This window comes from Streptomyces sp. NBC_01446, assembly GCF_026340095.1.
Taxonomy (GTDB): Bacteria; Actinomycetota; Actinomycetes; order Streptomycetales; family Streptomycetaceae; genus Streptomyces; species Streptomyces aureus.
In genome coordinates this window covers 964,556-1,020,170 of sequence record NZ_JAPEPO010000002.1, presented here as the reverse complement: position 1 = coordinate 1,020,170, position 55,615 = coordinate 964,556, and the positions used below count along the sequence as shown (strand labels likewise).

General features: G+C 69.8%; 55 protein-coding genes, 1 tRNA gene and 3 pseudogenes (2 of these 59 cut by a window edge). 33 read left to right on the top strand and 26 right to left on the bottom strand.

The window, feature by feature from the left end; translation table 11 throughout:
• On the top strand, positions 1-238 hold the 3' end of the coding sequence (locus OG456_RS42385; RefSeq protein WP_266570404.1) for a LysR substrate-binding domain-containing protein. It extends 638 nt beyond the left edge of the window; only the last 238 of its 876 coding nucleotides appear in the window; its start codon lies beyond the left edge, outside the window; the stop codon is at positions 236-238.
• Positions 239-280: 42 nt separating this feature from the next.
• Here OG456_RS42385 and OG456_RS42380 read toward each other — a convergent pair whose 3' ends face one another.
• On the bottom strand, positions 281-1,063 hold the full coding sequence (locus OG456_RS42380) for an IclR family transcriptional regulator (RefSeq protein WP_266570403.1): 783 nt from the start codon (positions 1,061-1,063) through the stop codon (positions 281-283).
• 114 nt (positions 1,064-1,177) lie between these two features.
• Here OG456_RS42380 and OG456_RS42375 point away from each other — a divergent pair, with 114 nt between their 5' ends.
• The 4 genes and pseudogenes from OG456_RS42375 (at position 1,178) to OG456_RS42360 (ending at position 5,130) form a co-directional block, all read left to right on the top strand.
• Positions 1,178-2,152 carry a 5-dehydro-4-deoxyglucarate dehydratase gene (locus OG456_RS42375; protein WP_266570402.1) on the top strand — a complete coding sequence of 325 codons (975 nt, stop codon included), beginning with the start codon at positions 1,178-1,180 and terminating at the stop codon, positions 2,150-2,152.
• 83 nt (positions 2,153-2,235) lie between these two features.
• Positions 2,236-3,618: pseudogene (locus OG456_RS42370) on the top strand (gluconate:H+ symporter); the annotation flags it as partial.
• A 40-nt stretch (positions 3,619-3,658) separates the two neighbouring features.
• Positions 3,659-4,996, top strand: coding sequence for an enolase C-terminal domain-like protein (locus OG456_RS42365; protein WP_266570400.1), 1,338 nt, complete (start codon positions 3,659-3,661; stop codon positions 4,994-4,996).
• Between the two features lie 60 nt (positions 4,997-5,056).
• Positions 5,057-5,130: transfer RNA gene (locus tag OG456_RS42360), tRNA-Met, on the top strand.
• 328 nt (positions 5,131-5,458) lie between these two features.
• Here the strand turns inward: OG456_RS42360 and OG456_RS42355 are convergent.
• The 3 genes from OG456_RS42355 to OG456_RS42345 form a co-directional block, all read right to left on the bottom strand.
• The gene (locus OG456_RS42355) at positions 5,459-5,635 is read right to left on the bottom strand and encodes a hypothetical protein (protein WP_165914507.1); all 177 of its coding nucleotides are present in this window, start codon (positions 5,633-5,635) and stop codon (positions 5,459-5,461) included.
• Positions 5,636-5,814: 179 nt separating this feature from the next.
• Positions 5,815-6,624 carry a hypothetical protein gene (locus OG456_RS42350; RefSeq protein ID WP_266570399.1) on the bottom strand — a complete coding sequence of 270 codons (810 nt, stop codon included), beginning with the start codon at positions 6,622-6,624 and terminating at the stop codon, positions 5,815-5,817.
• 118 nt (positions 6,625-6,742) lie between these two features.
• The gene (locus tag OG456_RS42345) at positions 6,743-7,318 is read right to left on the bottom strand and encodes a hypothetical protein (RefSeq protein WP_266570398.1); all 576 of its coding nucleotides are present in this window, start codon (positions 7,316-7,318) and stop codon (positions 6,743-6,745) included.
• Between the two features lie 331 nt (positions 7,319-7,649).
• On the opposite strand from OG456_RS42345, the gene OG456_RS42340 reads away from it, so the two are divergent.
• A complete protein-coding gene (locus tag OG456_RS42340; RefSeq protein ID WP_266570397.1) occupies positions 7,650-8,207 on the top strand; it encodes an HPP family protein in 558 nt (185 codons plus the stop codon).
• A 109-nt stretch (positions 8,208-8,316) separates the two neighbouring features.
• On the opposite strand, the gene katG is transcribed toward OG456_RS42340, so the two are convergent.
• A complete protein-coding gene (katG, locus tag OG456_RS42335; protein WP_266570396.1) occupies positions 8,317-10,548 on the bottom strand; it encodes a catalase/peroxidase HPI in 2,232 nt (743 codons plus the stop codon).
• Positions 10,549-11,031: 483 nt separating this feature from the next.
• Here katG and OG456_RS42330 point away from each other — a divergent pair, with 483 nt between their 5' ends.
• Entirely contained in the window at positions 11,032-11,442 is a 411-nt protein-coding gene (locus OG456_RS42330) for a Fur family transcriptional regulator (RefSeq protein ID WP_266570395.1), read from the top strand.
• On the opposite strand, the gene OG456_RS42325 is transcribed toward OG456_RS42330, so the two are convergent.
• The gene (locus tag OG456_RS42325; protein ID WP_266570394.1) at positions 11,412-11,912 is read right to left on the bottom strand and encodes a Ser-Thr-rich GPI-anchored membrane family protein; all 501 of its coding nucleotides are present in this window, start codon (positions 11,910-11,912) and stop codon (positions 11,412-11,414) included. The genes OG456_RS42330 and OG456_RS42325 overlap by 31 nt on opposite strands.
• Before the next feature lie 215 nt (positions 11,913-12,127).
• Here OG456_RS42325 and OG456_RS42320 point away from each other — a divergent pair, with 215 nt between their 5' ends.
• From OG456_RS42320 to OG456_RS42305, 4 genes are all read left to right on the top strand, one after another.
• Complete coding sequence (locus tag OG456_RS42320; RefSeq protein WP_266570393.1) at positions 12,128-12,913, top strand: SDR family NAD(P)-dependent oxidoreductase; 786 nt, start codon at positions 12,128-12,130, stop codon at positions 12,911-12,913.
• 229 nt (positions 12,914-13,142) lie between these two features.
• Positions 13,143-13,835 (top strand): discoidin domain-containing protein, encoded by a 693-nt coding sequence (locus OG456_RS42315; protein ID WP_266570392.1) that lies wholly within the window; start codon positions 13,143-13,145, stop codon positions 13,833-13,835.
• Positions 13,836-13,948: 113 nt separating this feature from the next.
• A complete protein-coding gene (locus tag OG456_RS42310) occupies positions 13,949-14,185 on the top strand; it encodes a chaplin (RefSeq protein ID WP_266570391.1) in 237 nt (78 codons plus the stop codon).
• A 142-nt stretch (positions 14,186-14,327) separates the two neighbouring features.
• Positions 14,328-14,957, top strand: coding sequence for a TetR/AcrR family transcriptional regulator (locus OG456_RS42305; protein WP_266570390.1), 630 nt, complete (start codon positions 14,328-14,330; stop codon positions 14,955-14,957).
• Positions 14,958-14,976: 19 nt separating this feature from the next.
• Here the strand turns inward: OG456_RS42305 and OG456_RS42300 are convergent, their stop codons facing one another.
• Entirely contained in the window at positions 14,977-15,534 is a 558-nt protein-coding gene (locus OG456_RS42300) for a TetR/AcrR family transcriptional regulator (RefSeq protein WP_266570774.1), read from the bottom strand.
• A 168-nt stretch (positions 15,535-15,702) separates the two neighbouring features.
• On the opposite strand from OG456_RS42300, the gene OG456_RS42295 reads away from it, so the two are divergent.
• A complete protein-coding gene (locus tag OG456_RS42295) occupies positions 15,703-16,647 on the top strand; it encodes an aldo/keto reductase (protein WP_266570389.1) in 945 nt (314 codons plus the stop codon).
• A gap of 35 nt (positions 16,648-16,682) precedes the next feature.
• On the opposite strand, the pseudogene OG456_RS42290 reads toward OG456_RS42295, so the two are convergent.
• Positions 16,683-18,332 (bottom strand): annotated as a pseudogene (locus OG456_RS42290) (IS200/IS605 family accessory protein TnpB-related protein).
• A pseudogene (locus OG456_RS42285) lies at positions 18,325-18,905 on the bottom strand (IS607 family transposase). The pseudogenes OG456_RS42290 and OG456_RS42285 overlap by 8 nt, the downstream one beginning before the upstream one ends.
• A gap of 142 nt (positions 18,906-19,047) precedes the next feature.
• On the opposite strand from OG456_RS42285, the gene OG456_RS42280 reads away from it, so the two are divergent.
• Positions 19,048-20,010, top strand: coding sequence for an ankyrin repeat domain-containing protein (locus OG456_RS42280; protein ID WP_266570387.1), 963 nt, complete (start codon positions 19,048-19,050; stop codon positions 20,008-20,010).
• 127 nt (positions 20,011-20,137) lie between these two features.
• Here the strand turns inward: OG456_RS42280 and OG456_RS42275 are convergent, their stop codons facing one another.
• Entirely contained in the window at positions 20,138-20,881 is a 744-nt protein-coding gene (locus OG456_RS42275; protein WP_266570773.1) for a class II aldolase/adducin family protein, read from the bottom strand.
• Positions 20,882-21,127: 246 nt separating this feature from the next.
• Between OG456_RS42275 and OG456_RS42270 the strand changes: the two genes are divergently transcribed.
• Complete coding sequence (locus OG456_RS42270; RefSeq protein ID WP_266570386.1) at positions 21,128-21,778, top strand: TetR/AcrR family transcriptional regulator; 651 nt, start codon at positions 21,128-21,130, stop codon at positions 21,776-21,778.
• A gap of 119 nt (positions 21,779-21,897) precedes the next feature.
• Here OG456_RS42270 and OG456_RS42265 read toward each other — a convergent pair whose 3' ends face one another.
• The gene (locus OG456_RS42265; RefSeq protein WP_323136445.1) at positions 21,898-22,998 is read right to left on the bottom strand and encodes a haloacid dehalogenase-like hydrolase; all 1,101 of its coding nucleotides are present in this window, start codon (positions 22,996-22,998) and stop codon (positions 21,898-21,900) included.
• A 339-nt stretch (positions 22,999-23,337) separates the two neighbouring features.
• Here OG456_RS42265 and OG456_RS42260 point away from each other — a divergent pair, with 339 nt between their 5' ends.
• Positions 23,338-24,258, top strand: coding sequence for a class I SAM-dependent methyltransferase (locus OG456_RS42260; RefSeq protein ID WP_266570385.1), 921 nt, complete (start codon positions 23,338-23,340; stop codon positions 24,256-24,258).
• 230 nt (positions 24,259-24,488) lie between these two features.
• Here OG456_RS42260 and OG456_RS42255 read toward each other — a convergent pair whose 3' ends face one another.
• Positions 24,489-25,163: an SDR family oxidoreductase gene (locus OG456_RS42255; protein ID WP_266570384.1), complete on the bottom strand. Its 675-nt coding sequence runs from the start codon at positions 25,161-25,163 to the stop codon at positions 24,489-24,491.
• Between the two features lie 123 nt (positions 25,164-25,286).
• Here OG456_RS42255 and OG456_RS42250 point away from each other — a divergent pair, with 123 nt between their 5' ends.
• Positions 25,287-25,847 (top strand): TetR/AcrR family transcriptional regulator, encoded by a 561-nt coding sequence (locus OG456_RS42250; protein WP_266570383.1) that lies wholly within the window; start codon positions 25,287-25,289, stop codon positions 25,845-25,847.
• 24 nt (positions 25,848-25,871) lie between these two features.
• On the opposite strand, the gene OG456_RS42245 is transcribed toward OG456_RS42250, so the two are convergent.
• On the bottom strand, positions 25,872-26,345 hold the full coding sequence (locus tag OG456_RS42245) for a MarR family winged helix-turn-helix transcriptional regulator (protein ID WP_266570382.1): 474 nt from the start codon (positions 26,343-26,345) through the stop codon (positions 25,872-25,874).
• A 117-nt stretch (positions 26,346-26,462) separates the two neighbouring features.
• On the opposite strand from OG456_RS42245, the gene OG456_RS42240 reads away from it, so the two are divergent.
• Both OG456_RS42240 and OG456_RS42235 read left to right on the top strand, forming a co-directional pair.
• Positions 26,463-27,065 carry a UbiX family flavin prenyltransferase gene (locus tag OG456_RS42240; RefSeq protein WP_266570381.1) on the top strand — a complete coding sequence of 201 codons (603 nt, stop codon included), beginning with the start codon at positions 26,463-26,465 and terminating at the stop codon, positions 27,063-27,065.
• 48 nt (positions 27,066-27,113) lie between these two features.
• A complete protein-coding gene (locus OG456_RS42235; protein ID WP_266570380.1) occupies positions 27,114-28,613 on the top strand; it encodes a UbiD family decarboxylase in 1,500 nt (499 codons plus the stop codon).
• A 31-nt stretch (positions 28,614-28,644) separates the two neighbouring features.
• Here OG456_RS42235 and OG456_RS42230 read toward each other — a convergent pair whose 3' ends face one another.
• Complete coding sequence (locus OG456_RS42230) at positions 28,645-30,600, bottom strand: amino acid transporter (RefSeq protein WP_266570379.1); 1,956 nt, start codon at positions 30,598-30,600, stop codon at positions 28,645-28,647.
• Between the two features lie 344 nt (positions 30,601-30,944).
• Between OG456_RS42230 and OG456_RS42225 the strand changes: the two genes are divergently transcribed.
• Positions 30,945-31,709: a DUF4118 domain-containing protein gene (locus OG456_RS42225; RefSeq protein ID WP_266570378.1), complete on the top strand. Its 765-nt coding sequence runs from the start codon at positions 30,945-30,947 to the stop codon at positions 31,707-31,709.
• Between the two features lie 301 nt (positions 31,710-32,010).
• On the opposite strand, the gene OG456_RS42220 is transcribed toward OG456_RS42225, so the two are convergent.
• The 3 genes from OG456_RS42220 to OG456_RS42210 form a co-directional block, all read right to left on the bottom strand.
• Positions 32,011-33,039 (bottom strand): S66 peptidase family protein, encoded by a 1,029-nt coding sequence (locus OG456_RS42220; protein WP_266570377.1) that lies wholly within the window; start codon positions 33,037-33,039, stop codon positions 32,011-32,013.
• A 125-nt stretch (positions 33,040-33,164) separates the two neighbouring features.
• Positions 33,165-34,451, bottom strand: a complete 1,287-nt coding sequence (locus tag OG456_RS42215; RefSeq protein ID WP_266570376.1) for a cytochrome P450 — start codon at positions 34,449-34,451, stop codon at positions 33,165-33,167.
• 29 nt (positions 34,452-34,480) lie between these two features.
• Entirely contained in the window at positions 34,481-35,857 is a 1,377-nt protein-coding gene (locus OG456_RS42210) for a glutamine synthetase family protein (protein ID WP_266570375.1), read from the bottom strand.
• Positions 35,858-36,202: 345 nt separating this feature from the next.
• Between OG456_RS42210 and OG456_RS42205 the strand changes: the two genes are divergently transcribed.
• The 10 genes from OG456_RS42205 (at position 36,203) to OG456_RS42160 (ending at position 46,437) form a co-directional block, all read left to right on the top strand.
• Positions 36,203-36,391 (top strand): ferredoxin, encoded by a 189-nt coding sequence (locus OG456_RS42205; RefSeq protein ID WP_100593447.1) that lies wholly within the window; start codon positions 36,203-36,205, stop codon positions 36,389-36,391.
• Position 36,392: 1 nt separating this feature from the next.
• Positions 36,393-37,637, top strand: a complete 1,245-nt coding sequence (locus OG456_RS42200; protein WP_266570374.1) for an NAD(P)/FAD-dependent oxidoreductase — start codon at positions 36,393-36,395, stop codon at positions 37,635-37,637.
• A 13-nt stretch (positions 37,638-37,650) separates the two neighbouring features.
• Positions 37,651-38,457 carry an acetoacetate decarboxylase family protein gene (locus tag OG456_RS42195; protein ID WP_266570373.1) on the top strand — a complete coding sequence of 269 codons (807 nt, stop codon included), beginning with the start codon at positions 37,651-37,653 and terminating at the stop codon, positions 38,455-38,457.
• A 34-nt stretch (positions 38,458-38,491) separates the two neighbouring features.
• A complete protein-coding gene (locus OG456_RS42190) occupies positions 38,492-39,955 on the top strand; it encodes an aldehyde dehydrogenase (RefSeq protein ID WP_266570372.1) in 1,464 nt (487 codons plus the stop codon).
• Complete coding sequence (locus OG456_RS42185) at positions 39,948-40,892, top strand: 3,4-dihydroxyphenylacetate 2,3-dioxygenase (RefSeq protein WP_266570371.1); 945 nt, start codon at positions 39,948-39,950, stop codon at positions 40,890-40,892. Before OG456_RS42190 ends, OG456_RS42185 begins: the two co-directional genes overlap by 8 nt.
• 10 nt (positions 40,893-40,902) lie before the next feature.
• Positions 40,903-41,751, top strand: coding sequence for a fumarylacetoacetate hydrolase family protein (locus OG456_RS42180; RefSeq protein ID WP_266570370.1), 849 nt, complete (start codon positions 40,903-40,905; stop codon positions 41,749-41,751).
• Positions 41,752-41,866: 115 nt separating this feature from the next.
• Positions 41,867-42,502, top strand: coding sequence for a TetR/AcrR family transcriptional regulator (locus OG456_RS42175; RefSeq protein ID WP_266570368.1), 636 nt, complete (start codon positions 41,867-41,869; stop codon positions 42,500-42,502).
• A gap of 151 nt (positions 42,503-42,653) precedes the next feature.
• The gene (locus OG456_RS42170) at positions 42,654-44,111 is read left to right on the top strand and encodes an APC family permease (protein WP_266570367.1); all 1,458 of its coding nucleotides are present in this window, start codon (positions 42,654-42,656) and stop codon (positions 44,109-44,111) included.
• A gap of 113 nt (positions 44,112-44,224) precedes the next feature.
• Positions 44,225-45,715 carry an aldehyde dehydrogenase gene (locus OG456_RS42165; protein ID WP_266570366.1) on the top strand — a complete coding sequence of 497 codons (1,491 nt, stop codon included), beginning with the start codon at positions 44,225-44,227 and terminating at the stop codon, positions 45,713-45,715.
• The gene (locus OG456_RS42160) at positions 45,712-46,437 is read left to right on the top strand and encodes a gamma-glutamyl-gamma-aminobutyrate hydrolase family protein (protein ID WP_266570365.1); all 726 of its coding nucleotides are present in this window, start codon (positions 45,712-45,714) and stop codon (positions 46,435-46,437) included. Before OG456_RS42165 ends, OG456_RS42160 begins: the two co-directional genes overlap by 4 nt.
• A gap of 18 nt (positions 46,438-46,455) precedes the next feature.
• Here OG456_RS42160 and OG456_RS42155 read toward each other — a convergent pair whose 3' ends face one another.
• The 7 genes from OG456_RS42155 to OG456_RS42125 form a co-directional block, all read right to left on the bottom strand.
• A complete protein-coding gene (locus OG456_RS42155; RefSeq protein WP_266570364.1) occupies positions 46,456-47,028 on the bottom strand; it encodes a MarR family winged helix-turn-helix transcriptional regulator in 573 nt (190 codons plus the stop codon).
• Positions 47,029-47,139: 111 nt separating this feature from the next.
• Positions 47,140-47,703, bottom strand: coding sequence for a hypothetical protein (locus OG456_RS42150; protein ID WP_266570363.1), 564 nt, complete (start codon positions 47,701-47,703; stop codon positions 47,140-47,142).
• Positions 47,700-48,008 (bottom strand): Ada metal-binding domain-containing protein, encoded by a 309-nt coding sequence (locus OG456_RS42145; protein ID WP_266570362.1) that lies wholly within the window; start codon positions 48,006-48,008, stop codon positions 47,700-47,702. Before OG456_RS42145 ends, OG456_RS42150 begins: the two co-directional genes overlap by 4 nt.
• Positions 48,005-48,736: a 2OG-Fe(II) oxygenase gene (locus OG456_RS42140; RefSeq protein WP_266570361.1), complete on the bottom strand. Its 732-nt coding sequence runs from the start codon at positions 48,734-48,736 to the stop codon at positions 48,005-48,007. The genes OG456_RS42145 and OG456_RS42140 overlap by 4 nt, the downstream gene beginning before the upstream one ends.
• A 107-nt stretch (positions 48,737-48,843) precedes the next feature.
• Positions 48,844-49,350 (bottom strand): methylated-DNA--[protein]-cysteine S-methyltransferase, encoded by a 507-nt coding sequence (locus tag OG456_RS42135; RefSeq protein WP_266570360.1) that lies wholly within the window; start codon positions 49,348-49,350, stop codon positions 48,844-48,846.
• Between the two features lie 150 nt (positions 49,351-49,500).
• Positions 49,501-50,295 carry a 2OG-Fe(II) oxygenase gene (locus tag OG456_RS42130; RefSeq protein ID WP_266570359.1) on the bottom strand — a complete coding sequence of 265 codons (795 nt, stop codon included), beginning with the start codon at positions 50,293-50,295 and terminating at the stop codon, positions 49,501-49,503.
• 236 nt (positions 50,296-50,531) lie between these two features.
• A complete protein-coding gene (locus OG456_RS42125) occupies positions 50,532-51,185 on the bottom strand; it encodes a maleylpyruvate isomerase N-terminal domain-containing protein (RefSeq protein ID WP_266570358.1) in 654 nt (217 codons plus the stop codon).
• A gap of 476 nt (positions 51,186-51,661) precedes the next feature.
• Between OG456_RS42125 and OG456_RS42120 the strand changes: the two genes are divergently transcribed.
• Positions 51,662-52,573 (top strand): serine hydrolase, encoded by a 912-nt coding sequence (locus OG456_RS42120; protein WP_266570357.1) that lies wholly within the window; start codon positions 51,662-51,664, stop codon positions 52,571-52,573.
• Positions 52,574-52,619: 46 nt separating this feature from the next.
• On the opposite strand, the gene OG456_RS42115 is transcribed toward OG456_RS42120, so the two are convergent.
• A complete protein-coding gene (locus OG456_RS42115) occupies positions 52,620-52,970 on the bottom strand; it encodes a hypothetical protein (protein ID WP_266570356.1) in 351 nt (116 codons plus the stop codon).
• A gap of 133 nt (positions 52,971-53,103) precedes the next feature.
• Here OG456_RS42115 and OG456_RS42110 point away from each other — a divergent pair, with 133 nt between their 5' ends.
• From OG456_RS42110 to OG456_RS42100, 3 genes are all read left to right on the top strand, one after another.
• Positions 53,104-53,424: a DUF6191 domain-containing protein gene (locus OG456_RS42110; protein ID WP_266570354.1), complete on the top strand. Its 321-nt coding sequence runs from the start codon at positions 53,104-53,106 to the stop codon at positions 53,422-53,424.
• 95 nt (positions 53,425-53,519) lie between these two features.
• On the top strand, positions 53,520-53,996 hold the full coding sequence (locus OG456_RS42105; protein ID WP_266570353.1) for a carboxymuconolactone decarboxylase family protein: 477 nt from the start codon (positions 53,520-53,522) through the stop codon (positions 53,994-53,996).
• 131 nt (positions 53,997-54,127) lie between these two features.
• A complete protein-coding gene (locus tag OG456_RS42100; RefSeq protein ID WP_266570352.1) occupies positions 54,128-54,931 on the top strand; it encodes a VOC family protein in 804 nt (267 codons plus the stop codon).
• 17 nt (positions 54,932-54,948) lie between these two features.
• Here OG456_RS42100 and OG456_RS42095 read toward each other — a convergent pair whose 3' ends face one another.
• A protein-coding gene (locus tag OG456_RS42095) for an NADP-dependent oxidoreductase (RefSeq protein ID WP_266570771.1) crosses the window boundary here: on the bottom strand, positions 54,949-55,615 show its 3' portion. The gene runs 266 nt beyond the window's last position; 667 of the gene's 933 nt are visible here — the last part of the coding sequence; its start codon lies beyond the right edge, outside the window; its stop codon occupies positions 54,949-54,951.

The following is a 55,615-nucleotide window of genomic DNA, read 5'->3' as shown; positions in this document are numbered from 1 at the left end:
CGCCGCCCAGGTCACACCCGTCTTCACCCAGTACCTCAGCCAGGTGCACAGCATTCTGGCGATGGTGAACGCGGGCTGGGGCATCGCCCTGGTCCCGGAGGCCGCGGCGCAGATGAGGTTCGGCGGGATCACCTACAAGCCGCTGTCCCTGAGGGAACCCAAGCCGGTCGAGCTGAATCTGGTGTGGCGCAGGAACAACGACAATCCGGCGTTGGAGGCCCTGCTCCGCCACCTGTGACGGAGGCCGGGGGCAACCGATCCAGTACGCCCCCGCTCGCACTCACCGCCAGTCGGGCGCCCCCGAGCGGGGCGACAGCAGCGCCTCGATCCTCGTCTGTACATCCCGCATGACGGCGACGACGCGTTCCTGGCGCTCCCCGGTGAGGCGGGCGACCGGAACCGAGCAGCTGATGGCGTCGACCGCCGGAGCGTCGTACCGCAGGGCGAAGCCGAAGCCCGCGATGCCGGTCACCGTCTCCTCGCGGTCGATGGAGTAGCCCCGTTCGCGGACGCCCCTCAGGTCGGTGAGCAACGCGTCGCGGTCGGTGTGGGTGTTCTCCGTCAGGGCGGCCAACGGGCCCTCGGCGAGCGGTAGTTCGCTGTCCGAACGCTCGGCGAGCAACGCTTTTCCGAGGGCGCCGGCGTGTGCGGGGACCCGGCGGCCGACACGGCTGATGGTGCGCAGGTACTCGTGGGACTCGCGGGTCGCGAGATAGACGACGTGCGGACCGTCGAGCCGCGCCAGGTGGATCGTCTCGCCGAGCGCGTCCGACGCCTCGTCGAGATACGGGCGCACGACACGCACACGTGGGTCGCTGTCGAGGTAGCTCGTGCCCGTGAGAAGGGTGCGGATTCCGATTCCGTACAGCGAACCGGTGGTGTCCGTACGCACCCAGCCGCTCTCGACGAGGGTCCGCAGCAGTTGGTACATGCTGCTGCGCGGCACGTCCAGCTCCTCGGCGAGTTCGTCCAGGCGTGCGGGCCGGTCGCCCCTCGCCGCGAGAAGTTCCAGTAGCGCGACCGTGCGCAACGCCGACTTCACCCCACGGACCCCTGATGTCACGCGCGTTCCCCCTGCTTCCCGATGCCGGTCATCGTAAATCGGCGGGGCTTCACCCATTGACCCGACCGGTTCACCGACTTAGCCTCCATTCTCATACATGGACGCCATCTGCATATGGGGATCAGATCTATGAACGAGGTCGGCATGCAACCCGAGGATGTCGCGCAGAAGCTGCGTGACGGGATGACGAAGGGGGTGCTGTCCTTCCCGCTCACGAGCCTTCGGGACGACGGCAGCCTCGACCTGGACGCCTACCGGACCTATCTGACCGCCCAGTTGGCCAACGCGCCGGGCATGGTCTTCCCCGCCTGCGGAACGGGGGAGTTCTTCTCGCTGGACGAGGAGGAGTACCGGGCGGTCGTCAGGGTCACGGTCGAGGTCGCCGACGGGCGGCTCCCGGTGGTCGCCGGCATCGGCTACGGCTGGTCGCAGGCGCTGCGGTTCGCCCGGATCGCGCAGGAGGAAGGCGCGGACGCGCTGCTCGTGCTGCCGCACTACCTGGTCGGCGCTCCACAGGACGGCCTGGTGGAACAGCTGCGGCGGATCGCCGCGGGCACCCGGCTGCCGCTGATCGCGTACCAGCGCGACCAGGTCACTTTCGGCGCGGACGCCCTGCGCCGGATCGCCGGGATCCCCACCGTCGTCGGCCTGAAGGACGGGCACTCCGACCTGGACCGGCTCCAGCGCCTGACACTCGCCGCACCCGACGGCTTCCTCTTCTTCAACGGCGCCGCCACCGCCGAGATGCAGGCCCGCGCCTACGCCACCGTCGGCGTGCCCGCCTACTCCTCCGCGGTTCACGCGTTCGCGCCCGAAATCGCGAAGGCCTTCTTCACCGCGCTGCGGGCGGGTGACGACGAGGCGGTGAACAAGCTCCTGCGCGACTTCTACGTTCCCTTGGTGGAACTGCGCGACCGCGTGCCCGGCTACGCCGTCTCCCTCGTCAAGGCCGCGGCCCGGCTGCGCGGCCTCCCGGTCGGCCCTGTTCGTGCCCCGCTCACCGACCCGTCGCCCGCCGACCTCGCGGATCTCGAGAAGGTGCTGGACGCCGGGCTGAACCTGGTCGGAGCCGTGCGGCGCGTCAACTGACCGCCGGACACGCGTAGTCGAAGCCCCACCGCTTCGCCGCGCTCAGCTTTCATACCCGCCCGACCCGCGATCCGCAGTTCGATCCACAGTTCAAAGCAGTTCGATCCACAGTTCAAAGGGGAACTGACTTGCCTCTCGTCGTAGTGGGAATAAGCGTTCTGATTCTGCTCTTCCTCATGACCAGGCTGAGAATGAACGGGTTCGCCGCCCTCCTCCTCGTGGCGATCGGCGTCGCCTTGGTGCAGGGGATTCCGGCAGCGACGATCCCGGACGTCCTCTCGGAGGGCATCGGCGGCCAGATCGGCGACACGATGCTGACCATCGGCCTAGGCGCCATGGTCGGCCGCGTCATGGGGGACTCAGGAGCGGCGCAACGAATAGCCAACCGGCTCCTCGACGCCTTCGGGCCGCGCTGGGTGCAGGTGGCCATGGTGGTCACGTCCATGCTCATCGGCGTCACCATGTTCTACGAGGTCGCCTTCATCATCATCGTGCCCATCGCGTTCACCCTCGTGCGGGTCACCGGCGCGAAGCTGCTGTGGGTCGGCCTGCCGATGTCGATCGCCCTGTCCACCATGCACAGCTTCCTCCCGCCGCACCCCGGCCCCACCGCCGTCGCCGCGACCTTCCATGCCTCCGTCGGACACACCCTGTTCTACGGCCTCTTCATCGCCGTACCGGCCGGAGCGCTGATCGCCCTCGCGTGGCCGCGCCTGCCGTTCGTGAAGGCGATGAACCCGTCCATCCCCAAGGGCCTCGTCAGCGACCGCGAGTTCACCGACGAAGAGATGCCCGGCATGGGCTGGTCACTGCTCGTGGCCCTCTTCCCGGTGGTCCTGATCGCGGGCGCCGCGGTGATCGACATGGTCACGTCCGGCGACAGCCCGTTCCTGCACGCGGTCGCGTTCATCGGTTCGGCCCCGATCGCGCTCATGCTGACGCTGCTCCTGGCGATCTGGGCGTTCGGGCCGCGCATCGGCCGCAGCCTTACGGAAGTCAGCGCCTCCTGCGCCTCGGCGGCGCAGGCGATGGCGATGATCCTCCTGGTCATCGGCGCCGGCGGCGCCTTCAAGAACGTCCTCGTCGAAGGCGGGATCTCCGACTACATCAAGGACGTCACGGACAGCTGGGCCATCTCGCCCCTCATCCTGGCCTGGCTCATCGCGGTCATCCTGCGCGTGGCCCTCGGCTCGGCGACGGTCGCCGTCGTCACGGCGTCCGGCGTCGTGCTTCCGCTCCTGGCGGGCAGCGGCATCCACCCCGAGATCATGGTTCTCGCCGTCTCCTGCGGCTCGATCGCGTTCTCCCATGTGAACGACCCCGGATTCTGGCTCTTCAAGGAGTACTTCAACCTCTCGGTCATCGACGCGATCAAGGTCAGGACCACGTACACGACCGTGCTCGCGGTGCTGGGCCTGGGCGGCGTACTTGCCATGGAATGGGCGTTGGACTTCCTGAGCCTGTGACACACGTCAACCCGCACACCTTCCGACCACAGGAACCGCAATGACCTTGAGCAAGCAGCCGACCGTCACCGCGTTCGCCGTCTATCCGGTCGCCGGCCGGGACTGCATGGAACTGAATCTCTCCGGCGCGCACGGCCCCTACTTCACCCGCAATATCGTCCTCCTCCAGGACTCGGAAGGCCGCACCGGCCTGGGCGAGGTGCCGGGCGGCGAGAAGATCACCCAGACCCTGCGCGACGCCGAGTCCCTCGTGGTCGGCGCGAAGGTGGGCGACTACAAGCGCGTCCTGTGCGAGATCGGAGCCAGGTTCGCCGACCGCGACGCGGGCGGCCGAGGCGCCCAGACCTTCGACCTGCGCACCACCGTCCACGCCGTCACCGCCGTCGAGTCGGCGATGCTCGACCTCCTGGGCCAGCACCTCGACGTCCCCGTCGCGGCACTCCTCGGCGACGGCCAACAGCGCGACTCCGTAAGGGTGTTGGGATACCTCTTCTACGTCGGTGACCCAGACCGCACCGACCTGGAATACGTCCGCGAACCCGACTCGGCCGTCGACTGGCACCGCGTCCGCCACGAAGAGGCCCTGACACCCGACGCCATCGTCCGTCAGGCCGAGGCCGCGTACGACCGGTACGGATTCCGCGACTTCAAGCTCAAGGGCGGAGTCCTGGAAGGCGCCGAGGAGGTCAGGGCCGTCGAGGCACTGAAGGACCGCTTCCCCGAGGCGAGGATCACACTCGACCCCAATGGCGCGTGGTCGCTGCGCGAGGCGATCGAGCTGTGCACACCCCTGTCCGGCACCCTCGCCTACGCCGAGGACCCCTGCGGTGCCGAAGGCGGCTACTCCGGCCGTGAGATCCTCGCCGAGTTCCGTCGCGCCACGGGCCTGCCCACCGCGACCAACATGATCGCCACGGACTGGCGCCAGCTCACCCACGCCCTGGCGCTCCAGTCGGTCTCCATCCCCCTGGCCGACCCGCACTTCTGGACCATGCAGGGCTCGGTCCGCGTGGCCCAGCTCTGCAACGCGATGGGCCTGACCTGGGGCTGCCACTCCAACAACCACTTCGACATCTCCCTCGCGATGGTGACCCACTGCGGAGCCGCCGCCCCCGGCGAGTACAACGCCCTGGACACGCACTGGATCTGGCAGGAAGGCCTGGAGCGCCTCACCACCGCCCCGCCCCGGATCGTCGACGGTGAGATCGCCGTGCCCGACGCCCCGGGCCTGGGCGTCCAGCTCGACATGGACCGACTCCTCGCGGCCCACGACCTCTACAGGACGAAGGCCCTGGGGGCGCGTGACGACGCCAACGGGATGCGGTACCTGGTCCCGGACTGGCAGTTCGACAGCAAGCGCCCGTGCCTCGTCCGCTAGCGATCCGCGGGCACGTGGTCATGGGGACCGGCTGCAATGGCGTACGGTGGTGTCTACCGACGCGGGGTGGAGCAGCTCGGTAGCTCGCTGGGCTCATAACCCAGAGGTCGCAGGTTCAAATCCTGTCCCCGCTACTGATGGACAAGGCCCGGATCCTTCTGGATCCGGGCCTTTCTGTGTCTGCAGGGTGCGCCGCTCGGGCGGGCCGGTGCGGGAGCCTGGAACAACCCCTGGCCCCCCGTAGTCCTCGGTCGTGTTGGTGGTCGCGGACGGCCGTCGTGCGGAGAAGGTGACAAGTGCACCTCAGCCGGACCTTTCAGACTGTCGATCTCGGTGCGATCACCCGGCCCGGCGCCGTGAACCAAGCGCCCAGTACTGCGACCGGAAATGGCTGCACCGGCTGGCCCCGCAGCCGTCCGAGTGACACCACGGGTGCGCGACCGGCAGGGGTGGGCCCGGGGCTTACGCGGCCTTCACAACCTCGCCACGTATCGCCGCGGACCACTCGATGACGAGAACTTCGTACTCCCGGCGCTGTTCCGCGCTCAACCGGCCACCGCTGCACAGCATCAGGCAGCGAATCTCTTCGTTCAGATCGTCGGCGGACCGCACGGAACCAGGGATCGGAGTGGTGGACATGTGAAGAAGCCTAGAGGGTCGGTGTGACAATCGGCGTCCCTGTGCCACGCGGCGGAGGTGGGGAGTTGCCCTGTGGGCGGCTCTGACCTGGGAAATTGGGCGCGGAGTCGGCCACTCCGCGCGAAACTGTGACCTTGGCCTCACGTAGTGTCGCGGCGCTCTGCGTCACTTTGCGTCGCTCAGGACGGCGAGTTGGTGTCCGCGTCGGTGTTGTCGTTGCCGGGTTCGGGGTTACTGGGCTCGGGGCCGGTCGCCGCGGGCGTTCGGCGGGCCAGCATCACCGCCAGGGTGATGACGGCGGTCAGGGACACCGCGAGCCCGCCCAGACTTGTGATCGCGTCGGAGATCCACCGCCAGGCCTGCTTCACCCAAGCGAAGCTGTCGCCGGGCGGGGCCGCCACCTTGACGTGGGTGGTAGCGGGTGTCTGCTCAAGGAGCACGGTGTCGCTGTCCCGGTAGTAGGCGGTCACCGTCACGGACAAGGTGACCGTCCCCGCCTTCTTGGCGCTCACGTCCCACAGCCACGTGGCCTTGTCCGTCTTGGAGATGACGTTCTGACGCTCCGACGACAGGGGCGCGCACCGCACTTGGGCACCCGAGCAGTGCAGCTTCACGCCGATCTCGGCGCCCGCACTGGTGGGGGAGTGTGTCCCACCGGGCCCGTCCGAGCGCCAACTGCCCAGGATCTGGGCCCGGTAACGGAGCGGATCGCCTCCGGCCACGAGATGCAGTGACTTCGTACTGGTGCGGACGAGTTCACCTTTGAAGAGCTGCTGCCGTGCCTCGCCGATCTCGTCGACGTAGGTCTGCTGTCTACTGCCCCCGGGGTGGCCGCTCCCGGGTTCGCCGCCGCGGCCGAGGAACAGGAACAGCCCGGAGAGGATGGCGATGAGAACCGCGAGCCCCGTCCATGGGAAGCAGCCGGAGCCAAGGCGGGACGGGACCGGTGCCGAAGAGTACGGCGGCTGCGGCCCCTCACGTTCGGCCATGGCTGCCTCGCCCTCCCGTACGTGCCGACTGATGCCGAGCCCGCCTCCGCAGACACCTTCATGGTCAATCAACTCCCATGCCCGACGCTCGCGTTCAGTCAGATCCTTGGTCGCATCGTCATGGTCGGCCTACGTCGCCGAAGACGTGGACCTGGGGAGCGAAGGCCCGTACGGCCCGTTCGAGGCGCCGGGTGTCCACCTTGCACAGCACCATGGAACGGGTGGACTCCGTGGTGCCTTTGAAGGCCTCGACGAAGTCGGGATCCACGTGCGTCGACAGATACGCGTCGAACTCGCGCAGCGCCGGGGACGTGGCCGGTCCCCACCGCGGGGCAGGCCCCCCGCGGTGACGCACTTCGAGCTCGGGGAGCCGGAGGCGTCCCGCTCCCCGAGCGCCGGCGTGGAAGCTGACGGACGCGATCTCGACCCAGGGGAGGAATTCCGGTCTACGGAAGAACACCCCGCCGCCCAGGGTGATGCCGTGGGCGTCGATGCGTACCGCGGTCCGTCGGAGGGCGGCGGCCGGCATGACCAGAGCCACGTAGGGCGCGAGGATCAGCTCGACATGGTCGTTCCCCGGGGGTTCGGCGCCGGGGACGAATCCCACGCCGATCAGCAGGGCGAACGCCAGAGCCAGCCAGGCGGAGGCGGTCCACCCGTAGCGGATCTCGTAGACAGCGCCCGGTTCGTCCATGGGGCGAATGGTCCCGTGCGTCCTGATCCCGTTCAACAAGTTTGCGGTCAGGGTCTGTTCAGGACGGGGTAAGGATGCCGTGGATGTGAGGCGGCGTGGTGTGGGGGAGAGCGAGAGCGCTCCAGGCCGACGTCGCCAGGTGATCGGCCGCCCCCGCGCCCGGCGCCTCCGGCTCGGCAGGTAAAATCTTCCCTGGACTGCGCCCGCCCCACCAGGACAGGCGCAAGGTCAGAACCACTGTTGATCACAGAGGTGTGCTCCGCGCAGCTACGACCGTTCCTTCTCCCGTCGTCCTGCCGGCCGTGAGCCGCCTGTCCCAGAAATCGTCACCGTGAGCACTGATTCCCTGCTGCGCCCGCAGCCGCAGCCCGCTCCTGCGCCCGATTCGCCCCGCCTGCCGCGCCGGGTCGGCCGTGCACCGGCCCGTCCCACCGCGGCGGCGGCCTTCCACAGCGTCAGCGCGGTCACCGCGGTACTGCTCGGCCTCGTGGCGATAGGCGCGATGATCCATGAGCCGGTCCTGATACCGCCGCTGGCCGCGAGCGCAGCCCTCGTGCACAGCGCGCCCACCCTGCCCCTGGCCCAGCCCCGGAGCATCGTCGTCGGCCACCTGCTCGGTGCGGGGTCCGGTTACGCGGTCCTCGCGCTGACGCACAGCAGCCCGTGGACGGCGGCACTGGCGGGAGGCGTCACCCTCGCCGCGACGATGCTCGCCCGTACCCCGCACTCGGCGGCCTGTGCCACCGCGGTGATCGTCGTGCTCCAGACGCCGGCGCCCGGCCGCTTCGTGCCGCTGTTGTTCGGCTCCACCGTGCTGCTCGCCCTGACCGGCTTCGCGGCTTCTCGCGTACGGCGCGGGGCTCCGAAGTACCCGGCGTACTGGTGGTGACCTCCGGGACGGCTTGCCCAGCGCCGGACCTGACGGAGATTTGATGCGGAAACGCGGAAGTCCAGGCCGGCCCGGTGCGGGCCGGCCTGGACTTCGCGGTCATGCGTGATCAGGAGAGGTCGAACCGGTCCAGGTTCATGACCTTGTCCCACGCGGAGACGAAGTCCTTGACGAACTTCTCCTTCGCGTCATCGCTCGCGTAGACCTCCGCGACCGCGCGCAGCTCGGAGTTCGACCCGAAGACGAGGTCGGCACGGGTACCCGTCCACTGGACCTTGCCTGCGGAGTCGCGGCCCTCGAAGGTGCTCGCGTCGCCGGCCGTCGCGCTCCACGTCGTGTCCAGGTCGAGGAGGTTGACGAAGAAGTCGTTGGTCAGCGACCCGGGGGTCGTGGTGAGGACGCCGTGCGTCGACTGTCCGTAGTTCGCGCCCAGGACGCGCAGGCCGCCGACGAGGACCGTCAGCTCGGGCGCGCTCAGGTCGAGCAGGTTCGCCTTGTCGACGAGCAGGTACTCGGCCGGCAGGCGGTTGCCCTTGCCGAGGTAGTTGCGGAACCCGTCGGCGGACGGCTCGAGCGCGGAGAACGACTCCACGTCCGTCTGCTCCTGCGTGGCGTCCGCACGCCCCGGAGTGAAGGGCACCTGGATGTCGAAGCCCGCGTCCTTCGCGGCCTTCTCGACGCCCGCGGCACCCGCGAGCACGATCAGGTCGGCGAGCGAGATCTGCTTGCCGCCGGACTGGGCGCTGTTGAAGGTCTGCTGGACCCCCTCCAGCTTGCGCAGCACGGCCGCCAGCTCGTCGGGCTGGTTGACCTCCCAGCCGGCCTGCGGCTGGAGGCGGATGCGCGCACCGTTCGCGCCGCCGCGCTTGTCGCTGGCGCGGAAGGACGAGGCCGACGCCCATGCCGTGGACACGAGCTGAGACACCGTCAGGCCCGAGGCCAGGACCTGGTCCTTGAGGGCGGAGACGTCAGCGGCGTCGACGAGCGGGTGCGTCACCGCGGGCAGCGGGTCCTGCCACAGCAGCTCCTCGCTCGGGACCTCCGGGCCGAGGTAGCGCACGATCGGGCCCATGTCGCGGTGGGTCAGCTTGAACCACGCGCGGGCGAAGGCGTCCGCGAACTCGGCCGGGTTCTCGTGGAACCGGCGCGAGATCGGCTCGTAGGTCGGGTCGAACCGGAGCGAGAGGTCGGTCGTGAGCATCGTGGGGGCGTGGCTCTTCGACGCGTCGTGGGCGTCGGGTACGGACCCCGCGCCCGCGCCCTCCTTCGGCCGCCACTGGTTCGCGCCTGCGGGGCTCTGGTGGAGCTCCCACTCGTAGCCGAAGAGGATGTCGAAGAAGGTGTTGTCCCAGGTGGTCGGGGTGTTCGTCCAGATCCCCTCGAGACCACTGGTGATCGCGTCGCCACCCTTGCCGGTACCGAACGCGTTCTTCCAGCCGAGGCCCATCTCCTCGATCGGGGCGGCCTCGGGGGCCTCGCTGACGTCCTCCGCCGGGCCCGCGCCATGGGTCTTGCCGAAGGTGTGGCCGCCGGCGATCAGGGCGACCGTCTCCTCGTCGTTCATCGCCATCCGGCGGAACGTCTCACGGATGTCGCGGGCCGCGGCGAGCGGGTCCGGGTTGCCGTTGGGGCCCTCCGGGTTGACGTAGATGAGACCCATCTGGACCGCGGCGAGCGGGTTCTCCAGTTCACGGTCACCCGTGTAGCGCTCGTCGCCGAGCCAGGTCTTCTCGGGACCCCAGTAGACGTCGTCGTCGGGCTCCCAGGCGTCGACACGTCCGCCGCCGAACCCGAAGGTGTCGAAGCCCATCGTCTCCAGGGCGACGTTGCCCGTGAGGATCATGAGGTCGGCCCACGACAGGTTCTTGCCGTACTTCTTCTTGACGGGCCACAGCAGACGGCGGGCCTTGTCGAGGTTCCCGTTGTCCGGCCAGCTGTTGAGCGGGGCGAAGCGCTGCTGCCCGGTGTCGGCGCCACCGCGGCCGTCGCTGATCCGGTAGGTACCGGCGCTGTGCCACGCCATGCGGATCATGAACGGGCCGTAGTGGCCGAAGTCGGCGGGCCACCAGTCCTTCGAGGTGGTCAGCACCTCCGCGATGTCCTGCTTGACCTCGGCGAGGTCGAGGGTCTTGAACGCCGCGGCGTAGTCGAACTCCTCGCCGAGGGGGTTGGCCACGGCGGGGTTCTTGGCAAGGATCTTCAGGTTGAGCCGCTGCGGCCACCACTGGCTGTTCGCGCCGTTGCCCTGCGTCGGGTGCGGGGCGCTGCCGTGCACGACCGGGCAGCCTCCTCCGTCCTGTGTTTTCGCGTCTGTGACGATCGCATCTTGGTTCTCAGACATTGGGAATCCTTCCGGACCGGCGGATCACACTGCTCAGGAACTACGGCGTTGGAACGGGTGGGGCGCGGGCCCCGTGGACGGCCTCAGCCTCGTCGATCCGGACGATCGCGGGGATCTGGGTGATCGGGGTGATCGTCTCGACCGGGCGGACCGTGTCGATTGCGAGGCCGTGGTCTTCCGGGACGGGTCGACACTACGGCTCAGAGTGAGGCGTAGCGGCACGAATCCGGCCACGTCGGGCACGGTGAGGGCCTCCGGCGGCATGAGGAGAGCAACGACCGACGCACGATCGCGCGCCCCTCGGAGGTGATCAACTTCTGTCTCCTGCCGCACTGGAGTCTTCCTGTCCCTTGGCTATCGCCATAACCGATCCTACGATGGACAGAATCCAAGTCAAGAAGTGCACCAATCGCATTTCCGATGGGACCGGGAGTGCGCCGGTCAACCTCGGGTATCCCACCGAACCTGAAAAGGTGAACCGATATGAGCGGCCTGCTTGAGCGACTGCGGGGGCGTGGCTGGCGGATGACCTCTCAGCGGCGCGTCGTGGCGGAGGTTCTCGACGGTGATCACGTGCATCTCACGGCCGACGAGGTGCACGCCCGCGCGGTGCAGCGGCTGCCCGAGATCTCCAGAGCGACCGTGTACAACGCGCTGGGCGAACTGGTCGCGCTGGGCGAGGTCATAGAGGTCTCCACGGACGGCCGTGCGAAGCGCTACGACCCGAACGCGCACCGGCCGCACCAGCACCTGGTGTGCTCCGGCTGCGGAATCATCCGCGACGTCCACCCGACCGGCGACCCGCTCTCCGGACTCCCGGCGCAGGAGCGGTTCGGCTTCGAGGTGTCCAAGGTCGAGGTGACCTACCGAGGGCTGTGCCCGTCCTGCGCCTGAACCCAGTTGGGCGACGGCCACGGAGCCCCTCTGGAGTCGGTACCGGCGTCGGCACCGGTACCGGCGGCCGGACCGGCGGCCGGAACGGGACCCACCTCGAAGGAGGCGCTGTAGCCGCGTACACCCGTGTCCCGAGTCGTGACCTCTACGGTGTAATCGGTGCCGTCCGGCACCGCGGGCACCGCCGTGACCAGCTCACTCGTCGGCTTGCTGCTCGCCTTCGAGGCCAGTTTGAACAGGCGCTGCGTCCCGCCCGCACCGTCGTCCTGCGCCAGCCAGACGTCGACCTCCTGCCCGGTGTCGTTGCGCCATCCGACGAAGAGACTGCTGTTCACGGGGTGTACGGAGTCGGCGGCCGGAGACGTGACGGCGATCGTGGCGTCGGGCGGTTCGGAGACCGCTGGGGCCGCCGAACCGAGCCAGACGAGCGACGACGCGGCGGTGACGGACAGGAACCTGGTGCGGAGCATGTGACGACCTCGTTCCGGTGGCGGGAGGTACGGCCATACCCCTCCCACATGTCCTCGGCGGCGAACGGGCGGGCCCGCAAGCTTCACCCCATGGGGTGCCGCTCTGTGCCGCTCCGGCACACAACCTGCCGGTGCGCCGATGAGTTTCGGCGGACGATGAGTCCTATGAAGCAGCGGACGCACGCGGCGTCCGGCCGAGGAGAGGACGACGCCCCATGCTCACGCCCACGGACGTGCTGAAGGACAAGGTCGCGGTCATCTACGGCGGAGCCGGCTCCCTGGGAGCGGGCGTGGCCCGGGCGTACACGGACGCGGGCGCGCGGGTCTTCCTGGCGGGGCGCACGGAGGACACCCTGCGGAAGGCCTCGGCCGAGGTGGGCGCGGAGTACGACGTCGTCGACGCCCTGGACGAAGCGGCCGTGGAGGCGCACGCGGGCGCGGTGGTCGAGCGGGCCGGCCGGATCGACATCTCCTTCAACCTCGTGCCGCGAGGTGATCTGCAGGGCATCCCGCTCACGGAGATGTCCGTCGACGACTACACGCGGCCGGTCGTACAGGGCCTCTCCTGCCAGTTCATCACCGCGCGAGCAGCCGCCCGGCGCATGGTCGCCCAGGGCGGGGGAGTGATCCTCTCCCTCGACAGCGGCTCCCGGAACGGCACCCCGATGCTGGGCGGCACCGGCGCCGCAGACGGCGCGACGGACGCGCTGATCCGCCAGCTCGCGCAGGAGCTGGGCCCGTCCGGGGTGCGTGCCCTGGGCATCTGGACCGCCGGCGTAGCGGACACGCTGACGCCGGAGAAGCTGGCCGGGGCCGGCGCACCGGCCATGGACGAGGCGGCGTTGCAGGGGGTACTCGCGCACCTCGACAGCCTGCGCATGACGAAGCGCTCGCCGCGCATCGCGGACATCGCCGCGCTCGCGACGTTCCTCGCGTCGGACGCCGCCTCCTCGATCACGGGTACGTGGATCAACGCGACGGCGGGGATGTTCCCGAGCTGACGGTCTGTCCCTGCCGGTGCGACGGCGGCGTCGCTACACGGCCCGGGCAGACGGAGCGAGAGCAACCGCCCGATCGAACTCGGCCGCGAGGGCAACGGCGTCGTCGGCTGGAACCACCGACCAGATCTCCAACGGACCGGGCTGTACGAGCGACGAGAACCTGTTCGTGCGTGAGCCGTCGTGGCGCGCCTGAGCGTCGGCTCCGTCCGGTGGAGGCGGCCTGGCCCGAGTGCGTGGCACTCGCTCGGGCCAGGACAACCTCTACCACGACGGCCCCGTGCCCGCCGCGGACAAGGCGGCCGTCACCGGCGACTCGGGACTCACGTCGCCGGGCACCGCCAAGTCCCTCACCGACCTCTCCGGATACGTGCCGTCGGCGAACTCGCCGGTGATCGCCGCGGGGATCGACATCGCGAACGACGGAGGCCGTGACGCGGCCGGCACCGCCCTGCTGTCTGGCATGCCCGACCTCGGCGGCCTCCAGCGATCCGCCGGCCCCGGCCGCGACGAGGCCGTGCCGACGGCCACCACCACGTTCGGGAACGGTCAGTCGGCGTCGCCCGCCGCGCTCACCGACGGCTCCGACTACACGAGTTGGGCCAACCCCAGCACCGGAGTCACCTACCCGGGCACCATCACCCTGACCTTTCCGAGCCGTCGTACGGTCTCCGAGGTCGTCCTGGCCACGCACTTCGGCCAGGGCCAGGGCATCACGAAGGCGGACGTCCAGACCTGGGACGGGTCGTCGTGGGTGACCCGGGCCGCCGACGCACAGATCACGTGGACGGGCAACACGGCAACCGTCGAGCGCAGGTCGCTACGCCTCCCGAGCGCCGTTGCCACCACGGGTGTCCGCCTCGTGGTGAAGGCCGCCAACCACACCTGGGGCAACCTCTCCGTCAACGAGATCACCACCCGCTGACGGCATCCCCGGGGGTCCGACGCCACGCCCCTGATGGGTGCAATGAATCGCGCGCGGCGGGTGACAGGGGTGTTATTGGTCCGGAAGTACCGTCATCTCACTTGAGGAGAAGAATGCGTATCCGGACCCTTATCGTCACTGCCGCCCTGGGTGCTGCCACCGTCCTCGCAGGTGCCGGCGTGGCCAGCGCCGACAACGAGGCGGACGGCGTCGCCTCCAACTCGCCCGGTGTCATCTCCGGCAACGTCATCCAGGTGCCGGTCGGCATTCCGATCAACGCCTGCGGCGACTCCGTCAGTGTCATCGGTCTGCTGAACCCCGCTCTCGGCAGCGGCTGCGCCAGCAACTGATCTGGCGCCGGAGCACCACGGCTGGGCCCGCCCGGGAGACTCTGGGCGGGCCCGGTCCCGTATCGCGCCGTCCGTGGCGCGGTCACCTGGCCGCTGACGCGTAAAATGGACCAGCAGGTCCACAGTGGCGGCGAGGGAATCCATGATCACCAGCGGGACGACGACGGTGCGCCTGACCGCGAAAGGCGCCGCGACCCGGCTGCGCATCGTCGAGGGCGCGGCCGCCGAGATCAGGGAGCGGGGCGCGGCCACGACCACGCTCGACGACATCCGCGCCCGCACCGCGACCAGCAAGAGCCAGATCTTCCACTACTTCCCAGGCGGCAAGGACGAACTGCTCCTCGCCGTCGCCGCCCTGGAGGCGGAACGGATCCTGGAGGACCAGCAGCCCCACCTGGACGACCTCGGCCGCCTTGACACCTGGCAGGCGTGGCGCGACTGGCGCGACGCTGTCGTCCGGCGCTACGAACGGCAGGGCGTCAACTGCCCCTTGGGCGTGCTCATGACCGAGCTCGGCCGCAGAACGCCCGCCTCGCAGCGGCTGACCGGGCAACTGCTCGCCCAGTGGCAGTCCGCGCTGAGGGACGGCGTGCGGTGCATGCAGGGCAGCGGGCTTATGGACCCCGCGCTGGACGCCGACCGTACGGCGGCCGCCCTGATCGCCGCGGTGCAGGGCGGGGTGACCGTCCTCATGGCCACCGGCAGCACCGCCCATCTGGAGGCGGCGCTGGATACGACGTTGGAGCTGCTGGGCCGGTTCGACGCGGAGTGACTCACCGGCCCCGTCGCCCCTATGGGTGCGGCTTCGGGCGCACGGCGTCGACGACGAGATCGAGCAGCCGGCCGGTCTGCTGCGGCGTGTTGCTGTTGGCGGCTGTCGACAGGAACGCGCCGAAGACGATCGCGGTGACGTCGTCCGGGTCGACGTCCCCGCGGAGCGAACCCGCTTCGGCTCCCGCCGTCAGGATCGTCCCGATGGCCGCCGTGATGCGTTCACGTGTGGTCGGGGTCGTGATCCGTCCTGAGGCCCAGCCGGCGCGCAGCGTGTCGATCATCCCGCGCTTCGTCGCCGTGAACTTCGCGTAGTTGTCCAGCCACGCACGGAGCGCGACATCGGGCGGGAACTCCTCGAGCAGCGCGGGAGCGCTTGTCGTGACGGCGTCGAGCTCGGCGGCGTAGACGGCCTCGACGAGCGCCTCGCGGGTGGGGAAGTGGCGGTAGAGCGTGCCGATCCCGACGCCTGCCTCACGGGCGATGCCCTCCAGTGCGACGGTGTCGTCCGCGGCGGCGAAGGCGGCCCGCGCGACAGCGACGAGGTTCTCGCGGTTGCGCTGCGCATCCGCGCGCAGAGGGCGCTCGGCGCGCCCGGCCCTGTCACCGGGTGGGGGCGTGCCGGCGGGTGCGCCGGTGGGCGTCGGTTCCGGCGGAGTCAAAGCGGAGGTCCCTCCGGTAGTGCTACGGTCGATAGAGCGGAGGTTCCTCCGCTTACGCCAATCGTCCCACAGGAGCGACTTCCTATGACGACCACCGGCACATCCTCTTCCGACACCACGGCCACGGGCGCGGCACGCCCGGGAGGCCCCGGACAGCTCGCGGGCCGCACGGTCTCGCGCGTCGGCTTCGGCGCGATGCAGCTCGAGCGCCTGCGCGAGGACCGCCGCGGAGCCCTTGCCCTCCTGCGCCGCGCGGTCGAGCTCGGTGTCGACCACGTCGACACCGCGCATTTCTACGGCAACAGCTTCGTCAACGGGCTTCTGCGCGAGGCCCTCCGCCCCGAGGACGGCGTACTCGTCGTGAGCAAGGTCGGCGCCGACCCCGATCCGGGCGCTCGCATCCCCCTGCGCCCCGCGCAGCGGCCCGAGGAGCTCCGGGCGAGCGTCGAGGACAACCTCAAATCCCTGGGTGTCGACCAGGTCCCGGTGGTGAACCTGCGGCGGCTCGACTCCGGACCCGGGCTGCGGGCCGAGGGCGACCAGGCGGTCGACATCGACGACCAGCTCGCGGCCATGACCGCGATGCGCGACGAGGGCATGATCGGCGCGATCGGCCTGAGCAGTGTCACGGCCGAGGGCCTGCGCCGGGCGATCCCGGCGGGCATCGTCTGCGTGCAGAACGCGTACAGCCTCGTGGCGCGCGACGACGAGGCCATGGTGGAGATGTGCGCCGCCGAGGGAATCGCCTGGGTGCCGTACTTCCCGCTCGGCGGCGCGTTCCCCGGCATTCCGAAGGTGACCGAGGAGCCCGCGGTCCTGGCTGCGGCGCAGTCCCTCGGCAGTACGCCGTCGCAGGTCGGCCTTGCCTGGCTGCTCCAGCACTCCCCGAACACGCTGCTCATCCCCGGGACCGCGGACCCCGGCCATCTCGAGGCCAACATCGCCGCGGGCGCGATCACGCTCGACGAGGCGACGGTCGCCTCGCTCGACGCCGTTCCGTCGCGCTCGGCGGACGTACGAATCGGCTGATCGCCCGCGCCAGGGCCTGCGTTGTCAGACCGTTCCTAAACAGTGTGCGGGAGTGGCATCTGATGCTCGCTCCCGGAACTGCGCGCATCCCGAACGGTGTTGGATGCGCTGGGTTCCCGCGTTCGCTGTGTGCCGGTCTGGTGACGTGCATCGTGTGCACGGTCCGTGACGGGTGGGCGGGTTCCCTCACGCCCGCGTGCGCCTGGTCCGGCCTGGGCGGTCCGATGCCCACGACGATCGCTCTGGTCGTCGTGGGGCGGTGCCGTCCGTCGCCGGATCGGGTGCCCGAGGGCGTGTCGCCCGATCGCGACGCTCGCGGCGTCGTGTCGGGACATCTTGCGGGTGGTGCTGGTCAGAGGTTTGCGCCAGTGCTCATCGCCCCACATCGACGTGTATGCCGGGTCGACGGCGACGATCGACAGGCCACTGTCGGCGGCCATGGATACCAGGCGGGCCTTGAGATTGCCGGTGGGCGTGCCGGAGATGAGCTGCCGGAACTTCTTCTTGCGGCCGTGCTTCTCGCGGGTTTTCTCGGTGGTGAAGTCGAGGTTCTCGATGCCGATGGCCTGGACGCCGCATCGCTTGGTCCAGTGCAGGAGTTGGCTGATGGCGTGCCGGATCTGTGCGTCGCGATGGTCCGCGGTTCCGGTGAGGTCGTAGAAGAAGCGCCGCGGGTCGCCGACCGGGTTGCCGTGCGCGTCGAGGTGGTAGGCGGCGAGGTGGTCGGCGTTCGTATCCACGCCGACCATGCCCTGAGCCCGGGCTGCATCCAACGGGACCGTCTTCACCACGGGCTTCGTCCACGCGGCGGTGAGGTACCAGCGCCCGCACTGGTCATCGAGGTGGATGCGGTACGCGACAGCCCGGTTACCTTCGATACGGTCGCGCCACTCGGCGCCCCGGTGCTGGAACCGCACCTCGCAGGAGAGCACGTACCGGCTGTTCTTGCTGTTGGCGAGATGGGCGAGCGGGGCGGGCAGCTTGACGGAGACCTCACCATCGGGGGTGACGCGGATCGTCTCATTCCCGAAGCGTTTGCCGGACTCGCCGTCAGCGGCCATAAACCAGCGCTGGGCCTCCCACCGCTGCCGCCATTGCGTCTCGGTGAGTTGGGCGGCTTCGAGATGGTGACGGTTGCCCAGCAGGCGTCGGCCGCCGCGCACCACCTGCACGACACCTGCCTGATACTCGGCGCGCGCCTCATCGAGGCGGTGCTCCAGCGTCGCCAGACGGCGCGACTTGTGAAACCACTCGCCCCGGGAGCGGTATCCGCCCGGCGCCCGCTTGGTGCCCTTGACACCGATCGGCTGGGACAGGCGATGCACAAGGGTGCGCACACCGGCCTCAAGGGACTGGATGTGCGCGAGCTGACAGCGCCGCGACAGCGCCCACTGATCGTGCGTGGCCCTCGTGATACTCCCCGCCCAGCGCTTGGACGACTGGCCGGTCAGGGCCTGCTTACGGGCCGCCCACGCATCCGCGTTGTGGTCCAGGCCGTCAGCGCAGCGGGCCTTGAGATCGAGGGACGCGAGCTGTCCGAGGTGTGCGCCGACCAGACGCAACACCTTGTCGTACACGTCGGTGAGGTGCTTGAGGCGGTCACGGATCGCGACGCCGGACGGGCCGAGCGCGACGAACGGGTCCTCGATGGTGCGCAGCCGCTGCGTCTTCGTCGGCTCAGTCAACGCCGGCCGCCGCTTGAAGGGTCTTCGCGGCCCGGTTCTTCGCCGAGCGACGCCCGTACAGGCGGGCACAGAACGAGGTCAGCACCTCCACCATGTCGCGGACCAGGTCGTCCTCGACCTCGCCGTCCTGAAAAAACGACGAGTTGACGGCCGGTCGCGGACAGAGCGGCCCTCGACGAGTTCGACATTCATGCGGCCGAGACGGTCTTTGTGTTCGACCACCACACAGGTCACTTTCGGGTCGGCCAGCAGCCGCTTCGCCTTCGCACGGCCACCGTTCATACCCGAGGCGATCTCGGACTCGATCCGCACCACCCGGTGACCAGCCTTCACCGCCCACGCCGACAACCGAGCGGTCTGACACTCCAGATCGGCCTTCTGATCATGCGAGGAGACCCGGGCATACAGACCCACACCACCGGTCACGGAGGGTGAGGAGTTCGCGTCGGTGTTCACCAAAATCGTGCGCGGTCCCACCCGGCGGGCGGGCACCGGCAGAGTGCCCTCACGAAACCAGCGATACGCCGTATGCGGGTTCACCCCCTGCACCCGTGCCCACTCCGTCAGATTCATATGCTGATAACGCCAACAACTCCCTCATAGTTACGCACCCTCAACAACCTTTCGCAGGCAGCAGTTGGGAACCCCTCTGCCATGGTGTTCGTACGGGGGCGGTGCGACGAACTGCTCGTGCGGGCACTGAGGGGGGCGGAAGATGGCACAGGACAACAGCGGCTGGTTAGACGCGAGGTGGGAGGACTGGAAGGACGCCGACAACATCCGGCGACGTCTCGATCAGGGGGCTGATCCCGAAGTGTGGGGCGGGGGGCCGTTGCACCGGGCGGCGGCCTTCGGCTCACCGGAGGTCGTGGCGGAACTGGCACGGCGTGTACGTGATGTGGACGCGCTCGACGACGGGACGACCGCGCTGTGGGAGGCGGTCATGGAGAACCGGCCGGACAACGCACGGGCGTTGGTCGCCGACGGGGCCGACCCGTGGCGAGCCCAGTTCGGCGGTTGGTCGCCCGGCCGGCTGAGCCTGGCCGGACCGGCGCCGGACCTCTTCTCAGTGCCCGAGGGTGAACACGGGCTGACCGAGGCGGAGCGCACTGTGGCCCGGGAGGGCAGACGCCTCGTCGAGGCGCTGGGCGCCTTCCACTACGAGGGCACAGGCCTCGTGTGCGTGGCCGGGATCGACGCCCAGGAGGCGATCCGCCGCCTGGAGGCGAAGCCCGCGGACGGCGAGGACCTGGAAGAACTGCTGGACGACCCCTGCGCGTACGACATGTACGAGAGCCTCCAGGTCATCGGAGTGACGACCGTGCCCGGCGGCTGCGTCGTCACTCAGCCGTGGGGCTATGCGCCCCAGATGCCAGGTGTGACGGCCATACTGTCCGCCGGCACCTACTGCTACGGCCTGTACGCCAACCCCAAGAGCGGCAACCAGGGCATCATCGCCCGGGACGGGGTCATCGAAGGCTCGGACCTCCACCCGGGCGGTGGACCGGACCACGGCGACAAGTCGGAGGAGGTCTTGTTCTCCTACCTCTTCCAGAACAACGCGGTGGCCTACTCCTGCGCCTATGCAGGCCTGCGCCTGACGGACGCGCGCGCCGTCATCGGGCCACCGGACGGGTGGGTCGAACTGCCTCGGCGTGACTACTGGACGTACTCGTGACTACTAGACGTACTCGTGACCACGGAGGTGTCCGTCACGCGTCGCCGCGAGCAGGCACGGCTCGATGCGCGGCGACGGCCGCTTACCGGTCCGCGCCGAACCGCCGGTGGGCCCAGGGCCGGAGCCGTCAGTCGAAGAGGTCCGGCTGCTCCTCGATGATCTGGTCCCACAGCGGCCGGAGCTGGAACCACCCCGACAACGGGCTGCCGATCTGCTCCCGTACCTGGAGCGCCGTGTCCCGGTCGATGGGGTACGGCGTGCCGGCCGCCATGGCCAGGAGCTGTGCCTGGCAGGACCGCTCCATCGTGATGAACCACCAGGCGGCCTCGGCCACACTCTGACCGACCGTCAGCAAGCCGTGGTTGGCGAGAATGACGGCCTTGTGCGGGCCGAGCGCCTCACCGATCCGCCGGCCCTCCTCGGTGTCGTTGACGACTCCGCGGAAGTCCTCGTAGAGCCCGTGGTCCTCGAAGAAGGCGCAGGCGTCCTGGGTGAGCGGGTCGAGCCGCCGGCGGAGCGTGGAGAACGCCTTGCCGTGCACAGAGTGGGCGTGGGCCGCGGCGACGGCGTCCTCGCGGGCCTTGTGCACTTCGGAGTGGATGCAGAAGGCGGCGCGGTTGACGGGGTGGCTGCCCTCGACGACGTTGCCGTCGTGGTCGACGAGGACGAGGTCGGAGACCTTGATCTGGGTGAAACTCATGCCGAAGGGGTTGACCCAGAACCACCGCGGGTTCTCCGGATCGCGCGCCGTGATGTGCCCCGCCACGCCCTCCGAGAACCCGAACTTGCCGAACAGCCGGAAGGCCGCGGCCAGTTCCCGCTTGCGGTGCAGTCTCTCCTGCTCCACCGAATCGAAGGTGGGCGGGAGCATCGCCTTGAACCCCGGCGGTACCGGTCCGATGCCGGTGTGGGGCGGTGTTGTCGCAGCGAACGTGTCCATCGATTGCCTCCTCATGAGCGCCGAACGGCAACAGGTGCGCGTGCGGCGCTGGACCGGACAAGGGGTGGGGGCACCCGTATGCGATACAGAACCGTATGGGATACAGATTCGTATCCGATACGGTGCTGTATCGTGGTGCGGGTCACATCGGGGTGTCAACGGCCAGGGAGGGACGCGTTGCCGAAGGGGCCCACCAAGCGTCGCCCGCAGACGACCGCGCGGCTGCTGGAAGCGGCGCAGGAGGCGTTCGCCGAGCGCGGATTCTACGGAACCTCGATCGAGATGATCAGTGAGCGGGCCGGGCTCACGCGCGGGGCGTTCTACTCCAACTTCCGCAACAAGGAAGAGCTTTTCTTCGCCCTGTTCGACCTGCACGCCCAGAGCGTCGTCGACCGCCTGACACGGGCCGTCGCGGAACTCGAGGACTCGGACGACCCCGTGCGGGCGGTACTCGTGAGAACGGGCACCGTCGACGCGGCCGAGCGCCGCTGGTACCTGCTGTCCACCGAGTTCACCCTGCACGCCATCAGGCATCCCGAGACGGCACGACTCCTCGCGGAGCGGGACCGCGGACTGCGCGAGGAGATCGCCGGCATACTCGCCCGACTCTTCACCAGCATCGGCCGCAGCCCCACAGTCGACCTGGACTCCCTGGCCCGCCTCACGACAGCCGTCCACGAAGGCTCCTTGGCCCAAAGCCTCGTGGAACCAGACCAGTTGGCACCCGAGGAACTGGCCGTCACCTTTCTGCCACTGCTGATCGACGCAGTCTCGGAGCCTGCATCGCCGGGGGTAGGCGCACCACACAAACAGTCGCGCCCGAAGTAGCCGCGCCCGAAGCAGTCGCGCCCGAAGAAGTAGCCGCGCCCGCAACAGTCAGGCCGAGGCAGCCAGGACCGAAATGGCCGCGCTCCTCACGGAACGCGGCTACGCGGAACTCGTCGGCGTCAGCGGATCTGATCCGGCGTCACGGTCAGCCACTGCTTGTCCGCAGTCACCTTCTGGCCCAGCTCCTTCTGGCGTTTCGCGCCCGCGGCCTTCATGCCGTCGATCTCCTTCATATAGCTGTCCTTGCGGTTGACCCACACGCGCACGCCGCCGTGCCCCACGTCCGTCGACCGCAGCAGCATCGGACCATCGCTCTTCGGGGTGTCGCCCGCGGCCAGGATGGGCTTCCGCCAGGCGTCGATGTACGTGCTGATCGCGGCGGGCTTGCCCTCGTACCAGGTGGCCGGTGCCCAGAGAGTGGGCGTCAGTTCGTGGTCGGCGAGCTTCGCCTGGTCGTAGTGGCCGGCGGCGATCTCCTTGCGGGAGCTGGTCACCTCACCCGTCTTGCGGTCCTTGAGGAGGGCGGCGACTCCGAGCACCTTCTCGGGCCGGACGCCGTAGCCGTACCTGGGGTCGGCGAGCACCATCCGTACGAGGTCCTCGCTCGCGGCGCTCACCACGTACACCTTGATGCCGTGCGTGCTCAGCGTGCGGTAGAGCTCCTGCATGCCCGTCGAGAACTGCGGCGGCTTCACCCCGCCAGGCAGTGGCTTGTCGTAGGCGAGCAACTCGTCGATGTAGCCCTTGAGTTGGATCAGCGTGAACCCGGAGAAGATCTGCGCGGCCCACGGGTACGAGACCTGGTCGTCGATGTCGCACAGGCGGGCGTAGTACTCGGTCAGCGTCTCCTTGTGCGTGGCCGTGTCCTTGAACGGAATGATCTTCAAGGACGGGTCCATGGTGTCGCGTGTCAGGACGCCCTTCATCTCCAGGAAGGGGAGCAGGGACTCTTCCAGGTCGTTGCGGTACGTGGTGTTGTCCGCGTCGAAGACCGCGTACGCGCCCTGGTGGTCATGCGCGGCGATGACCTTCGCCAGCTTCTTCGCCACGGGCGCCGGCCAGTGCTTGAGCTCCGCCGCCACGGCACGCTGCTGTGCGCCGTCCGCCGCCGCCGTGGCGTCGGTGTCCGGCCAAAGAGCGCCCGCGGCGACCACCGCGCAGGTGAGGGCGCCCACCACGCCGAGCAGGACGGGCTTCTTGCGCATCGGGTGTCTGTTCACGGCGCGCAATGCTAGGGCGAAGCGCACGGATTACCCATGATCGAAATCATGGAGTGGGGGCGCGGGGTGCGGGTAGGCGCGATGTCAGCGCCTGCGACCGGGAGTTGGTGGCCAACTTCTTGAACTCCAGCGGCCACGCGGCCGGTGGTCGACGACCGCCACCGGGCCGATCTCATCGGGAAACGGCATGTGACGGCACGCTACCGTCCGGTCGTACCGCCCGCGCCTGCCTGGCTCACTCGGGCCTCACTCTGTGTCCCGGCACCTCACCGGATCCAGGCGTGGAATCATCGGGCCGCCGGACACGTGCGGGAACTCTTTGACGGGCGGTGGGCGGGGATGGGTCCAAGCTGGGAGTGGGACGACAGCCTGTTCGCGGGGACCGCCCGTTACTACCGGCGCGGGCGGCTGCCGTACGCCCCCGGGCTGGCGGGCACGCTCGCCGAGCTTCTGAAGCCTGACGGGCGAGGACGGCTCATCGATGTCGGATGCGGACCGGGCGTCATCGCGCTGAGCCTGGCGCACCTGTTCAGCGAGATCGTCGGCGTGGACCCGGACCGCGGGATGGTCGCCGAAGCGACGCGTGAAGCCGCCGAGCGGGGCGTGGCCGGGAAGGCGCGGTGGGTCCAGGCCCGGGCCGAGGATCTGCCGGCCGGCCTCGGCACGTTCGACGTCGCGACCTTCGCCCAGTCCTTCCACTGGATGGACCGCGATCTGGTTGCCGTAACCATCAAGGGCATGCTCAAGACCGGCGGGGTGCTCGCGCACATCTCCGATCTGAAGACGGAGACGGAGACCGGAGCGGGGAAAGGCGCGGGGACAGGGACAGGGACAGGGACAGCGACAGGGGCGGGTACGGGTGCGGAGACGCGGATCGTCGGGGGTCTTCCTCATCCGGTGGCGCCCCGTTCGGCCATCGACGGGCTGGTGAAGGAGTATCTCGGGCCGGTCCGTCGGGCCGGCCGGGGCGTTCTCCCGCACGGGACACCGGGCGGTGAGGCCGCGGTGTTCACCCGGGCGGGATTCTCTGGTCCGCAGCGCTATGTCGTGCCCGGCGGACAGCCGCTGGAACGCACCGCTGACGATCTGGTCGCCGGGGTGTTCTCGATGTCGTTCTCGGCGCCGCACCTCTTCGGCACGCGCCGCGACGCATTCGAGACGGACCTGCGCCAACTCCTGCGTGAGGCCTCCCCGTCAGGCCTGTTCTCCGAGCGTCAGCCGAGCGCGGAGATCTTCATCTGGCGCAACGACCCCTGCTGACCGCGCTGTACATGGACCGACTCCCGTTTTTCCGGTGACCGTCGCGAATCGGCTCAGTCATCGAATGACGTCCGCGCAGGGTTCGAAGGCTGTGGCGGGATGCAATCAGGGTCTGTCGGGCTCGTCCCGCTGTTCCGGTACTCCTCCCATCGGTGGAGCCAGTTCCACGCTTTTCCTCACCTCCCGAGGTCGTGAGGGGTGAGCCGCTGTGCGTTGGTGAAACGCCGCATTCAGGCGGTGGCCAGACCCCGCTTGACCTGCCGTGTGACGTCGTCGGCGAGGATTTCCGGGAGGCCGTCCGCCACGGCGTTCAGGGCCTGGGCCGCCACATCCGCGGGGTCGACCTTCTGGTCGCCGGGGACGCGGGCGGCCATGTCGGTGTCCATGTACGCCACGTGCAGGGCAGTGACCGTGATGCCGCGGGGTGCCAGCTCCTCGCGCACGGCGTTCGTCTGCGCCCACGTGGCGGCCTTCGTCGCCGCGTAGGACCCGAGACCGGCCGGGTGCAGCCAGGACAGCGCGGAGAGCACGTTCAGCACCGCGCCTCCGCCGTTGCCCTCGATGACCGGGGCGAACGCCCGGGTAAGGGCGAGCGGCCCGAAGAAGTTCGTCTCCAACTCCAGGCGTATCGCGTCCAGTTCGCCGGTGACGAGAGTCGTGCCGGTGGAGATCCCGGCGTTGTTCACGAGCAGTGTCGCGTCGGATGCGACGCGGGCCGCGGCCCGGACCGACTCTTCGTCGGTCACATCCAGGCGGAGCGGGGTGACGCCCGCCAGGTCCACGGTCTCGGGGCGCCGCGCCGCCGCGTACACCTTCGCTCCGCGCTGCACGAGCTGGTCGGCCAGGTGGCGGCCCAGCCCTCGGTTGGCCCCGGTGACGACTGCGACCGCGCCCTTGAGTTCCATGTCCGCTCCCAATGGTTCGGGGGCCCGGTGATCGGGCCCGCCAAGTAGATTACGTACATAATCTAAACAGGGTCTAGGATAGATGGCAACTGACATCCAATGGGGAGAACGGGGAGGTGGCCGATGGGCCGCGTATCGCAGGCGCAAGCGCTGGAGAACCGCCGGCGCGTGGTGGAGAACGCCTCCCGGCTGTTCCGGGAGCAGGGGACGCAGGTCAGCGTCGCCGAGCTCATGAAGGCGTCCGGCCTGACCCATGGCGGTTTCTACAAGCAGTTCGCCTCCAAGGAGGCGCTCGTCGATGAAGCCACCGCCCACGCGTTCGACGAGCTCACCCGGCGTCGCGCGGCCGGCCTCGAGCGGAGCGACGGGCGGCGCGATGCCGCGCAGCAGGCGCTGATGGACGTCTATCTCTCCGTCGCGCACCGCGACAACTCGGCGGACGGCTGTCCCGCCGCCGGCCTCGCCTCCGACATGGCCCGCGGGTCGGGCGACCGTGAGGCTCGCCGCGTGTACAGCGAGGGGGTCGGTGACTTCGCCGACTGGCTTGCCACCGACGATCAGGACGGTATGGCTCGGCTGTGCACGATGGTCGGCGCACTCGTCCTGGCCCGCGCCACCAGGGAATTCCCGCTCTCCGAGGAGATCCTCACCGCCGCGCGGGAAGCTCTGACGTCAGCCGATTGATGGCACTGCCGGTGCGTCGAGCGGCTACTGATTCGCTCCCTCGACGGCGCGCCGCATGAGGCTGAGGAACTGGTCCCGCTCGACGGGGTTGAAGTGGGCCAGCATCTCTTCGCTGATGCCGACGACGGCGGGGGCGAGAGTCGTGGCCAGTTCGCGGCCCGCGTCGGTGATGGTGACGAGCTTGCGCCGCCGGTCCTTGTCGTCCTTCGTGATCGCCACCAGGCCTCGGCGCTTGAGGCGTTCCAGCATCGGCGCCGCGGTCGACTTGTCGAGGCTGGCGAGGGTGCCGAGCGTGCCCTGATCCATGGGGCCGTGGGTCCGGAGCAGGCCCAGGACGGTGAACTGGGGGCCGGTCAGGTCCTGGTGGACCTGCTCGTGCCACAGGCGGGTGTGGATCTGGCCGAGCTGGCGCGCCAGGGGGCCGAGTCCGTCGAGCGCCGCGTGGAGGGTGGCGGAGGTGCCGGACGTGCCGTCGGCCGGTGTGTCGGTTCCGTTCATCGCTCTGCGCTGCCCTTTCGGAATTGATTAGGACGTACACGTAGTATACCGTCCCAGAAGTAGGACGTGTACGTCCTTGTTTGTGGTGGGGTATCGACGTGAGACGGAGGTGGCGACGTGAGGATTGTCGTCGCGATGACAGGAGCGACCGGTGCGCCCTTCGGTGTACGGCTTCTGGAGGTGCTGGGTGAACTGGGCGTGGAGACGCACCTGGTCGTGAGCCGATGGGCCCGGACGACCCTCGCCCAGGAGACCGGGCTCAGTGTGCGCGAGGTGCAGGCGATGGCATCGGTGTGCCACAGCCCCGACGACCAGGGAGCGTCGATCTCCAGCGGGTCCTTCCGCGTGGACGGCATGGTCGTCGTGCCGTGCAGCATGAAGACGCTGGCCGCCATTCGGACGGGCTACGGGGACGGGCTGATCGGGCGCGCGGCGGACGTGACGCTCAAGGAGCGGCGGCGCCTTGTCCTGGTGGCGCGCGAAACCCCGCTGTCGGCCGTACACCTGGAGCACATGCTCGAGTTGACCCGCATGGGCGCCACGGTCATGCCACCGGTGCCCGCGTTCTACAACCACCCCACCTCCATCGCGGACCTCGTCGACCACATCGTGGCGCGCGTCCTCGACCAGCTCGACCTGGACATGCCCGCCGCCAAGCGCTGGCAGGGCCTGGGAGCGGCCGTACCCGGCGGACCTGTCCGGGACGCCAAGGGCGCCTGAGGCGTCCACCCGTTCGCCCGAATTCGCGTATACAGAAAGGGATGTGCCATGACTCAACACGGCAGTGCGCTCAACTTCCGTGATTTCGTTCAGGAGTTGCTCGACTCGGGAGACGCGGTCGACATCCAGGAGCCGGTCAGCCCCACTCTCGAAGCCGGTGCCATCACCCGTCGCGTCTACGAAACCCGCAGCGCAGCCCCGCTGTTCGGCAACCTCACCGAGGGGGACGCGGGATTCAGGATCCTCGGAGCGCCCGCCGGCCTGAGCCCTCTCAAGGATGGCGCCCACGGCCGGATCGCCACGCACTTCGGGCTGCCGCGCGACACAGCACCCCGCGCCCTGCTGGAACACCTCGTCTCCGCCCTGCACGCCGAACCCGTCGCCCCACGCGTCGTGGAAACCGGCCCCTGCAAGGAGAACGTGGCGCGCGGAAGCGACGTCGACCTCCGCCGTTTCCCGGTCCCGCTGCTGCACGAACAGGACGGCGGCCGCTACCTCGGCACGTACGGCTTCCACGTGGTGCGCACGCCCGACGGGGAGTGGACGAGCTGGTCGGTCGCCCGCACCATGCTCAACACCCGCGACACCCTGGTCGGCCCGGCCATGCCGCAGCAGCACATCGGAATGATCCACCAGATGTGGCGGGAGAAGGGCGAGCCCACCCCCTGGGCGATGGTGCTCGGTGCCCCGCCCGCCGCGCTCGCCGCCGCGGGCATGCCGCTGCCCGCCGGAGTCGACGAGGACGGCTACGTCGGCGCGCTGACCGGCAGTCCCGTGGAGGTGGTCCGTACCGAGACCAACGGCCTTTACGTACCGGCCAACGCCGAGATCGTCCTGGAGGGCTGGATCAGCCACGAAGAGACCGCGCCCGAAGGGCCGATGGGGGAGTACCACGGCTACTCCTTCACCGGCAGCAAGCCGCAGCCCGTCTTCCACGTCGAGGCGGTGACCCACCGGAACGAGGCCGTCCTTCCCGTCTGCGTGGCGGGTCTGCCCCCGGAGGAGAACCACACCATCTGGGGCACGATGATCTCGGCCACGTCCCTCGATGTCCTGCGTTGCGCCGGCCTGCCGGTGTCCATGGCCTGGTGCTCGTACGAGGCCGCGACCTGCTGGATCGCCGTCTCCGTCGACACGCGGCGCCTGGCGGAGACAGGGATGGGGGAGAAGGAGCTGGCGGACGCCGTGGCCGGGGTTCTCTTCGGCTCGCACACGGGATGGCTGGTGCCCAAGGTGGTGCTCGTCGCGGACGACATCGACATCACCGACGTCGACCAGCTGGTGTGGGCCATCGCCACCCGCTACCACCCCGGCACGGGCGAGTACGTCTACCCGCAGGCGCCGGGTATCCCGATGGTCCCGTACCTCACCGAGGAAGAGGTGCGCACGGGCAGGGGCGGCAAGTCCGTCATGAGCTGTCTGCTGCCCGGGCAGTTCGAGGGCCGCGCCGCCGGCGTCACGGCGTCGTTCGCGAACTCGTTCCCGGATGACGTGCGGCAGCGGGTGATCGAGAACTGGGCCGGCTACGGCTATCCGGAGGTGAGTTGAGTGTGGGCGGGCCCGACGTCCTCGGCGGCGTTCAGCCCACATGGACGTGGGGCCGGCGGGCCGGGTCGGGTTCGGCCTCCCGCAGGACCTCGCGGGTGACGGGTGCCACCTCGCCCTGGCCGAAGAGGAAGAAGCGCAGGAAGTTGGCGAGGGGATTGCCTTCGGTCCACTCGAAGTAGATGTGGGGAACCCGGCCGGTGGTGTCGCGGATGTGCAGGAGCAGGGCGGCCAGGGCGTTGGGGATGGAGGAGCCCTCCAGGGTGAGGACCCGGTAGCGGTTGTGCAACACCTCGCCGCGTACGTTCAGATCCCCCTCGAATTCCGACGGGTCGAGCACCGTGACCTCGACGAAGACGAAGTCCTCCTGCGCCGGGACGTCGTTGTCGTGGCGGACCTGGTCGATCTTCTCGCGGTATTCGGCGATGTCGCGGTTGTCGGGCTCGTTCGCGATGAACCTGATCCTGCGGCTGGCGATGTCGCGCACGAAACGCTCGGCCATGGCGTCGAACGTGACGTGGGTGACGCGCAGTTCGAAGGCGCGGGCCAGCCGGGAGAGAAGCGAGACGAGGATGATGCCGGCGATGAAGCAGGCACCGATCTTCACGCCGTCCGGGCGCTCGATGACGTTGACGACCGTCGTGTAGAGGAACACCGCCGAGATGATGGCGAAGCCGATGGTCCAGTTGCGCTGCCCGGCCTTGCGCGCGGCGATGGTGACGGCGATCGCGGCGGAGCAGATCAGGACGAGGACACCGGTCGCGTAGGCACCGCCCTGCGCGTCGACGTCGGCGTTGAAGATCCAGGTCACCAGGAACGCGATCAGAGTGAAGACGATCACCATCGGACGTACGGCGCGGGCCCAGTGCGGCGCCATGCCGTACCGCGGCAGGTAGCGGGGCATCAGGTTGAGGAGCCCGGCCATCGCGGAGGCGCCCGCGAACCACAGGATCGCGATGGTGGAGATGTCGTAGACCGTGCCGAAGGCGCTGCCCAGGTACTCGTGCGCCAGATACGCGAGCGCCCGGCCGTTGGCCTGGCCGCCGGACTTGAACTCCTTCTCCGGGATGAGCAGTGTGGTGATGAAGCTGGTGCAGACGAGGAACACGCTCATGATCGCGGCGGCCGTGGTCAGCAGTTTCTTGGCGCCCCGGATGCGGCCCGTCGGCCGCTCCTCGGTGTCGGTGGGGTCGCCCTTCACATGGGGCATCACCGCCACGCCGGTCTCGAAGCCGGAGAGGCCGAGCGCGAGCTTGGGGAAGACCAGCAGGGCGACCCCGATCATGGCGAACGCGTTGCCGTGTTCGGCGGTGAGCGCCGTCGACCAGTCGGTGATCACATGCTCCTTCGTGATCACGTGCCAGAGGCCGGTCACCACCACCACGACGTTGAGCGAGAGGTAGATGCCGACGAGGACGACGGCGACGCCGATCGCCTCCAGGAACCCCTTGAGGAACACCGCGCCGAGCAGGGCCACGAGTACGAGGGTGATGACCATCTGCTTGTTGTGCAGGGTGTCCGTCAGATGGGGGTTCTCCACGAGGTGGGTGGAGGCGTCCGCCGCCGACAGGGTGATGGTGATGAGGAAGTCGGTCGCGGCGAAGCCGAGCAGGGTGAGGACGAACAGCTTGCCCTTCCAGAAGGACAGCAGCCGCTCCAGCATCGCGATCGAGCCCTCGCCGTGCGGGCTCTCCTCGGCGACCCGGCGGTACACCGGCAGCGCACCCACGAGAGTGACGATCACCAGCACGATGGTGGCCACCGGCGACAGCAGACCGGCCGCGAGAGCCGCGATGCCGGGCTGGTAGCCGAGGGTGGAGAAGTAGTCGACGCCGGTCAGACACATGACCCGCCACCAGGGCTGCCCCTTGTGGGACGGCTCCGGCTCGGCGGCCGCCCCCTGCTGCGGGGTCTTCGCCATGTCGGAGAGGCCCTCGAGCATCCACGCGCGCAGGCGACTCGTACGGGCGGCCCCGTGGGTGGTGGCCATCGGTGTACTCCTGACGTGCTGCCCAGCCCGGGGTCCCGGCCCTCACACGGACACCCGGGCCGACGTCCACAGCTCGCGAGACCCAGGCCCATGCCCGGCTCCGCGCTGAGAGGAACGGCGCCGCTCGTCCGTGCCGCCCATTGTCACCACCGGCCGGAGGATCGGCACGGCGACGGAGCGCAACCGGCGGGGGTCCCGACCGGGCGATGGACGGTGTTCACGCCACGCAGCACACTTGAAAGGGAGGCAGGTCACGCGGCTGGCCCCGCGCTTCGCGGGGCGGGCGGAGCACCCCCGTGATACCTAGATCTGGGGGCGGTGCCCGAGAGCTGGAGGCGACGCGTATGACCGGCAATCCGCTGACCGGCTACCCCGTGCGGGACCGGATCGCACTGGCCGCGGGCCTCGTCGGCCCCTTCCTCGTCGCGCTCGTGCTGGTGCCCTTCCGCTCGGACCTCTCGGCCACCAACGCCGCCCTGATCCTGGTCGTGGTGGTCGTCGCCGTGGCGGCCGTCGGCAGTCGTGTCGCGGGCGCCGTCGCGGCGCTGTCGGCGGCGGCCTGGTTCGACTTCTTCCTCACCCGCCCGTACCAGCGGTTCAGCATCACCGACTCCGGTGACGTCGAGACGGCGGTGCTGCTCCTGGTCGTCGGGTTGATCGTGTCGCAGCTCGCGGCCCGCGCGCGCCGGCTGAAGGTGGTCACGGTGACGGACGCGGAGTACCTCGCGCGCATCCACGGGACTGCCGACCTCGCCCAGTCCACCACCTCCGCGGACGCGGTCGTCGGCCATGTGCGCGAGCAGCTGACCGAACTGCTCGGACTGCGCGGCTGCCGATTCGAGTACGGCACCCTCCTGGGGCGGCCGCCGCGACTGGAGCAGGACGGGACCGTGGTGGCCGGCCGCAGGCGCTGGGACGTCGACAGCGGAGGCTGGCCCGACGGCGAGATCGAACTGCGCGCGTACGGCAACGGCCAGTATCTCGGCCGCTACATGCTCACGCCCGGACCGGGACCCGTCCCGTCGCTCCAGGCCCGCCTCGTCGCCGTGACGCTCGCCGATCAGACGGGTGCGGCGCTGGACATCACCCGCCCGGCGAAGGGCGCCTGAGAGTCGGGGGAGCGCTCGCCCGGTGCCGTGGAGCCGGCGGCGGCCAGTGCGTCGTGACCGTCGTAGCGGTGGCTGGTGAGCATGGCCTCCTGCCGAGATGTATGCAGCGCGTGAAGAGTGCTCCGGCCCGCGTATGGATCACGGCAAGACGGGCATCGAGACGGGCATCTTCCTCGCTCTGGCGGCGCTCCTGGTCTTCCTCGCCGTGCGCCGGATCCGGCACATCGCCTGACGGGTGAGCGGGCGGTTCTTCAGGCGGGAGGGCTCTGGGCCGATGGGCCGGTCCCTCCCGCCGACGTCGTCAGGCCAATGTCTGCGTGAGTTCGCTTCGGGTCGACGTGTGAACGATGCGGCCGAGCGCGCCGTTGACGATGGGCATATAGGGCGGGACGTGGCCGCATTCCACGTCGGCGACGATCGGCACGTTCAGGGAGCCGAGTGCGTCGAGCACGGCTTCGTGCTGGGTGAGGGTGCGGCGGTCCGGTGCGCTGGTCCGGCCGACGAGGATCGCGTTCGCGTGGTCGAAGAAACCGGCGAGCTTTATGCCGTGCAGGTTCCGGCAGATGGTGAAGGCATTGTCCTCGCCCGCCTCGACGTAGATGAGGAGTCCGTCGGGGGCCTCGTCCCGGGCGAAGGCCGAGGCGTCGAGGTAGGGGGTGCCCGCGAGATCGCACAGCGTCTCGATGCAGCCCCCGATCAGCCGCCCCTCGGCCTCCACGTCACCGCTGCCGTCGAGCCGGGTCCAGGTGCCCTGGGCGTTCAGCGTGTACTCGCGGATGTCCGGGAAGACGGCGAAGTCGTCGAAGCCGCCGGAACGGTGCCGGCCGGGCGGAGTCTGCGTGAAGCGGTGGCCCGGGGGAGCGGCGACGATGTCGAGCCACGTCAGCAGTCCCTCGGGTACGCGATAGGGCGTGTCCATGAGGTTGTTGCCGTGGACGGTCGCGGTGCCGGTGAGCAGGGTCAGCGGTGTGATGAGCGTCGAGGTGTCGGAGAACCCGACGAACCAGGTGGGCTCGGTGTCGCGCAGCCGGTCCCAGTCGAGCAGCGGGATCAGATCGATCGCCGTCTCCCCGCCCCACGGCGGGACGACCGCCCTGATGGTGGGATCGGTCAGCATCGCCATCAACTCGCCCGCACGATCGGCGGCCGAGGCACTGACGTGCCGGGACCCGTCCATGCACCGACCGACCACCACCTCGTACCCACGGTCCTGGACCTCACGGACAGCGACCCGCAGGCGCGCACTCATCTCCTTCGAGACACCGCTCGACGGAGAGGTGACACCGATACGGTCACCGGGACGCAGGGGGCGCGGATATCGAACCGACATGCGCGGATTCTGGCACGAAGCGCTACGCGGCCGACAGGGGTTTGTGAGGCGGCGGGTGTTGTGGCTGCGCGAGCTGACCGATCTCGCGCAGCGTCTCTGCGGCGGCTGGCAGTCGGGAGAACGTGTCAGGCGAGCGTGACTTCCATGGGGAGTTTCTTGATTCCGTTGACGAAGTTGGAGCGGACGCGTGGGACCTCGCCCGTGAGGCGGATGCCGGCCAGGCGCGGGATCAGCTCCTCGAACATGATGCGGATCTCGGTGCGGGCTAGGAGGTTGCCCAGGCACAGGTGCGGGCTTCCCTTGCCGAAGGTGACGTGGTCGTTGTCCACGCGGGCGACGTCGAAGTCGTACGGGTTGCCGAAGACCTTCTCGTCACGGTTGCCGGAGGCGTACCACATGACGACCTTGTCGCCCTCCTTGACCTGCTTTCCGCCGAGTTCGACGTCGCGGGTCGCGGTGCGGCGGAAGTGGTAGACGGGGGACGCCCAGCGCAGGAACTCCTCGACCGCCGTCGGGATCAGGGAGGGGTCCTCCTGGAGGCGGGCCAGCTGCTCGGGGTGCTGGAGCAGTGCCAGCATGGAGTGCGTGATGGTGTGGCGGGTGGTCTCGTTGCCGGCGACCACGAGGAGCAGGAAGTAGTTGTCGAAGTCCTGTCCGGACAGCGGGATTCCGTCGCGGGGGGTCTCGTTGACGAGCTTGGAGACCAGGTCGGTGCCGTGTCCGCCGCGTCGCTGACGGGCCAACTCGCGTCCGTACTCGAAGACTTCGAGGGAGGCGGGGGAGCGGAACGGCAGGTCGCGGTACTTCTCGCTCTCCTCGCTGCCGAGGAGCACGTCCGCGTAGTCGGGGTCGGTGTTGCCGATGATCCGGTTGCCCCAGTCGATGAGCTGCTGGTTGTCCTCCGGTGGCACGTCCAGGAGGCGGGCCAGTACGTTGATGGGGAAGTCGGCGGAGACCTCCTTGACGAAGTCGAAGCTGCCCTTGGCGAGCGCCGTGTCCAAGGTCTTGGCGGTCAGCCCGCGCAGGAAGTCGGTGTAGCTGTTGATGACGCTCGCGCCGAACTGGCGCTGGAGCAGGCTGCGCATCGCGCGGTGACGCACGCCGTCGAGTTCCAGGATCGAGGCGCGCTTCTTGATCTGGTCGTCGTCGACCTCTTCGAGGTTGACGAACTTGGTGGAGGTGAACGTCTCGGCGTCGCGGTCGACGCGTGCGATGTCCTCGTGCCGGGTGACGGCCCAGAAGCCCGAGTTGGGTGCCTCTTCGGGCTGCCAGTGGACCGGGTCCTCGTGGCGCAGGGTGTGGAACATGCGCCAGGGGGTGACGCCGTCGGTGAAGTTGTCGAGGTCGGCGAGGTCGACGTCGGCGAGCGGCATGGGTTCGGTCGGGTCGATGGCGTCGGTCGGGTTCGTCATGAGGGTGCTCCTGAAGGTGGTGCGGCCGGTCAGAGGTGGTAGGAGTACTCGGTGAACTCCCAGTCCGTGACGTGGTGGTTGAAGCGGTCGACCTCGTCGCGCTTGTAGGTGAGGAAGGACTCGGTGAAGTCCTTGCCGAGTACCTCGGTCAGCGCGTCGTCCGCTTCGAGGGCGTCGAGTGCGGCGGGCAGGGTCGTCGGCAGCATCTGGGACTTCTCGGGGTCGTAGCCGTAGCCCTGCAGGGGCGCCGGCGGCTCCTGGCCGTCCTGGATGCCGAGGAGTGCGGCGGCGCACAGCGCCGCGGTCGCGAGATAGGGGTTGGCGCTGGCGTCGCCGAGCCGGAGCTCCAGGCGGGCGCCGGAGCCGCGCTCGGGCGGGATGCGGACCATGGCACTGCGGTTGTCGAGGCCCCAGTCGATCAGCCACGGCGCGAGGGTGTCGGGTCCGAAGCGCTTGTACGAGTTCACGGTCGGGTTGAGCAGGGCCGCGAGCGCGGGTGCGTGGGTGAGGATGCCGGCGATGGCGTGGCGGGCGGTGTCCGACAGGCCGTAGGCGCCCGAAGGGTCGTCGAAGACGTTGCGGCCCTCCTCGGCGTCGGAGTCACCGGCGGCCTCGCCGGAGAAGTGGAGGTGGAAGCCGGAGCCTCCCGCGTCGTTGAAGGGCTTGGCCATGAAGGTGGCCAACTTCCCTTCCTTGCGGGCGAGTTCCTTGACGGCCGACTTGAAGAGAAAGGCGCGGTCGGCGGCGTCCATCGCCTCTGAGTGGGTCAGGTTGATCTCGAACTGGCCCGCGTCGAACTCGTGGTTCGCGCTGATGACGCCAATGTCGAGATCGCGCAGCTTGCGCAGGGTGGGCAGCAGGTGGTTGTCGGCGTCGGCGCGCAGCCCGGCGGTGTAGACGACTCCGGCGACACCCTGTCCGTAGCGGCGCCAGCCGGTCGGCGCCGCCGTGTCCTGTTCGAGCAGGAAGTACTCGAGCTCGGGGCCGACGACAGGTCGCAGCCCCGCTTGTTCGCAGCGGGCGAGCACCGAGCGCAGCAGGTCGCGCGGGGACTCCGGGCTGGGGGAGCCGGTGGCCGGGTCGGTCGTCTCGCCCAGGCACCAGGCGACGCCCGGCTCCCAGGGCAGGCCGCGGGCGGTGGAGAGGTCGGGTCGTACGGTCACGTCGGGCAGGCCCGCGTCGAGGCCGCCCCGGACCGGGACGACGTCGCCCTGCGGGGTGGTGTGGTAGACCGCGCGGCAGAAGGCAAGGCCGTGGTCGCAGGCCGAGGGCAGATGGTCGAGCAGGACGTCACGGGCGCGGTCGGTGCCGATCAGGTCGGGATACGTCACCCGGACCACGTCGATGCCGTCGGCGGCGAGCCGGTCCATGGCGGTGCGGACTTCTGAGGTGTCTTGAGCGCTCACCGATGTCTCCTCGGCGGATGTGAACGGGGGCGTGGTGGCCGGCAGCCGTGCGGGGTGGCCCGCCCGGCGAGGGTCCGGCGTCGGGGTGCGGACGCCAGACCGGCGTCCACCCGTTGTTTGGTGCCAAACGGTATGGACGGCCGCCCCTCGCCGCAAGGGGTGCAGGGAAAGAATTTATCCATCTGGATAGCTCTTGACCAGGGTCCGTTCGCTTCCTATGTTGTTTGAAGCCAAACGAGTTAGGGAGTGCGGCCATCCGTACCCCTTTGGCAGGGGCCCGGCCACGGAGCCGGGCCCCACTTCCCTCAGTGCGCCCCGACGCCCTCACCTCCAGGAGGACCGGCCATGAAGGTCGTCGTCGACATGAACAAGTGCCAGGACCACGGACAGTGCGTCTTCTCGGCCCCCGACGTCTTCCAGCTGGACGACACCGGGCGCCTCGCCTACGTCAGCGACCCCGACGACGCGCTGCGCGACGAGGTCGAGGAAGCCGCCGACGTCTGTCCGCTGCAGGCCATCCGGATCGAGGCCTGAGATGGCAGAGACAGCTCACGCCCCCCGGAGTCCGGGGCGCGTCGTCGTGGCCGGTGCCTCGATGGGCGGCCTGCGCGCCGCCGAACAGCTGCGCGCAGCCGGCTGGACGGGCGCGATCACGGTCATCGGGGACGAGCCCCATATGCCGTACAACCGGCCGCCGTTGAGCAAGGACGTGCTCGCCGGGAAGGTGCCGTTCGAGTCCCTCGCGTTCACGCCCCGAGCGAGCGCGGCGGACGTCGAGTGGCGGCTGGGCACGACCGTTGCCTCCGCCCGCCTCGACGAGCGCGTCGTCGGACTCGACGACGGTACGGAACTCGCCTTCGACGGCCTGGTCGTCGCCACCGGCATGCGGCCGCGCAGGCTGCGCTGCGACGGTCCCTCGGGTCCGGGCAGCGGCCGGCACACCGTGCGCACCCTCGCCGACGCCCGGGGCCTGCGTGAGGAACTGACCCGGCCGGGCGTTCGCGTGGTCGTCATCGGCGCGGGCTTCATCGGCTGCGAGGTCGCCGCCACCGCCAAGGGCCTCGGCGTCGGCGAGGTGACGGTGGTCGACCCCGAGCCGCTGCCGATGCTCCGCCCGCTCGGCGAAGTCCTGGCCCGCGCACTGCACCGGCGCCACGAGGAGCGCGGCGTGCGCTTCGCCCTCGGCGCGGGTGTCGCGGGCTTCGAGGGCGAGGACCGGGTGACCGGTGTCGTCCTGACCGACGGGACAGTGCTTCCGGCCGATGTGGTCGTGGAGTCCGTCGGCTCGGTCGCCAACACCGAATGGCTGGACGGCAACGGCCTGGATCTGTCCGACGGGGTCCTGACCGACGACCAGTTGCGCGTCGGTGGTCGCCCGAACGTCGTCGCCGTCGGCGACGTCGCCCGCTTCCCCAACGCCCGCTACGACGGCGTACCCCGCCGCGTCGAGCACTGGTCGATCCCCACCGACACCGCCAAGCATGCCGCGAAGAGCCTCCTGGCCCATCTCGTCGGCAGCGCGGCGCAACCAGCGCCGTTCGCACCGTTGCCCACCTTCTGGAGCGACCAGCACGAGTTCCGGCTGCAGTCCTTCGGCGCACCCGCCCTCGGCATCGCCGACGTGCGCGTCCTGGACGGCGACCCGGACGGTGACGTCCTCGTCGGCTACCACTGCGACGACCGGCTCGTCGGGGTGGTCGCGCTCGGCGGCCCCGCCGCCACCACCGGTGCCGCCCGCTACCGCGCCCAGCTCCTCGCGCGGCCCGCCCTCATCTCGTAAGGAACCCCCAGTCATGGCCAGCGTCCGTGGATACTTCCACCCCAAGACGGCGAACGGCGACGCCTCGCTGATCCCCTCCCCGCCGTGGCACTACTCCGGCGACCTGCTCACCGTCGAGTACCGCACCGACCCCGCCCGGGTGCGTGAACTCCTCCCTGAACCACTGGAGTTGGCTGAGGAGGACCCCGGCGCCGTCGCGCTGATCTGGGCCGACTGGCAGTCCTGCGCCGCGGACGGGAGCCAACTGCTCGACCCCGTGCTCGCCCAGTACAAGGAGGCCTTCGCGGTCGTGCGCTGCCAGTACAAGGGGCGCACCTACTCGCGCTGCGTGTACATCTGGGTCGACAAGGACTTCGCCGTCGCGCGCGGCCTGCACCAGGGCTACCCCAAGAAGCTCGGCTCCATCCACCAGACCCGCCCGCACCCCTACGGTCCCGCCCCGCGGATCGAAGCCGGCGCGCGCTTCGGCGCGACTCTCGCCGCGGCCGACCGCCGCCTGGCGCAGGCCGTCGTCACCCTGCGCGAACCGTCCGAGACCAACGGTTTCGTCAACAGCCACCCGATGGCCCACCACCGCTGGCTGCCGTCCATCGAGAAGGGCAAGGGGCTGGCTCTCGACGAGCTGATCGAGACCGGTGCCGCGTCCTTCGAGGCCGGTCAAGCATGGGTCGGTGACGCGGAGTTGGAGCTGTTCGAAGCGCCCACCGAGGAGCTGGGCCGACTGGAGATCAGGGAGCCGATCGCCGCCTACTACCGGCAGGTCGGCGTCGTGTGGGACGGCGGCACGCTGCTCGAGTCCGGCACCTCCGGAGCTGAGTGACTCCCGCCCACTACATGCCACTTGGAGACTGGACATGAGCGAACACACCCTCAACGTGGCCGGTGTCACCGTCGACACCCGGCACTGGATCGGCGGCGAACGCGTCGCCTCCGCCGACACCTTCGTGGATGTCTCACCGATCGACGGGAGCGTCCTCGGCGAGATCGCCCGCGGTACGACGGCAGAAGCGTCGGCCGCCGTCGCCGCGGCCCGCGCGGCCTTCCCGGGCTGGGCGGCCACTGCGCGCGCCGAACGGGCCCGGATCCTGCACGCCGTCGCCGACGCCGTCGAGAAGCGCATCGAGGACCTCTCGATCGTCGAGACCCACGACAACGGCGCCCTGCTGCGCTCGCACCGGCGCGGAGTGATGCCACGCGTGGCACACAACTTCCGCTTCTTCGCCGACTGGCTCGTGGGCCTCGGCCACGAAGACTTCGACACCCGCGGCCACACCAACCACGTCAGCTGGGACCCGGCGGGCCCCTGCGTGCTGATCACCCCGTGGAACGCACCGCTGATGCTCGCCACCTGGAAGATCGCCCCGGCGCTCGCCGCGGGCAACACCGTGATCCTCAAGCCCGCCGAGTGGGCGCCCCTCACCGCCTCCCTGTTCGCCGACATCGCCGCCGAGGCCGGACTTCCCGCCGGGGTCCTGAACGTCGTGCAGGGCTACGGCGCCGAGGCCGGCAACGCCCTCGTCTCCCACCCCGACGTGCGCCGCATCAGCTTCACGGGATCGGTGCCCACCGCGAAGACCATCGCCGCTGCGGCAGCCGCCAACCTGGTGCCCGCCAGCTTCGAACTCGGCGGGAAGTCACCGCTGTTGGTCTTCGCGGACGCCGACCTCGACCTCGCCGTCGACCTGGCCGTGGAGCAGTACGACAACGCCGGACAGGTGTGCCTGGCCGCGACCCGCATCCTCGTCGAGGAGACGATCGCGCAGGAGTTCACCCGACGCTTCACCGAGAAGGCCTCGGCCCTGCGGCAGGGAGACCCGCGCGACGAGACCACCGACATCGGACCCAACATCCACACCCGCCAGCTGGAGAAGATCGACGGCTTCGTGCAGCGTGCCCTCACCGCGGGGGCCCGCGTCGTCATCGGCGGTCGACGGGGCGAAGGCCAGTACTACGCGCCGACTCTGCTCACCGATGTCGCCCAGGACTCCGAGATCGTGCAGGAGGAGGTCTTCGGCCCCGTCCTGACCCTGCAGACGTTCACCGACGAGGACGAGGCGGTCCGCCTGGCCAACGACACCCGATTCGGGCTCGCCGCCACCGTCGCCACCGGCGACCGCGGGCGCGCCGCGCGCGTCACCGACCGGCTCGTCGCCGGCACGGTCTGGGTCAACTGCTTCTTCGTACGTGACCTCCAAGCACCCTTCGGCGGCTCGCGGCACTCCGGAGTGGGCCGCGAGGGAGGCACCTGGAGCTTCGACTTCTACTGCGACCTCAAGAACACCGTGTCGGCGCCGAAGGGCTGGCGGGACCATGGGTGAGATCGTCGGGGCGGGGCTGCTCGCCCACGTGCCCACCGTCGTACTCCCGCAGGAGACGCGCCTGGAACTGAACGAGGGCAAGGAGATCACCCTCGTCACCGGCCTGAACGAACTGCGGCGCGACGTCTTCGAGCGGGACGCCCCCCAGGACTACGACACCGTCGTCGTCCTGGACTCGCACTGGGCCACCACCGTCGAATTCGTCGTCACCGCCCAGCAGCGCCGGGCCGGCCTCTTCACCTCCGAAGAACTGCCGCGTGGCATGTGCCGGATGCCCTACGACTTCCCGGGCGACCCCGAACTCGCCGAGAACATAGCCGGGTTCGCGGACAAGCACGGCACCTGGATCACCGCGATCGACGACCCGTATCTGCCGATCTACTACGCCACGACCAACCTGTGGAAGTTCCTCGGCGAGGGCCTGCCCGACAAGAAGTGGGTCACCGTCGGCGTCTGCCAGACCGGTGACATGGAGGACCACCTGCGCCTCGGTCGAGCGCTCGCCGACGGTATCGCCGCCACCCCGGGCCGCCGCGTCCTGCTCATCGCCTCGGGCGCCCTGTCGCACACCTTCTGGCCGCTGCGGCAACTGCGCGACCACGAATCGAGCGACCCCGCGCACATCTTCACCGCCGAGGCGCGCGAGGCCGACCAAGAACGCATCGCCTGGTTCAAGGAAGGCCGCCACGACAAGGTCATCGACACGATGGACGCGTTCTGGAAGTTCAAGCCCGAGGCCAAGTTCTTCCACTACCTGATGATGGCGGGTGCCCTCGGCGAGCGCGCCTGCGTCGCCAGGGCGCGCCAGTACGGCGAGTACGAGAACTCGATCGGCACCGGCCAGGTCCACCTCTGGTTCGACCGCCCCGCCGGCGGCTGGACCGGCAGCGGCCTGCCCGCACACCCTGCCCCGCACAACCCCCACCGCCGCGCCTAGGAGCCCCCTCATGCCCGAGTACCGCCGCATCCTCCTGGACGGCGCGGCCGTCCAGGTCCTCCGCGAGGACGACGAACTGGTCGCCGGCGACGGCCGCCGCGTCAAGGTGGAGGATGCCCAGCACCTTCCCCCGGTCGTCCCCTCGAAGGTCGTCGCCGTCCATCTCAACCACCGCAGCCGCGTCGAGGAGTTCCGGATCGAGCTCACGCCCACCCCGACGTACTTCCACAAGCCCACCTCGGCCCTCAACTCCCACAAGGGCGCGATCGTGCGCCCCGAGGGCTGCAAGTGGCTCAATTACGAGGGCGAGGTCGCCATCGTGATCGGCAGGACGGCGCGCAACATCTCGCCGGCCGACGCGGGGGAGTACATCGCGGGCTACACGGTCGCCAACGACTACGGCCTGCACGACTTCCGCGACACCGACGCCGGCTCCATGCTGCGGGTGAAGGGCTCCGACACCCTGTGCCCGCTCGGCCCCGGCCTGGTCACCGACTGGGACTTCCACGACAAGTACCTGCGCACCTACGTCAACGGAGAGGTGGTACAGGACGGCTCGACCGCGGAGATGGAGTGGGACATGCACTACCTCGTGGCCGACATCGCCCGCACCATCACGCTGTACCCCGGCGACGTGCTGCTGTCCGGCACACCGGCCAACTCCCGTCCCGTACAGCCCGGTGACGTCGTCGAGGTGGAGGTGGAGGGTCTGGGGCGGCTGACCAACCACATCGTCACCGGCCCCACCGCGATCCGCTCCGACGTGGGTGCCCCGCCCACCGAGTCCGAGGAGGTCCTGTCCACCGCGCTGGGCGGCGACTGGGAGTTCCGCGGCATCCGCCCGCCCCGCCGGGGCTGACGGCTCACGAACGGCGCCGTGCCGGCCCGGCCTCCGAAGCGGCCCGGCGCGGCGCCCCGAGCGCGGTGCTGCGCATTCGGCCGGCAGCCACCGCGGGCTAGGTAGGGTCCCTGACGTGACCGAATCGGCCGAAGCGCCAGACGAGAAGAAGAGCCGAAGCCGTCGTGGCGGGGCGCGCAAACGGCTGGACTACGGAGCGGGCCGCGACGCGCTCCTGAGCGCGGCCGTGCGGGTGGTGGCCCGCGGTGGCCTGCGCAAACTGACCTACCGCGCCGTCGCGGAGGAGGCCGGTGTCACCCACGGGCTGGTCGTGCACCACTTCGGTTCCCGCGACGCCCTCATCGAGGCGGCGCTGGCCCACACGGTGCACACCAGCCTGCACACCAGCGCCATGGAGTCCGGCACCGGCAGGACCGCGGACTTCTCGGCGGGGCTGTCGGAGATGGTCGCCGCCAACCCGGACCTGCAGGCGTTCCAGTACGAGCTGATGCTGGAGTCCCGGCGCAGGCCGGAGCTGCTGCCGCCGCTGCGCACCCTGTACGACGAGTACTTCGACGCGGCCCAGCGCGAGTTGAACCGCATGCTTCCGAAGGAGGCGAGCCCGGCGCTCATGCGGCTCGTCTTCGCCGCGCTGGACGGCCTCGTCCTGCATCAACTGGTGCTGGGCGAACCGGAGATGACCGACGCCGCTCTGGAGGAGCTGAGGTCCCTGCTGCGCGGGCTCGGCGCCGACTCCGAAGAAGACGCCTGACCCTTCGCCACCCACGGGTTCGAGGGACAGGCGGAGCCCGACAGGAACCATCCCGCAGGGCCTTGCCAAACGACGGGTCCCATCCGACTATGGGGCAACTCGTTTGGCCTGAAACGAATCGCCCCTCCCTCATCCCCGGCAGGTGATCCGCGTGGACAGTCAGACGGTCACAAGGCAACAGACCGTGCAGGCCCCGCCCACAGCAGGCAAGCTCAAGTCCAACGCCCTCGGCGTCGTGGGCATCCTCTTCTTCGTCCTCTCCGCGCAGGCGCCGCTGACTGGCATCGCAGGCGCCCTCCCCATCTCCGTCGGCCTCGGCAACGGCGCAGGCGCCCCGGCCGGATACGCCGTCGCCGGGGCGGTGATCTTCCTCTTCTCGGTCGGCTTCGTCGCCATGGGCCGCCACGTCGTGGACGCGGGCGCCTTCTATACGTACATAGGCAGGGGCCTGGGCCGGACCACGGGCACCGGCAGCGCCGGTGTCGCACTCTTCGCCTACTGCACGATCCAGGCCGCCATGTACGGGCTCTACGGGTCCATCGTGAGCGGGCTTGTGGCGCAGTACACGGGCCTCGACGCGCCCTGGTGGGTCTGGGCCGTGGTCACGATGGTGATCGTCCAGGTGCTCGGCGCCGCGGGCATCGAAATGGGCGCCAAGGTGCTCGCGGTCTTCGTCCTCGCCGAGTTCAGCATCCTGCTCGTCTTCGCGCTGGTCACCCTGGTCAAGGGCGGCGGCCCGGAAGGACTCGGCCTCGCCGAGAGTTTCTCACCGAAGGCCGCGCTGCAAGGGGCGCCGGGGGTGGCGCTGATGTTCGCGGTGGCGTCGATGTTCGGCTTCGAGGCCACCGCGATCTACGGAGAGGAGGCGCGTGAGCCCAAGAAGACCGTTCCGCGCGCCACTTACCTGTCCGTCGCCGTCGTCACCGGCTTCTTCGCCTTCACCTCCTGGATGCTCGTCTCCGCCTACGGGGCCTCGCACGCCACCGCGGCCGCGGGCAAGGCGCTGGCGGGCGGCGACGGCGTGGTGTTCGTCCTCTCGCCCGTCGCGGACCTGTTCGGCGGCTGGGCGGGCGACGTCCTGCCGGTCCTGCTCGCCACCTCGCTCTTCGCCGGCATCCTCGCCTTCCACAACTCCGCCAACCGCTACCTGTTCTCGCTCGGCCGCGAAGGGGTTCTCCCGCGCAGGCTCTGTACGCTCAACCGGCGCCACTCGCCCTGGGCCGCGGGCGCCGTGCAGTCCGCGCTCGCGCTGCTGCTCGTCGTGCCGTTCGCGCTGCTCGGCAAGGACCCCGTGCTGAGCCTCTTCTCCTGGTTCAGCGGCGTGGCAGTCCTCGCGATGATGCTGCTGTACTTCCTGACGTCGGTCTCCGTGATCGTCTTCTTCCGCCGCGAACGCCTCGACACCCGCCCCTGGAACACGCTGATCGCCCCGGCCCTGGGCGCGCTCGGGATCGGGGGCGCGATCTGGGTGATCCTGGCCAACTTCACGACGCTCATCGGCGGTTCGGCCGAGACGGCGACCTGGCTCGTGCTGAGCGTCCCGACCGTCCTCGTACTGAGCGCCGTCGCGGCCCGGGCTGTCCGTGCACGGCCCGGCGCGACGTCCTGACTCCGTCTGTTCCCTCTCGGGGTGCGCCCGGCACACATGTCGCCGGCGCACCCCGACACGCGGACACGATTTCATTTGACCTCAAACACCTTCAGTGAGCCGGAGGCCACACCATGCTGGAACTCACCCACGACGAGTGGCTGAGCCGCGCCAAGGAGCTGGACCTGTCCGGCTTCCACCACATCGACGGCGCCGACGAACCGGGCGGCGGCCCAACCTACGCGGCCGTGTCACCCCGTGACGGACACGTTCTCGCACAGGTCGCGGACGGTGGCGTGGCCGAGGTCGACGCCGCGGTGGCCGCCGCGCGCCGCGCCTTCGACGCCGGCCCGTGGCCCCGCCTCGCCCCCGCCGACCGCGGCCGCGCACTGCTCCGCCTGGCCGACCTGCTGGAGGAACGGCGCGATCGCCTCGCTCTCACGGTGAGCCTGGAGATGGGCAAACCCATCACGGACGCGTACGACATCGAGCTGCGCGCCGCCGTCAACACCTTCCGCTTCTACGGGCAGTTGGCCGACAAACTCACCGACGAGTCCCCGCACACCGCGCCCGACGCACTCGCCCTCGTCACCCGCGAGCCGGCCGGAGTCGTCGGCGCGGTCGTCCCGTGGAACTTCCCTCTGACCATCGCCTCCTGGAAGGTCGCCCCGGCGCTCGCGGCCGGCTGCACCGTCGTCCTCAAGCCCTCGGAGAACTCGCCCCTGTCGGCGCTGCAACTGGGGCGGCTGGCCACCGAGGCGGGCCTGCCCCCCGGCGTCCTGAACGTCGTCACCGGCGACGGCCCCACCGCCGGGCGCGCCATCGGACTGCACCCGGACGTCGACGTCCTCGCCTTCACGGGGTCGACGGCTGTCGGACGCCACTTCCTGCACTACGCCGCGGACTCCAACCTCAAGCGCGTCTGGCTCGAACTGGGCGGCAAGTCACCCAACATCATCCTGCCCGACGCCCCCGACCTGGAGAAGGCGGCCGCGACCGCCGCCTGGGGCATCTTCTTCAACCAGGGCGAGATGTGCACCGCACCCTCCCGCCTCCTCGTCCACACCTCCGTCGCCGAACGTGTCACCGAGGCGATCGTGCGGCGGGCCGGCGAACTGCGCGTCGGAGACCCCCTCGACCCCGCCACCGAGATGGGCGCCCTGGTCGGCGAGGCCCACCTCGGCCGCGTGCTCGACCACATCGACACGGGCACGAGCGAGGGGGCGCGACTGCGCACCGGCGGCACCCGCACCCTGACCGACACCGGCGGCAGCTTCCTGCTGCCGACCGTCTTCGACGAGGTGCACCCAGGGATGCGGCTCGCCCGCGAAGAGATCTTCGGCCCCGTCCTGTCGGTCCTCACCTTCGACGACCTCGACGAGGCCGTCGCGCTGGCCAACGCCACCGAATACGGACTCGCCGCCGGACTGTGGACCTCCGACCTGTCCACCGCTCACCAGGTCTCCCGCGCTCTCAAGGCCGGAACGGTGTGGGTCAACTGCTACGAGGAGGGCGACCTCACCGTGCCCTTCGGCGGCATGAAGCAGTCCGGCAACGGCCGGGACAAGTCCGCCCACGCAGTCGAGAAGTACACCGAACTCAAGACCACCTGGATCCAGCTGTGACGACCCGGCCTCTCATCGCCGTACCGGCTCGCTTCGCCGCCTCCACCTCGGCACTTCGATACGCCGCAGAGGTCAACGCACGCGCCCTGGTCGAGGCGGTCTGGAACGCCGGCGGGGAACCGGTCACCCTCCACCCGCACGCACCCGGCGGCACCGCCGACCCCGGCGAGGTGGCCGCCCGGCTGGCCCGCTTCGACGGTCTGCTGCTGCCCGGCGGCGGCGACATCGCACCGCACCGCTACGGCGCGACCGAGGCAGACGCCAGCGTCTACGACGTCGATGACACTCAGGACGCCTTCGACCTCGAACTCGCCCGCCAGGCCCTGGACGCCGCGATACCGCTGCTGGCGATCTGCCGGGGACTCCAGGTGGTCAACACCGCGCTCGGCGGGACCCTGCACCAGGACATGGGCGGCCCCGAACGCGAGCACCGGCACATCGTGCACCCGGTGGCGATCGAACGCCTCTCGCTTCTCGAACAGGCCACCGGGACCGAGAAGGTGGACGCGTCCTGCTACCACCACCAGCGGGTGGACCGGCTCGGCTCCGGACTACGGGTCACCGCCCGCGCCGCCGACGGAACGGTGGAAGCGCTCGAACTGGCGAAAGCGCGCGCCTGGTTCACCGCCGTGCAGTGGCATCCGGAGGACACGGCACACGAGGACGGCGCACAGCAAGGCATCTTCGACGCCCTGGTCCGGGTGGCGCGCGCGCACGGCTGACCCTTCCCGTGGTGCCGGTCAGGCCTTGGGGCGGCGCCCGCTGCGGCGGGGGGCGGGCTCGGCGCCGTCCAGGAGGGCGAGCCGGCGCTCCTCGCCGTGCTCCTCGACCTGGAGCACCACCCTGCGCAGCCCGTCCGCGACGCTGCGGCACTCCTCGTCGCTGAGCTGCCCGGCGACGAAGGCCTCTTCCTCGTTGAACTTCGGGAACACCCGCCGCATCAGTTCCTCGCCCTCGTCCGTGAGGCTGAGCAGCACGAGCCTGCCGTCGCTCGGGTGCCCGGCACGCCGGACCAGGTGCCGCGCCTCCAGCGTGCGGGAGACCCCGGTGAGCGTGCCCTTGGAGATACCGGCCTCCTCGGCCACATGACGGGTCTCCGACTCACCCCAGACCCAGATCACCCAGAGCACGACGAACGCGGTCCAGGTGAGGTCGGCCTCGCGCAGGACCGAGTTCTCCAGGTGCTGACGGACGGCCGAGGCGGCCCGGTAGATGTTGGCCACCACCGCCATCTGTTCATGGCGGACCGGCATTCCACCGAGCTTCGCCTCTGCCAGCTTCTCGGCTTCGGTGATGGATCGTTGGCCTGGCACGAGCACACTCCTTCGGCGCCACCGCGGCGCGTTCCGGGCAGGGTATCGTTCGGGGCCAAATTGTACGGAGTGCTGAGGTTTCCGTCTCGCGGGAAGCTGCTGTCGGTGCGGTCAGGAGGTCGAGTCGGCGGGGTCGTACGTGGTCACCCAGCCGCGGCGTATCTCCCATGTGCCGCCGTCGGCGGTGGCTCCGCGCAGGCCGTGCAAGGTGTCCGGGCCGGTGAGTGCCGGGAGGCGTGAGTCGCCGAGGGAGGCGAACGCGTAGGTGCGGGACGGGTCCCAGTCGGTGGAGTGGCGCAGGCGGCGGGCCAGTTGGGCGAAGCCGAGCGGGGCCGCGGCCACCACCCACGCGTCGGGGAGTCCAGCCGTGAGCCGGGTGGCCGGTCGCAGCCAGGAGGCCGCGCTCTCGGGCCAGTTGACGATCGTGAGCACGTTGCCGCCCCGCGCTGTCCACGCGGTGACGAACGCGCCGGCGGCAGCACGGGACGCCGCGTCACGGCCGTGCCCCACGGCGACGTTCTCGATCCGCGACTTCGGGGGCGTCAACAGGCGTATGAGTGCGGCGAGTTCGGCATCGGTGTGCGGACAGGGCCGGGGCAGGTCGCCGTGCGCGGCCAGATCCACGGGACTGATCAGGGGTGAGCGGGACGATTCCCGGTCGGAGAGGTTGTTCATGGCTGGTGGGTGCTCCCTCGGTCGGCTCTCCAGCAGGCGTACTCCTCGGGCAGGCAGACCGCACACGGCCGGAATCCGGCCGCGACGGCGGTGGCCTCGTCCGGGAAGAACACCCGGTGCTTCACGTAGTGGCCCCGGGAGACGGCGCGCAACGCGGACGGGCAGTCCAGACGTCCGTAGAGGCGCCCGCGGCGGTGCCCGCCGAGCGTTCCCGGGGTCGCGCTCAGATAGGGAGTGCCGCTCCGGCCGAGCAGTGTGAATGGGCGCCCGGGCTCGAACGAGGCTGGTGGGCCGTCGGGGTTCATGCCGCGTCGTGGAAGACGAGCCCGAGGGTGTGCCGCTGCCCGGTGCGCACGGTACTCACGCCGTGCCGCATGGGGGCGTTGGACCAGCCGCGCTTCGAGGCGACGGGCCGGTCGCGGGTGGTGAAGATCAGCCCGTGGCCCTGGAGCAGGGTGGTGGACGATCCCCTCGACTGTGCGCGGGCGCGCTGCTCGGTCATCAGGAACTCGCCACCGGTGAAGTCGGTTCCCGGTGCGTCGAGGCCGATGACGACCTGGAGCGGGAAGAGCATGTCGCCGAACACGTCGCGGTGCAGCGCGTTCCAGTCGCCGGGCCCGTACCGCAGCAGAATCTGGGCCGAGCGGTCCTGCCCGGCCGCGTGGCACATCCCGATCCACTCGTGGAGTGAGTCGGGCCACGGCGCGGGCTTGCCGAGTTTGTCGGCCCAGTCCCGGGCGACGGGGAGCAGTCGCGGGTAGAAGGCCTCCCGCAACTCGCGTACGAGGTCGGGCAGTTCATGGGTGAAATAGCGGTACTGCCCGGAGCCGAAGCGGTGGCGGGCCATGTCTACGGTGGTGCGGAAGCGTTCGGTGTCGTCGTAAAGGTCCGCGATCCGTCGGCACTCCTCGGGTGTGAGGAGGCGGCCGGTAGGGGCGTTTCCGTAGGTGTTGAGCTCGTCGGCCAGGGCGCCCCACTCCTCGTGGGCGACGCGGTCCGCGACCGGGCCCGTCAGGCGCGTGGTGTCCAGCATGGCGTGGATCCTTGGGTCGATGGTGGTGTCACCCCGGCTCGGACGGTGCGGGTGCCCGTCGGAGCCGGGGGAGTCGTGGTGGTCGGGGCGTTCAGGAGATCTCACGGTCAGGCGGTCCGGCGAGGGCTCTCCAGGTCCAGGAGCTGCCGCTTGCGCTCAAGGCCACCCGCGTAACCGGTGAGGGCCCCGTTGGCGCCGATCACGCGGTGGCAGGGGCGTACGACGAGCAGCGGATTCGCGCCGATCGCCGTACCCACGGCGCGGACGGCGGCCTTCGGGGCGCCGATGTGCGCGGCGACGTCGCCGTAGGTCAGGGTGTTGCCGTAGGGGATGGCTTCCAGCGCCTTCCACACCCGCTGCTGGAATTCCGAGCCGCTGCCGGTGTACTCGATGTCGAAGTGCGTGAGCATGCCGTCGAAGTACGAGTGCAGCTGCGCGGTGATCTCGGCGAACGCGTCCGCGTCCTCAGCCCAGTCGTCCTGAACGACGGCGCCGTTCCTCTGGCCCGGTACGGTCAGCGCGGCAAGTGCGATGCCACCCTTCGCGGTGGCCGACTCCTCGCCCACGAGCAGCAGTTCACCCAGCGGGCTGTCAAGCGTCGTGTAGACGGTCATGGGCCTGTTCCTTCCAGTTCTCCTCGTGCGGTGGTGTCCTGATACCAACCCTGCGCCTTATGTGCCGTTGCGTCTGGCGGGATTCGGACATCACGCTGACGGAGGTCGCTGCCTTGTTGTAAGAGGTGGCGGCCGGTGGGGCGCGGACGGTCAGCGGGCGTTGTGGAAGATGAGACCGAGGGTGTTGCGGTGTCCGGACTCGACGGCGTTCGTGCCGTGCCGCATGGGGTGACGGCGGAACCCGTTCTTGCCGCGGATCGGACGGTGGCGGACCGGGAAGATCATTCCCTGGCCGAGCCGCGGCTTGACCACCATGGCGCGGGACTGGAAGCGGGGGCGCTGCTCGACGAACACGTTCTCGCCGCCCGTGAAGTCCTCGCCGGGCTGGTTGAGCATGACGGCGATCTGCAGCGGGAAGACGATGTCGCCGTAGATGTCCTGGTGAAGGCAGGCGTAGTCGCCCTTGCCGTACTGCAGGATCAGCGGAGTGGGACGCTTCTGACCGTTGTCCGCGCATTCGTCGATCAGCTCGTCCAGCGTGCCGGGGAAGGTGCGCTCGCCGAGTTGAGGCGCCCACTGGTTGGCCATCCACGCCATCGGCGGGTAGAGCCGCTCGCGAAGGGTCTGGACGAGCGGTACGGCGGCGGGGTCGGCGTAGTACTTGTACGTGCCGCGGCCGAACTGGTGGCGCTGCATGACCACGGTGGACCGGAACAGTCCGGGTTCCTCGAACGTGTCGATGATCTCCTGGCACTGTTCGCGAGAGAGCAGTGGCGGGGTGACGGCCACGCCTTCGTCGTTCAACTGCCCGTACAGATCAGCCCAGTTGAGTTCGCCGAGTGCCGGGATTGTTGGGCTGTGCGGACTGCGGGGCGGTGCGCCGGCCGGCGCGTGGTCGCTGAAGAGTGTGTCCGGGGCGGGGGTGTGCTGGTTCAGCTGGTTCAAGGCAGGCGTCTCTCGCGCGGCGGTACGGGGCGGGCCCGAGGTGCTGCCCCGCCGGGTGCGGCCGAGGCGTCACAGTACGACGTGTGGCCGCCGGCAGGCACCCTCGGCGTGACCGATACTCGCTGCCCGTGCGAGCGAACGCTGGCGGCATTCGGACATCACGTTGGCGCGAGGCCGTGTCTGCCTGGCGTGGTACGCGCCGGCGAACCGGTCGCGCCCGCCGCGCAACCTCTCACTCAGCCGATGGCGAGCGGGAGCCTCGCGGCGAAATCGCCCAGCGCGGCCTTCTCCGCGTCGGTCGGCGCGCGGCGTCCGGTGCCGACCAGCAGCGCGTCCGTGTCGGAGAACGAGGCGGGGAACGGAGTCCCGGCGATTTTCTCCAGCGTCGCGCGCACCGCCGCGAGAGTCTCGGCGGGCGGCTCAGCGGCGGACGGCAGGTGCGCGATCAGGTCGAGGTGGTGCAAGGTCCATTCGAGGACGTACGCGGACAGGAAGTCGCCGACGGTCAGGACCTCCTCGCGCGTGCTGACGCGGGCGGCGGGATCGGCGAGCCGGGCGGCGCGGCCCGCCGCGGAACCGACGTCGTCGAAGTGGAACTTGAGCCACCGAGGCTCGCCGTAGGCGGCGGCCAGCCGGGGGATCAGCGCGTCGAGCGGGTCCTCGCCGGTCGGGGGTTCGACGATGCCCCAGTACGTGACCGCGTCCACGGTCGGTTCGGAGTCCGCCGGCGTGACCAGGGTGATCAGGACGTCCTGGGCTCCGATGACCAGGTGGCACACGAGATCCCGCACGAGCCAGCCCGTACAGCCGGAGGGCCGCTCGAAGTCCTCGTCCGGGACTTCGGCGACGGCGGTGCGCAATGCCGTCCAGGAGCGTGAGAAGAGATCCACCGCTGCACGGTAATGCGGGCGGGGAAGGGCGGACAAGCGTGTGCGTACGGGTGCTGCGTGGAGGTTCGGCATCCGCGCCCCTGGCTGGCCACATGACCCTTCCCCGCACTTCCCGCACTCCCCGTCCGCCGAGCCGATCGCCGCTTTGGTGACAAATCCGGCAATGAACAACATCACACGCCACCAAAACGCCCATAGCTGACATATCGGCTCACGCTTCGCCCGGTCGGCTCCTCCGTCCCTGTAGCGTCGCCGTCATTCGGGATCCGGGCCGCTCATCCGACGGCCGAGCGCCCGGTGCGCGCGAGGAAGCGCCGCACACCGAGCGCAACGGACGGACCTCCCCACCGACGGGCGCGAAGCCCCGGTGGGGCATCGACCGAAGCTCCGACCGTGTCGCAGGACGTCGACCTCGCCGCCGACGGCGAGCACCACCTGCCGATGCGACCGCAGACACAGAGCAGGACGGAACCTCCATGCCGGGAACGCACATGCCGCTGACGCGACGCGCGAAGCAGGGACTGGTCGCGGCCCTCGCCGCCGGCTCGGCGCTCACCGCCTTCGCGGCCGCCGTCCCTGTCCAGGCGGGCACGGCGGCCGGTACGAGCAGTGCCGGTACTAGTGTCGAAGGCTCCCCGGTGACATGCACCTCGGACCAGCCCGGACTGGCGGACCGCCTGGAGCGCGACATAGCCACCGCGCTCCACGGGCACGGCAAGGCCTCGGCGCTCGCGCTCTACGACCGGACCACGGCCACCTCGTGCACGTTCCGGGCGAGTACGGCCTTCGACTCGGCGAGCGTGGTCAAGGTCACGATCCTTGGCGCGCTGCTGCGCCAGGTCCAGGAGGAGCACCGTTTCCTGACCTCGCGCGAGGTCGACCTGACCACAGCCATGATCACCAAGTCGGACAACGCCGCCACGAACGCCCTCTGGCACCAGCTCGGCCACGCCGGCATCCAGCACCTCCTCGACCTGGCCGGGATGAGGGACACGGTGCCCGGCCCGAAGGGCACCTGGGGTCGCACCCAGATCACGGCCGGCGACCAGGTGAAGCTCCTCCGCCTGCTGACCTCGGACAACAACGTGCTCGGCGAGCGCGCCCGGGCCTATGCCCTGCGGCTGATGAACCGTGTCGTCCCGGACCAGCGCTGGGGAACGCCGGCCGGCGCGCCGGGCACGGCGACCGTTCACGTCAAGAACGGCTGGCTGCCGCTGTCGACCAACGGCTGGCGCGTGCACAGTGTCGGCGCGTTCACCGGCGGCGGTCACGATTACGGGATGGCCGTGCTTTCCCACGGCAACCGCACGATGGAGAACGGCGTCACGACCGTCGAGCGCGCGGCCCGTGCCGTCAACCGCGACCTGAACCTGCAGAAGGCCTCCTAGTAGCTTCCCGCCTCGCCTCAGCCTGCTACGTCCGCCCCGGCCGGACTCACATCCGGCGAAGTGCCGCCTCGACGCTGTCGCCGCCGTTCGTGTTGAACGCGATCGCGGCCTGGGGCGCATGGAGGCGGATCAGGTTCATGATCTCTTCAAAGAGCGGCAGCAGCTGCTCCGCCTTGCGGATGCCACCGCCTACGACCACCACGTCCCACGGGCGCTCCGTCAGAGCCGCGACGAGGACGGTCTCGGCGGAATCGTCGAACACGACCAGCGCCATGGCCGCATCGATGCCGTGCTCGCCGAACCGGTCCAACTCCTCGTCAAGACCCTTGCGCAGGGCTCCCGCGTCGAGGCCGGGAATCGCCTCCGGGTCGTAACCAACAACAAGTGCAGAGGGCATAGGGCCAAGCTACCGGGATCCCCGCGATGCGATACCTGGGCCGGACAGGCAGACTGCCTGTCGGGGGCGCCGAGGGCGGTCTCCCGCAACCGGCGCCCGGGCCTGGAAAGGGGCGCCGTGGATACTTTGCGCCATGGGACTTGTCGTCTTCATGACTCTGCCTGGTCTGGCCATCCTGCTGACCGTCGTGGCCTTCGCCGATCAGCTGGTTCTGCGGGCTGGACGCGCGGGGCTGCTGCCGTGGCGGAACAGCGCGCGGCAGGGGCAGATATCGGCGACCGGGTTCGAGCAGCTCCACGCGAGCTTTTCTCCGGGCAAGCAGAGTGAGCTGAAGGAGCGGCAGTCGGCCCTGATCCTGCGGGACGACGACGAGGACGGGGCGCCACCGAACCGGACCACGGTGGATCTGGAGCGCGGAACCGTGGTCGTCCGCCTGCCGCGAGCCCGCCAGTAGAGCCTGTGTGGCGCGCGTCACATCTGGACTCGTCACATCGTGCCGAGCCGCTCCGTCAGAGGGATGTAACCACCGGCACGAACTAGGAGCTCGCCATGGAAGAAGCCCGCCTGAACCTCTTCGCCAACCACATCGGGGCCAAGGTTCTGAAGCACATCAACTCGGGCGGCAAGGTGGTGACGGACTCGACGCTTCCGGCTGCCACGCAGGAGCTGGTGAAGATCCGCGCCAGCCAGATCAACGGCTGCAGTTTCTGCACCGACATGCACACCAAGGACGCCACGGCGGCCGGGGAGGACCAGACGCGCCTCAACATGGTCGCGGCGTGGCGCGAGGCGAAGGTGTTCAACGATGCCGAGCGCGCCGCCCTGGAGCTGACCGAGCAGGGCACCCGTATCGCCGACGCGGGTGGCGGTGTCTCGGACGAGGCCTGGGCGAACGCGGCCAAGTACTACGACGAGGACCAGCTCACCGCGCTGGTGTCCCTCATCGCCCTGATCAACGCCTACAACCGCGTGAACGTCCTCATCCAGCAGCCCGCCGGCGACTACCAGCCCGGCCAGTTCGGGTAACCGGCACCGGCACAAGTCGCAGGTCGCAGGCACCACCTGCGACCTGCGTAGGCCGTGTGTCGAGCGGCGATTGTCAGTGGGCTGCCAGGCTGGCCTGCGTCGGGATTCGTCAGTACACGAAAGGCGTGATCATGCTTTCGACGACGTACGTACCGGGCGCGCCGAACTGGCTCGACCTCGGTGTGCCGGATATGGACGCGGCCGCCGCGTTCTACGGCGGAGTGTTCGGCTGGACGTTCCAGTCCGCCGGGCCGGAAGGCGGCGGCTACGGCTTCTTCCAGCTCGACGGCAAGAGCGTGGCCGCAGCCGGTCCACTGACCGAGGAGGGCGCTTCCCCCTCTTGGACGGTCTACTTCAGCACCCCTGACGCCGACGGTGTCTCCAAGGCGGTCGAGGCGTCCGGAGGCACGGTCCGCGTTCCGCCCGGCGATGTCTTCACGGCGGGACGAATGGCCGCGTTCACGGATCCGGCCGGTGCGCAGTTCGCGGTCTGGCAGCCCGGTGACGTCCAGGGTCTCGAAACGGTCATGCAGCCCAACGCCCTGTGCTGGACCGAGCTCTACGCGACCGACGCCGGCGCGGCCAAGGACTTCTACCGCCAGGTGTTCTCCTGGCAGTACCAGGACATGCCGACGGGCGACGGCGGCCCCCCGTACACCGTCGTCGCCCCCGCCGGCTCCGCGGACGTGGGCGAGGCGGGCCACGGCGGCATCATGCAGCTCCAGCAGGAGAACCTCGACGCCGGGTCCGGCGCCGAGTGGCACCCGTACTTCGGCGTCGAGGACTGCGACGCGACCTACGCGGCCGCCACCGAGCGCGGTGCCACGACGCTCTTCCCGCCCATGGACGTGCCCGGTGTCGGCCGCATGGCCATGGTCAAGGACCCGTTCGGCGCCACCTTCGCCCTCATCAAGGGTGACCCGACCATGGGCTGACGGACGAGCGGACGTGATCAGCGGACGACGAGGACCAGCTTGCCGGTCGTCCGGCCGGTCTCGCCCAGCTCGTGTGCCTTGGCGGCCTCGGCGATCGGGAAGGTGCCGGCGATCGTCGCGCGGAGCCTGCCCGTCGCGATCAGGTCGGCGATCGCGTTCATTCCGGCGTGATCGGCCTCCACGAGCATCTCCACGCCCCGCACGCCGAGCCGCTGGGCCTCCTCGGCCAGCTCCGTGGTGCCGGTCGGCAGGATGGAGACCAGCAGACCGCCCGCGCGCAGCGTGGGCAGGGACCGGGTGCGGTAGTCGCCGCCGATGGTGTCCAGGACGACGTCCACGTCGCGGACCGCCTCGGTGAAGTCGGTCGTCCGGTAGTCGATCAGTTCGTCGGCACCCAGACCGCGCACGAAGTCGTGCTTGGCCGCGCTGGCCGTGGCGATCACGTACGCGCCGTGTGCCTTGGCGATCTGCACGGCGAGATGGCCGACGCCGCCGGCCGCAGCGTGGATCAGGACGCGCTGCCCCGGCTGCACCTGGGCGGTGTCGACCAGGGCCTGCCAGGCGGTCAGAGCGGCGAGCGGAACGGCGCCCGCCTGCACGTGGTCGACCTCGGACGGCTTGTGCGCGAAGGCGCGGGCGGGCGCGGTGACGAACTCGGCGTGCGAGCCCACGCCGTGCGGGTAG

Excerpts from the sequence above, each read along its gene's own strand:
- OG456_RS42310 (WP_266570391.1), top strand. The coding sequence starts at position 13,949 with ATGCGTATCCGGACCCTTATCGTCACTGCCGCCCTGGGTGCTGCCACC.
- OG456_RS42280 (WP_266570387.1), top strand. The coding sequence starts at position 19,048 with ATGGCACAGGACAACAGCGGCTGGTTAGACGCGAGGTGGGAGGACTGG.
- OG456_RS42320 (WP_266570393.1), top strand. The coding sequence starts at position 12,128 with ATGCTCACGCCCACGGACGTGCTGAAGGACAAGGTCGCGGTCATCTAC.
- OG456_RS42205 (WP_100593447.1), top strand. The coding sequence starts at position 36,203 with ATGAAGGTCGTCGTCGACATGAACAAGTGCCAGGACCACGGACAGTGC.
- OG456_RS42165 (WP_266570366.1), top strand. The coding sequence starts at position 44,225 with ATGCTGGAACTCACCCACGACGAGTGGCTGAGCCGCGCCAAGGAGCTG.
- OG456_RS42190 (WP_266570372.1), top strand. The coding sequence starts at position 38,492 with ATGAGCGAACACACCCTCAACGTGGCCGGTGTCACCGTCGACACCCGG.
- OG456_RS42220 (WP_266570377.1), bottom strand. The coding sequence starts at position 33,039 with ATGTCGGTTCGATATCCGCGCCCCCTGCGTCCCGGTGACCGTATCGGT.
- OG456_RS42355 (WP_165914507.1), bottom strand. The coding sequence starts at position 5,635 with ATGTCCACCACTCCGATCCCTGGTTCCGTGCGGTCCGCCGACGATCTG.
- OG456_RS42140 (WP_266570361.1), bottom strand. The coding sequence starts at position 48,736 with ATGCTGGACACCACGCGCCTGACGGGCCCGGTCGCGGACCGCGTCGCC.
- OG456_RS42145 (WP_266570362.1), bottom strand. The coding sequence starts at position 48,008 with ATGAACCCCGACGGCCCACCAGCCTCGTTCGAGCCCGGGCGCCCATTC.
- OG456_RS42375 (WP_266570402.1), top strand. The coding sequence starts at position 1,178 with ATGGGGATCAGATCTATGAACGAGGTCGGCATGCAACCCGAGGATGTC.
- OG456_RS42255 (WP_266570384.1), bottom strand. The coding sequence starts at position 25,163 with ATGGAACTCAAGGGCGCGGTCGCAGTCGTCACCGGGGCCAACCGAGGG.
- OG456_RS42350 (WP_266570399.1), bottom strand. The coding sequence starts at position 6,624 with ATGGCCGAACGTGAGGGGCCGCAGCCGCCGTACTCTTCGGCACCGGTC.
- OG456_RS42195 (WP_266570373.1), top strand. The coding sequence starts at position 37,651 with ATGGCCAGCGTCCGTGGATACTTCCACCCCAAGACGGCGAACGGCGAC.
- OG456_RS42120 (WP_266570357.1), top strand. The coding sequence starts at position 51,662 with ATGCCGGGAACGCACATGCCGCTGACGCGACGCGCGAAGCAGGGACTG.
- OG456_RS42200 (WP_266570374.1), top strand. The coding sequence starts at position 36,393 with ATGGCAGAGACAGCTCACGCCCCCCGGAGTCCGGGGCGCGTCGTCGTG.
- OG456_RS42245 (WP_266570382.1), bottom strand. The coding sequence starts at position 26,345 with ATGAACGGAACCGACACACCGGCCGACGGCACGTCCGGCACCTCCGCC.
- OG456_RS42215 (WP_266570376.1), bottom strand. The coding sequence starts at position 34,451 with ATGACGAACCCGACCGACGCCATCGACCCGACCGAACCCATGCCGCTC.
- OG456_RS42180 (WP_266570370.1), top strand. The coding sequence starts at position 40,903 with ATGCCCGAGTACCGCCGCATCCTCCTGGACGGCGCGGCCGTCCAGGTC.
- OG456_RS42305 (WP_266570390.1), top strand. The coding sequence starts at position 14,328 with ATGATCACCAGCGGGACGACGACGGTGCGCCTGACCGCGAAAGGCGCC.
- OG456_RS42330 (WP_266570395.1), top strand. The coding sequence starts at position 11,032 with ATGAGCGGCCTGCTTGAGCGACTGCGGGGGCGTGGCTGGCGGATGACC.
- OG456_RS42115 (WP_266570356.1), bottom strand. The coding sequence starts at position 52,970 with ATGCCCTCTGCACTTGTTGTTGGTTACGACCCGGAGGCGATTCCCGGC.
- OG456_RS42135 (WP_266570360.1), bottom strand. The coding sequence starts at position 49,350 with ATGACCGTCTACACGACGCTTGACAGCCCGCTGGGTGAACTGCTGCTC.
- OG456_RS42150 (WP_266570363.1), bottom strand. The coding sequence starts at position 47,703 with ATGAACAACCTCTCCGACCGGGAATCGTCCCGCTCACCCCTGATCAGT.
- OG456_RS42345 (WP_266570398.1), bottom strand. The coding sequence starts at position 7,318 with ATGGACGAACCGGGCGCTGTCTACGAGATCCGCTACGGGTGGACCGCC.
- OG456_RS42250 (WP_266570383.1), top strand. The coding sequence starts at position 25,287 with ATGGGCCGCGTATCGCAGGCGCAAGCGCTGGAGAACCGCCGGCGCGTG.
- OG456_RS42325 (WP_266570394.1), bottom strand. The coding sequence starts at position 11,912 with ATGCTCCGCACCAGGTTCCTGTCCGTCACCGCCGCGTCGTCGCTCGTC.
- OG456_RS42235 (WP_266570380.1), top strand. The coding sequence starts at position 27,114 with ATGACTCAACACGGCAGTGCGCTCAACTTCCGTGATTTCGTTCAGGAG.
- OG456_RS42105 (WP_266570353.1), top strand. The coding sequence starts at position 53,520 with ATGGAAGAAGCCCGCCTGAACCTCTTCGCCAACCACATCGGGGCCAAG.
- OG456_RS42275 (WP_266570773.1), bottom strand. The coding sequence starts at position 20,881 with ATGCTCCCGCCCACCTTCGATTCGGTGGAGCAGGAGAGACTGCACCGC.
- OG456_RS42100 (WP_266570352.1), top strand. The coding sequence starts at position 54,128 with ATGCTTTCGACGACGTACGTACCGGGCGCGCCGAACTGGCTCGACCTC.
- OG456_RS42230 (WP_266570379.1), bottom strand. The coding sequence starts at position 30,600 with ATGGCCACCACCCACGGGGCCGCCCGTACGAGTCGCCTGCGCGCGTGG.
- OG456_RS42185 (WP_266570371.1), top strand. The coding sequence starts at position 39,948 with ATGGGTGAGATCGTCGGGGCGGGGCTGCTCGCCCACGTGCCCACCGTC.
- OG456_RS42110 (WP_266570354.1), top strand. The coding sequence starts at position 53,104 with ATGGGACTTGTCGTCTTCATGACTCTGCCTGGTCTGGCCATCCTGCTG.
- OG456_RS42295 (WP_266570389.1), top strand. The coding sequence starts at position 15,703 with ATGACGACCACCGGCACATCCTCTTCCGACACCACGGCCACGGGCGCG.
- OG456_RS42260 (WP_266570385.1), top strand. The coding sequence starts at position 23,338 with ATGGGTCCAAGCTGGGAGTGGGACGACAGCCTGTTCGCGGGGACCGCC.
- OG456_RS42225 (WP_266570378.1), top strand. The coding sequence starts at position 30,945 with ATGACCGGCAATCCGCTGACCGGCTACCCCGTGCGGGACCGGATCGCA.
- OG456_RS42365 (WP_266570400.1), top strand. The coding sequence starts at position 3,659 with ATGACCTTGAGCAAGCAGCCGACCGTCACCGCGTTCGCCGTCTATCCG.
- katG (WP_266570396.1), bottom strand. The coding sequence starts at position 10,548 with ATGTCTGAGAACCAAGATGCGATCGTCACAGACGCGAAAACACAGGAC.